The following is a 57,671-nucleotide window of genomic DNA, read 5'->3' on the forward strand; positions in this document are numbered from 1 at the left end:
CTTCCCAATCCTGAAAAACAGTATAGTTATGTCCAGTTATATGGCTATTCTTATCTAAAACCGCTATCTTGTTAAGATCCAGACAATACCCTTCAGCGTAATAGAGCCTGTATGTGATTTTATACTCTTCGGGAGGTTGTATGAAGCTGTTAATGTCCCGCTGTGTTTTAATAATGTGTATATCACCATGGAGAATTTCCCCGATCTGGTCAACGAGTTCAAATAATAGCCGTTCAATTGACTTTTTCATTTTTTAAGTTTTAGGGGAAAGACAGTCCGCCAGTACCTGACGGACTGTTATGAATGGGTTAGTTAAGGGTAAATGCTTCTGCGCCGTCTGTAGCAAAGGATGTACATAGCTCAAATGCTTTTTGGGTTTTCATCTGCGCTGTACCTCCCATTACAATGGATTGTAGCTTGGCTTCACCATCCTTGTAGTTTCTTACATTCTGGTAATATCCTGTCACCGCATTGTAGGCACCGAACAGCGTTCCTTTTGTTGTTTCCATTTGTTGGGTGTCGCTGATCATTGCATAGGCGAAGGCATCATCTACCGTATTTTTGAATACGGTGGAAATTTCATCCTCGGCTCCTTTTTTAAGCAGGTCAAGTGTTTCTTTGTTTGGGCATAGTGCTAACTGGATCAGTTTTTTTACTTCCCGATCGGTTACTTTTACCTTTGCCCATTCATTGAATATGCCTTCTAATTGTTTAGTAAGGGAGTTTGCCAATCCCATTATCTTGTGGGCATTTTCCAAGCGTTCTTTTGCCCCTGCGGTGTGTTTGATGCGTACGACGTTGCTCATATTTCTGAGCGAAGCATTCAGGGTATTCTGACATACAATACGGATAGGGGTAAATGCTGCCGTAATGCTTCCGCTACCATCATGTGAAGTCGTTAGGAAGATGTATTTTTCGGTGATATCATCACCATTTCCTACACGGATATAGTCGGGAAGTTTGGCGGTAATAAAGATGCGTTCCCCTTGTCCTAATGCTCCCGCAGTTTCGTAGAGTATACCGTCATTACCTCCTACGATAGCGTCAAAGAAAGTGAACGTATCACGGTTTTGTATGATCTGATAATCTTTTCCTACAACTCCAAGTACGGCATTATTATCCATGCGGATGTTGGCGAAGTAGTTGGGAACTTCTGTTTCGTTTTCTTGGAATTCTATTCCTTCTGCTGTCTGAAGGATTCCTGATCCTTTAGTATAGAGGGGGGATTTGGTTACTTCGTAATCAAGCCCTGCAAATTTGATGGCTTCTTCACTGGTGGGGTAGTCCTGGATAATCTGGCCTAACCCATGCCATGCCTTTTCTTTTACGCTAAAGAATGAATAACGTCCTGTCTGATTGTTGAAATTTAAATTGTGTGCCATGATATTTAATTTTATAATGATTATTGAGAAGTTTAAAGACAGTCAACCCTTTGAAGATGCTTGCCTGTTAAGGATTACAGGCTTTTAGTTTCACCACCTATCCAATCACCATCGTTTTTGATGTCTAGTACTGAAGGGTTTTCAAAGATGTAAGTGAAAACCTCCTTTAGCTCATCTAGGGATAGTTTACGGGCGTATTTTGCTTCGTTATAGGCAGGAGTTATAATGATCTCTCTGTCTGATTGAAAAGACATTGCCACAGGGATTCCGTGTACCCCTTCATCAACCCATAGGCTGAGATAGAGATCATTAGCATACTTGGTGGCAATGATTAGTGTATCATGTCCGGTATAACCCCCTGCCTCTGCTATCTGATGTATAGTTTCGTCATTAAACCGAACCCTTGCCAGCCTGTTAAATTTTACCTTATTCTGGCTTGCCATTTCCTTAGCGAAAAGCATAGGAGACATGGGGGCACTGATAGTGTCTCCCTTTCGTGATAAGAGGTTTTGTACTTTGAATTTTAATTGATCTTTCATTTTGTTTGTATTTTTGCGTTGATTATGGATGGTTAAAAAGGCAGGTCGTCCGTTCCATTGTCTCTATCTGCTGTTACTGGTTCTTTTTGTTCGGTGGGATTGGTGTGTTGTCCAACATTCCCAAGGAGTTTGATTTGTGAGGTATGGAAGTTGAGTCCGGTGTGGGCGTTGCCATCTTTTCCCGTCCAAGTGTTTGCGGATACTCTTCCGGAGAGTTCAACGAGTGTTCCTTTGCTAAGGAATTTTGTTATACCTGTGCTGAGCCAGTAAGAGCAGTCGAAGAAGGTAAACTGCTTGATGCGCTCGCCCTGCTTATTGGTATAGCTGTCGTTGACTGAAACAGAGAAGCTGACTACCTGCCTTTTGTCTGTCGTTGTGCGTACCTGTGCGTCGTGTGTTACTTTTCCAATGATGTTCATGACTTTTCTTTTTTTGAGTTAGAGAATTTGTTATTGTTCTCTTTTTCCCTGTCGTGGCTTTTTTTCGTGATACTTTCCAAAAGAAAAACCGGAAAAAAGAAAGCAGATATGGAAGACGTACAAAGGGAAAAGCCAAAAGGAAACGGAATAAAGGAAGGGTTGTGAGCGTGGGCCTTGTGTTTATGCCGTAGTCTTTTGGCGGGTTTGTGCGGTTGCTGTACGTCTTACCTTAGCTGCCTTTTGTCCGGTTTCTTTGGAAAGTATTACCAGTGTATCACCTCAATCTGATTGTAAGCATATCTGAGAAGTGAGAATAATAAGCATGTATTGGAAATAGGCAGTAGCGGACTGTAATTCCAATTTTAGTTAGCTGGATATAAGGATATGTGGGATTGATATAGGACTGTGCTTTTTAAATAAGAAGTCCTGACTAAGGATGGAATTGGTAATTTGAATGATTAAAGGATTGGTAGTAAGAAAACCGGGAGTAGTAATATTGACGCAGGGAAATACTGATGTTTATTTTCAATTTCCTATGAGATCTTGGGTTTGATGTGATTTCTTGAGGTAAATGGGGATATATGTTTTAAAATATACATATATTTGTAGGATGTTGTTTTTATTTAACAACTTGAAGTTAACCCTGTTGCTGGCAGAGCAATCTGTGATAAGCACCAATAGTTATTCCTTTTAAGGGAGGTATGAATAATTTGGATATGGTTACAAACGGCTCTCAACAAGTTTGGACTATAGCCAGGAGTACTTCATTAATATGAAGCCATAATAATATAGATTCATCCGCGAGATGTTTGGTCAGAACAAAGAGTATAAGGACTTTTTCAAAGAGGTTTTTGAAAAGTACAGTCAGTTTATTTTCTCCCACGTTATTCGTAAAGTGGGAAAAAGAAATGATGCGCTAGATATCACGCAGAATGTCTTTGTTCATCTTTGGAAATATAGAAAGAAACTGAAGAGTGTAAATGCTGAAGCGATCATTTTTAAAGCATGCAGCCAGGAGATCTATCAGTTTTATAAAGATAAGCCAAGCAAGATGGAAATCCCAATAGAAAACCTGAACATTGAGATAGAAGACCATTCAGAGGAGGAACTTGAGGAAAAAATAGAGAAAGAACGTTTATTGGAATCCATCTATGATACCCTGGAGTTAGTTCCTGTCAGGAGGAAGCAAATTTTTCTATTGAGTAAAATTGAAGGCAGGACCAGAGAAGAAATAGCGGGTGAAATGAATATGTCTAAGTCAGCCATCGGCAATCAGATTGATAAAACGATGAGGTTTCTCATTGGGAAGTTAAGAAGGTAGCAGGCTTGGTTAGAGTCGCTCAAAAAATTCAGGAAGGTATAAACGGCGCCGTGTTACCCAATATAAGAGCCTATGTAGTAGCTACATATTTTAAAAAAAATATTCCTCCTTTTAAATGCCCATTTTAGCTTTTTTTTAGCTACGCTAATACACTGCGTATCGTAATTCTATCTTACATATGCATTGTATGTAAGAACCACTCAAAAGAAATGAACAGGTAAGTTTTGAAGAAAGATTTAAGATAAAATTCTTGAAAAGTAATAGTACCTTTTTTTAATCCCCAAATTTGGCAATCATAGAAATCCTAATTATCTTAAAGCATATTACTGATAGTCATGCTGTAATGGGATTGTTATCCTTAAAGCTTACCTCTTAGAATCATAGCACGGGATATTTCTATACTGCTTTTTTGTAGGTGTCTTTAGTTTGGCAGGTTGGTACAAGATCTCAAACATTTCCTTATTCTAAAATGTAGTGAGGGACCATTTATGAAATGGACTTTTTTACCCCTATTCCTTTATTTAATCACTGTACAATCTTTAAAAGCCCAGGACAGTCTTTCCCCAAAAGTGATAGTTGTTCCCCAAAAGTATCTTTCGGAGGTGAAACGCCGATCAGATAGGCTTAACAGCAGAATTACTGGAAACAGTGCTCAGCTTCTGCGAAGGTGGCAAAAGAACGAAGAGAAGTTGAAAAGGAAACTGGAAGCCATAGATCCATCCAGGGCGGCATCCCTATTTGCTCAAGGACCTACACAACTTCAAAAGTATAAAGATGAGATTAAAGGAAAGATGTCTTTACAATCAATTCTTGGAGAAAGTTTTATCGATCCTAGTCTTGACAGCATGGGAGTTTCGTTACGTTTCTTAAAGAATTCAGGAATTGCATCACAAAAACTTTCGGGAGCCATTAGGTCTGTTGAAGGGCTGAAAGATAAACTACAGGTTACAGACCAGATCAAGGCTTATATCCAGCAGCGTAAGGAACTACTGAAAACCCAGCTGGCCACTTATACAAAGCTTTGTGGTGAATTGCAGCGGTTGAATAAAGAAGCCTATTATTATGCGCAACAAATCAGGGAATACAAAGACTTACTGAAGGATAAGAAGAAAGCGGAACAAAAAGCCCTTGAAATACTCAGGAAAATTCCGGCTTATAACGATTTTATGCACCAACACGCAGAACTGGCCGGGTTATTTAATATCCAGGGCACAGGAGGTAATTCTGCCAGCCTGGAAGGGCTGCAGACCCGGAGCCAGGTGGAGGCCCTGATAGCACAACGGGCAGGAAGCGGACCGAATGCAAACGCTGTTATCAGCCAGCAGATGGAAGCTGCACGAAGTAAGCTGGAAGAGCTAAAGAAAAAGTTTCCAGGGCTGGATAACGCTGGAGAAATGCCGGCATTTAAGCCTAACGAAATGAAAACGAAAACCTTTCTTCAGCATCTAGAATTCGGCAGCAACATACAATTTCAGCGCAGCAACCGTTTTTTTCCTACCACCAGCGAGCTGGCGGGTCAGATAGCGTATAAGTTCCATAAAAATGGAAGTGCAGGTTTGGGACTGTCGTACAAATTAGGGATGGGCACTGGATTAAATAATATTCATTTTTCGGGGCAGGGAATGGGTGTGCGTTCCTTTATCGATTGGAAACTGAAAGGTACTTTCTTTCTTAATGGAGGTTATGAGCGCAACTATATGCCAGCCTATGAAGGTTTACCTGTCGGTTATGGTCAGTCGTGGACACAAAGCGGGCTGGTTGGCATCAGCAAAAAATATAAAATAAACAGTAAGCTCAAAGGAAATGTGATGCTATTGTTTGATTTTCTCTGTAATACCCATATCCCTGCTACTGATCCGGTTAAGCTCCGGATGGGATACAATTTTTAACCTGTTTTTACACCCTAAATCATATAGTATTATGTTATGTAAATGTTATCCCTTTACGTTTATCGTACTGTTATTCTTGTCGGCGCGTTGTCTTGCGCAAGTTGATTTGCCCACGGGACGGGCCACTTTTGGCCTTCCGCTATATAGCTATACGGATGGTGGCAGGTTATCAGTAGATCTTTCTCTAAATTATACCTGCGGTGGAGGAATCCCCATCAATCAAATACCCACAAGTGTTGGTCTTGGCTGGGAATTAACTGCGGGTGGTATGATTACACGCCGGACTATCGGTACGCCAGATGACCAAATTGGAGGTACATATGATGGCTACAGGTATGGTGATGGGTTTATGGTGTATTACCCAGAGCGGCTGCAGCCTATAGATCCTACAGCCGGATTTTTACCGCTTGTAGACCCGGGATCAGAAAGTGTTTACCAACCTAATGCCCAAGTGCTGAAAGACAGGCAGCAGGATGTTTTTGATTTCCAGTTCGGCGGTCGGAGTGGCAGTTTTATTATCTCCCAGAGTGGTTTTGTGAGCCCTTTGGACAACTCAAAATTAAGTATTCAGAAGCAGGAGTACAAAGCGTTGTATGATGATAGCACGATCACTACGATCAGTTCCTTTACTATTACAGATGAAAGAGGGATCAGGTATACCTTTAGCGAAACAGACCGATGCAACTTAATTATTATCACCAAAGGAACTAAGCTACATCCCACAGGGACAACAGCTACTTATGTGATTCCCGGCTATACTGTCAGCAACTACTATACACACAACACTTGGTATTTAAAGGAGATTTATGATCCTTTTTCTGGCCATAAAATAACTTTCAACTATCAGGGGTATAAACTCAATTATATAGCAGGGTATGACGGGGTAAAAAGTTATTCAACGACCAATGATGGTAGATCAAATTATGGGGGACAAAGCTTACCGATGATTTATGCCGGAACAAGGAAAAGACTCTCATCAATTCAATTTCCCGATAATACCACATCAGTATCATTTATATACAATGATTCGGATATGGTGGACCTTCCGGGACAAAAGCCGCTTAATCAGATCCTCATTAAGCAGGATACGGTAGTTACTTCCGGATATCAGTTTGCTTATGAGTACTTCTTTAGAGATTCCACGCGGTCATTTTCCTATTCGTTTAGCCCTACAGACTTAAAATTCGCCAGGTTATCATTAAAATCGGTTCAGAAATTGGGCAGATATAAAATTCCTGATGCTCCTTACAAATTTACTTACTATAATAAAGTTCCTATCCTGACGGGAATGGCTACTGTTCCGCCGCGAGCCGTTAGCGCTAGTGATCACTTTGGGTTTAATAATAACAGGACCTATTTCTTTCAGGATTACTCTACGGGTGACAATACCTTTAATTCACTGGAGGAACTAACATCAGAGGTTAATAGGATAGTGGACCCGTATTGTACGGCAATGCTGGGAGGATTAAGAGAAGTATGGTACCCATCGGGAGGTAAGCTGCTGTATGAATATGAAAACAATGATGCACTAAGCGCTGGAACCAGCCAGTTGAGTGGCGGAATTAGAGTAAAAAGGACCACCTGGTATGACATGGTAGATACTTCAAAGAAAATTATAAAAGAGTACAAATACGTCAATGCCGATGGAACCTCGTCCGGTTGGGGATATGAAAAACCCATACTCAGTGATACTTCGTATTCCAGGTTAGTCATACCCCCCAGTACCTCGGGGTTTAAAGTGGGAGATTTTGTTTATTCCTACACGGTAAATCCTACTGCTATTAAATCGGTAGGAAATGCAATGGCCTATGGGAGCCTATCTGCAGCGGGTGAGATTATTGCCACCCAACTGTTTTGGGGACTAATCATTGGAATCATCATTGACATTTTTACTCCCCCACCTACCACCCAACAACTTTTGTCCACCAATATCCAGTATTACAGTACACATCCGTCCAAGAATAATCTGCTGCCACATATGTATAAACGGGTTGAGGTTTATGAGGGGACTCAGGTTTCCTCTTTGGGGAAAACAGTTAACGAATTTACATCTCCAGATGATTTTCCTTTGCTTGCTGCCAGTCAGGTCCAGCCCTATTCCAATAAAACCAGATGCCTTCCATGGGTGTATGGGCTTCCCAAGAAACAGCAGGAAATTGCACAGAATGGGAGTGTCAGGTCAGAAACAGTATACGCTTATTTACCGCTTGCCACTACGGTTGGAGCAGGCAATATAGTCTGGAGGCCAAAAACCACTTTATTATGTCCTGAGTCCATGTTCACCTATTATGCATCATTGATTGAGCTATATTCCGAGACTTATACTCCCATTTTTGGACGTACGGACCTGGGTTCAATGACAACAAAAATGTATGATAGTACAGGGAATTTTACCCAAACATCAACATCCTATGTGTATAATCCCCTAAACCTTCAACCATCAAAGATCAATGCTGTAAATAGTCTAGGAGATACTATTCAAACCAGAAGTTATTATACTACCGATTATGCTCCACTAAGCTTCCCTGCGTTATGGGCCCTCCAGGATGCTAATGCGGTTGGGTTACCAGTTTCCTCAGAGGTTTGGCAGGTGAATACCAGCGGTCAAAAGCTACTTACAGCAAGTAATACTGAGTATAAGTTTCAGCCTGGCGGCGATATCCAGTCTGAACAGATTCAAGTATTTCAAAATGATGTTCCGCTTAGTGCTGCCCAGGCAGGCAGCTTTTCCGGAACTACGCTGAATAGAATGCCGGGTTATGTGAAAAAACAGAAGACGATGAGTTATGACGGGCAAGGAAACCTTGTTCACGTGGGAGATCCCAACAGACCAGAGACGGGGTATCAATGGGGATACGGCGATAAGGATGGGAATTTCAGTAAGTATGTTACCGTGGCGACACAAAATGCACATGCTGCCCACAGCGAAAAGACCGGTTCAGTCGGTACGGTAACCACAAAGAGTGTTCGTGTGCAGGGTACAACTCCACAAACGCTCAGCTTTACGCTTTCGCAGCCCTCTACCGTTTACATTAGTATTACGGATTCGGTTTATGGCTCTAATGCGATGGGGGATTATACCTTAAGCTGTTCCTCTCCTTCATTCAGTTCGTCTGGTAGATTATTGAAGATCAGGTCTACTGGCCGATGGGATGACGAATTTAATAACAATATGGGATTTTATCCCCAGTATTATGTTTACACCAATTTACCAGCAGGGACGTACACCTTGTCAGCTGCCAAAGCTTCTTTTGCACCTTCTATTGATATGATCTGCTCTTATTTTTCAGACCCACAGCAGAGCATTTCTGCTGAGTTCTATTATAACGGATTTGAAGATACTAACTATGCTGATACTATTGTGGCCTATGCAGGTAAAGGATGTTATAAAGGCGATTATACTGTATCCTTTTCACCGCCGGCTGGGAGAAGCTATCGGATAGATTACCGCTACTTCTCAGCTGGGAAATGGGTATATACGAGTAAAACCTATGTTTCCGGAATGGTTTTGTCAGATGGAAACGCTATTGATGAAGTACGTGTTTATCCTACCGATGCTGATATAATGACCTATACTTATGAACCTGGAGTAGGACTTACCTCTAAATCGGACCGGAATGGTAATACCGAGTTTAGTGAGTATGATTATCTGAGCAGGCTTAGTATTGTAAGGGATAAGGATCGCAATATCATTAAAAGGATTTGCTACAACTATGCCGGCCAACCAGAACAGTGTGGAGGACAGTCCTATACCAATGATGCCTTCTCACAGGTTTTTACTAATAATACCTGTGGAAATGGATTTACGCCTGGCGCCGACATCTATATCGTTCCTGCCGGGAAATATACCTCCGATGATAAAAATATGGCCAATTACCTGGCACAGGAGGATATCCGTTTAAATGGCCAGAAAATAATCAATCAAACGACTAGCTGCAGCTGTGGCGGGGACGAACCAGGATCAGAACCGGACCATAAAGTAATCAACGGGAACTGTGTGACAGGGGTAAAAACCAATTTTAACCGGCCTACTCCGGGGCAGCCCAATTTATGCGATTACGGGTATTATTACAAATTTCCTGACGGTACAACAAGTGTGTGGATTGTTACCCAGCAAAGGCCTTGTAATTAACGATTTGGTTTGTTCTAAGAATTAATCACCTTGAAAATGATGTAATATGAAATCCCCCAATATATCGTATTTACTGCCTGTAGCTATTTTTTTATCGTTGATGTTCTCCGTTGCCGGGGCACAGGTGCCAGCAGGTGGTGGACAACCTGCGGCATCTCCAACGGCAGTTCCCGGCGCCTATCAAAGTCCGGTAACCAATTATGTCAGGACGTGGACCCCCCGGATGCCGACAACAGATCCTGTAGCAGTAACCTCGCCATCAAGAACGATAACAGACGTTGTTCAGGTTACAGGGTACACTGATGGTCTGTCACGGCCTTTGCAAACCGTAGTTAAAGGTGCCAGCGGATCGGGTAAGGATATGGTCGTTCCGGTTATTTATGATCAGTATGGCCGAACACCCTATCAGTACCTCCCTTATATGCAGCAATCCGGCAACACCAATGACGGAAAATTTAAGAATGATCCTTTTAATAGTCAGCGCAATTTTTACAAGGATACGGTATTAAGCCCCTCGAGTAAGGGAGAAAGTATTTATTATTCTTCCGTTGAGTTTGAGAACCGTCCGGCATCTCCTGCCATCAAGAGTTTTGCACCTGGTAATACCTGGGCAAAAGAAGGGGGGGGTAAATCGGGACAGCAATACCTGTTTTCAAATACAGTGGCAGATTCGGTACGGATCTGGAGCGTATCTTCTGCTGGCCTGCCATCGACGGCTGATACTTACCCTGCAGGCGCTCTTTTTGAGAACCAATACAAAGATCAGTCTGGGGCGCAGGTGGTAGAGTACACCAATAAAACAGGGCAGGTTGTTTTAAGGAAAACACAGCTAGCGGCCAGTCCCGGTACAGCCCATGCAGGTTGGTTATGTACTTATTTTGTGTACGATGAACTTGGAAACTTAAGGGTCATTATTCCTCCACAGGCAGTTTCCCTGGCCAGTTCTACCTGGGATGTTTCTGCACTCATCAGGGGGCTTTGTACCCTTAAGCGGTATGACGCTCGTGGGCGGAATATTGTGACCAAGCTTCCGGGTGCTGATTCTATAGAGGTTGTTTTTGATCCTAGGGACAGGCCGGTCATGTACCGTGATGGGAACATGAAGGTAAAACAGCAGTGGATGGTCACCTACTACGACGGCCTGGATCGAGTTATAAAGACCGGGCTTTATTCGGCTGGTGGTACCAGAAGTACTATGCAGGCGCAGGTAGATGCGGCGCCTGTAGGGTCATTTCCATTCGCTCCGGTAGGAAGCATTGCCATTCAGACGCAAATATACTATGATGATAACTATTCATTCACTGGAGTACAGGCAGCAGTAACCGGTGATTTCCTCTTGCCGCAGAGTGGAACTAATCCATACCCGGATGTCATTACGGGCTATAGCCATCGGATCAATGGAATGGTGACGGGTGTTAGCCGGTTGATATTAGGAACCAACCAATGGTTGACTACCACAATTTACTACAATGACAGAGGCCGACCCATACAGACAATATCCGACAATATTAATGGCGGAAAGACGACCACTACAGGACTATATGACTATAACGGAAAATTACTGAGTACTTATATTCGGCATACCAATCCACATAGTACTGTTACGCCGCAAACGACGATGCTTACATTATATAATTACAACGCAAGCGGCAATGTAACTGATGTAAGTGTTCAGCTCAATGACAATACTGCTACTTTGAGAACAGTAGGAAGCTATACCTACGATGAAAGTGGTAATCTTAAAACCTGCCGTCTGGGAGTAGTTGGTGGGGTGCCCAAGGAAACGCTCAACTATGATTATAATATTCAGGGCTGGCTAAAGGGGATCAATAAGGATTTTGTTTCTACGGCTTCCAGTACCAGTAATTGGTTTGGGGAAGACCTTTCCTATGACTATGGATTTTCGGCAAATCAATATAATGGAGGAATCGCTGGCGCTAAATGGAAGAGCCGTGGTGATGGAATCGCGCGTGCTTTTGGGTACAGTTATGATAATGCAGGAAGAATCCTAAAAGCAGATTTTACCCAGCAAAATCAGGGCAGTTCCATCTGGACAACGGACAAGGTGGATTTTTCTGTAAGTAACCTGGGGTATGATGCCAATGGTAATATTACCGGTTTACAGCAAAAAGGAATGAAGGGGCTTTCTATTGCAGTCATCGATAGCTTGAAGTTCAGTTATATTCCCTATACGAATCAGCTTTTCTTTGTTACGGACAAGAACAATGACGCACAAAGTAAGCTGGGTGACTTTAAGGAGATCAATAACAATGAATCGCAGGATTATGCCTACGACTCTTCGGGGAACCTTACCCTCGATATGAACCGGCTTATGAGCCCTAACCGGTATAATTATCTTAACCTACCGGACAGTATCATGGTTTTGGGGCAAGGGGTAATGGAATATACATATGATGTGCTGGGGACTAAACTCCGAAAGAAAGTAACCGATTATTCAGGAAGCGGTTCCATTACCACCTATGACTACATAGATGGATTTGTATATAAAAATGACAGTTTAGTATACTTCCCGCATCAGGAAGGTCGAATAAGGGCGACCTATGCTACAGGTAAACCAGTTGCCCTGGTATATGACTACTTTATTGCAGATCATCTGGATAATACCAGGATGGTACTGACCGAGGAAACCAACCTGGCTGCCTATGCAGCGACTATGGAAACTGCTTATTCGGCCAAGGAGAATGCTCTGTTTTCAAATATTGATAATACCCGCAGTGCCAAGCCTGTTGGATATCCAACGGATAACACTACCTTCCCGAATGATTATGTAGCCAAACTCAATGCCGGTTCCGGGACACAAAAGATAGGCCCGTCACTGGTACTCCGGGTAATGGCTGGAGATACTATTCAGCTGGGGGCAAAAGCCTTTTATAAGTCAGCTGCAGCCAGTACATCCAATACATCTGTGGCTAATATGCTGACCGCATTACTGCAGGCATTTTCGACGGGATCAGGCCCTTCTGATGGCCCACACGGAAATGGTACTGGAGCAGGATCTCCGTTGGCTGTGAGCTTTACTTCGGCTGGCTACCAGGCGATACGAGATAAAGATCCTAGCCAGAACCAGGCTTCTATGCCTAAAGCCTATTTAAATTATGTTCTTTTCGATGATTTGCTCAACATGGTGGATGAAAATAGCGGCGTAAGGCAGGTTCAGGGAAGCCCCGACCAGCTGCAAACGCTGGCAACCTCCCGAATGGTCATAAAGAAAGACGGATTTTTCTATGTCTACACCAGTAATGAAAGTGTTCAGGATGTGTTCTTTGATAATATTGTGGTGAACCATAATAACGGGCCATTGCTTGAAGAAACCCATTATTATCCTTTTGGTCTTACCATGGCGGGAATCAGTTCCCGTGCACTTAAAAATCCTTACGCGGAGAACAGGAATAACTATAACGGTATTGAGCAGACATCGGAAATAGGGCTGAATCAGTATGACGCTTTTTACCGAACCCTTGATCCGCAAATTGGGCGTTGGTGGCAGATGGACCCCGAAGCAGAGCAATATCCCGGTATTTCACCATATAGCAGTAATTTTAATAATCCTATTTACTTCGGTGATCTTCTAGGAGATGATCCTGGTCCTGGCCCACAGCTTTTAACGCTTCCGGATGGTAGTATTGGGTGGGGATATGCTCCCATTACCTATGCCGGACAATTTGTATTTCAAAGAGCAGTAGAAACCAGCTTAATGAATTTTAGCGCGAATGGATTTTTCCAAATACCGCAAATTATCCAGCAACAGAATGATGCTAATAGACGATATGAATTAAACGCCATTGCCAGCGTAAGAGCTGCTCCTGTTGAAACAATGCAGGATCAGCAATTTCAAATGAGAGGGGGATTTCCCATTAGGAAGACTGAGGATTTGAATGCAACTCCCCAATCATGGCGAAACGTAATGGGAGCTTATAATAAATCATTTAAATTTGTCTTAAATTACGTTGAGCCAGTAGTAACAACTGCCTTTAGCCTTGGTATTGAAGGACTGGGTGCAAGCGCGGTAACTAAATCACTTGCTGCTGCACCAGCCTGGGGGATAGTGGGAACCGGAGGTAGAACTGCATTGACCGATTTGCAGTTGGTTACAAGAGCTGGGGAGATTGCAGAGAGATCAGTTGGAGGGGTTGGTAGATTTGCAGGTACTGCTAAACATGAATATGCTACAGAACTATTGAAAAGATATGAACGAATCTTTGGTAGCCGAGGGTTTGAATATAAATATTTCTTTAAAAGTGCTAATGGTGCTGACCGAGGGATTCTGGATGTTATAAATCGTCAGACCCAGATGATTTATGATTGGAAGTTTGGTTATCCTAATATGACACCTGCTCAATTTATGCAGACACCGCAGATATTAAAATATCAAAGAAATTTTTTAAATTATACGATACATATTATTCAGCTATGAGTACTGACGCCCAATTGAAAAAAAATGTTTATAATAGTTGGCTAAATAATTTTAGCCAACTTACCCCTTATAATAAAGACAAATTTTATAAAATAGTGGGACCGGTTGTGATTGGTCTTGAAATTTTAAAATTACCCCGAGCTGAAACTTATAGGCCGCACTTCGCCATCTACCCGCTTTGGGAAAGGGATGAAAGTACTTGTATGAAAGGTCCGTTATTGTTTAAACAAATTAAGAGAGAAAATGGATTTCAATTTGATATACCTTATTCTGATCATAAAAGTTGGAAGGAAGAAGCATTTAGGTGCACAACTTCTCAAACCATTTCAATGAACGATGATGTCCATATCGAAGATATATATGAATTGGCAGATCAGCAACTTAAAATGGCAACTGGCCCTGCCGATGCAGCAGCTAAATATCTTCTGAAACTTTTTTCAGCTGTTTACATTTCAGATTGGACGAGAACAGAGAATATTTTAGATGAATTGCAACTTGAAGGCAGTACATGGAATCCTCTTGGGTTTGACTTTGTTTACGGGCCATTTGAAAAGTGGTATAAATCTTTGGAAGAAATGGTACGTAACCGAGATCGATTTTTGATGCAAATTTCACACAATTTGGAAAGTAACAAACTTTCGAAAATGAAACGTTCTGAATTGCTTTCTTAATTATTTTGAAAAAACAGAGTAAGGAGCCAGATAAAGGGATCTGGCTCTTATCATTTAAAAAAATATCTGAATTTTTTCAATTTAAGCGCCCAAGTTTTTAATGTTAAAATCCTTCGAACATTTTCTTAAGCCACGATGATTAGCAGTGTTGGGAAAAAGTGGTAACAACGAATAAAAATATCTCCATGAATAAAGGCGAAATACAGGATGATAATTTAGAGTTAGTTGAAAGTACCTACGGTGAAGTGATTTCTGGAATAAAAGTTGAATGGTTGAATGCTGATTATGCAAAATGGTATAGTTATATAACCAAGCTTCCGAGCAAATTCCAGGTTACATACTTAGTTGTTTTGTTAGACAATCAGGTCTTTAACGGTGGCTTTCACCAGTATTATATTAATAGCTATGGGTTATTCTCAACTGAAACGATTCGGGCACTAGAGGCTATAGGTGCCAAAAAAAGAGCAATAATTCTTGAAAATGCCTTTAAATTAGTTAATAAGGATAATGACTCTGATTCGGTTTTTCGAAGGCGCATATTTAATAAAACAATATCCTCTCTTGTTGATAATGATAATTTGCATTTAGAATTGGACGCCCTTGATACATTGTATTATGATGAGAAAGGGGAAGATATTGTTGACTTATTAGCGACCTATATAAAAACACATTGAAAATTTACAGCGGATTGAGAAATGAGATAGGGTATAATGTTGTTAAATATTCATAATTAGTGTTAAAGTATATTAAAACACTCCCGATAGGGGGTGTTTTTTTTTGACTTTCTGACTATTTATTAATAGAGACCCCTATCAAGTCTCTTCAATAATCCTATGAAAAGAAAAGAAGAATATGAACGGAAGGATCATGAGCCGTTAACTCCTGAAGAGTTTGAGGCCATATGGGAAAAAGCTGGCGCTCTGATAATAAGGGAAATGGAAAAAGATAAACGCAAGAAATTATTCAGTACGATAGCCACAGCAGTTGTTATATCAGCTGGTGTGAGTATCGCCAGCTATAATTGGTTGGCCCGTCCGGAGGTGTATATGGCGGAATTTGCCCCATTGGATATGACGCTGAAAGACGGAACACATGTAAGGCTTTTGCATGGCGCCAGGCTAACTGTTGAAAAGTCTTTTCCAGGGAATATAAGGGAAGTGCAACTGGAAGGCAGTGCCATTTTCAGGGTATCGAAACAGGAGCAGCATCCGTTTATTGTTCATGGCGTCGATTATGATACTCGTGTGCTCGGCACTGTATTTAAAGTAGTTCAGGACAAAGGATCATTTAAGGTTGATCTTTATGAGGGAAAGGTAGCGGTGAACAAAAACGAAAATAAGACAGAAACATATACACTCCATCCCCAGGAAACATTTAATAATTACGGCGCCGGGAATATTGCAGCAATTACTCCTTTAAAAGAGAAAGTGCTATCCGGTAACACAAAGACTAAGGACAAGGATTCAGAGGGAGCGGATCTGCAATTCAAAGAATGCCGGTTAGAAGATGTACTGAAAGTTATTGAACAGGTTTATCAGACCAAGGTTAGCTATCCACGGGAATATAAGGAAAAACGAATTACAATCAGCTTTAAAGACTTATCTGCAGATATGGTTCTTCAAAGCATTGCTTTATCAATGAGATTACAACTACAACAACATGATACAATATATCAACTGGAAAAGTAAACTCTGGCAGATCCTGGCGTTTACACTCGTCACAGGGAACTGAAAAGTAGAGGGTATACCTGTGATTGGATATCCCTGAAACAATAAAGACCGGCATTGGAGCTGCCGGTCCGGTAAAATTAACAACATCAATTAAGTCATTAATTCTAAACATTTGCAAAAATATGAAAAATATTATTTGCTGTATCGGTGCGTGCTTTTTCGGCATTCCTGCCCTCCATGCACAGCAGCAAAAAATTTCCGAACTCAAGATCAACTATGAGATAGGGAGAACCTCTGCCCGCGATGCGGTGTCCAGGTTTTTCAAAAAGAGCGGTATCCCGTATGTATATGCTGAAGAGGCACTGGGCAAATATACCATTGAAGGGATAAAATGTAAAGAAGAGGTACCAGTAAGCTGTCTTAAAAGGATGCTCGAAGGGTTGCCTTTCGAAATCTTCTCCCATGATGATAAAGTCATTATCATCAGGCAAAAAGGAAGCGAAACAGCAAGTCATACCATCGAAGGTGATACGATTAAAAAAGGACTGGCTATTTCTCAGGAAAAGCCTCAAAAGATTGATGAGATCATTTTAAACGGTGGATATTATAAGGTTAAAGACCGTGAGCGCACGGGAAGTATCTCGAAAGTAACGACGAAGGAAATTGAAAATCAACCGGTGACCAATGTTCTGTCGGCAATACAGGGACGGGTGTCCGGAGTTAATATAACCCAGGGCTCTGGAGTCCCCGGAGGTGGATATGACATCCAGATCAGGGGAAGGAATAGTTTAAGGACAATCACCAATAGCGACATTGACGGTAATCAGCCGTTGTACGTGGTGGATGGAGTACCCATCGGTGGTAAAATGACCTCTTTATACTCCGGTGTAGCGCTGCCTGGTGCCAATATCAATCCTTTGAATAGTATTAATTCAAATGATATTGAAAGCGTGGAGATTCTGAAGGATGCCGACGCTACAGCAATTTATGGTTCAAGAGGCGCCAATGGAGTCGTGCTGATTACCACCAAAAAAGGTAAGTCAGGCAGGCTTGGACTTCAATTGAGCACCTCTTATGCTTTAAGTCAAGTGCTGTCCAACTTGAAGCTAATGAACACAGAGCAGTATCTAGCTATGCGCAGAAAGGCATTTTTGGACGATGGGATTACTCAGTATCCTGCTACGGCGTATGATATCAATGGGACCTGGGACCAGAACCGGTTTACCAACTGGCCTAAAGCGCTGATAGGAAATATAGCTGCTGCTTCCAATACCCAGCTTTCATTAAATGGTGGTAGTAAAACTACTACGTTTCTATTAAGCCTGGGACATAATGAGCAGACCACTGCTTTTATGAAGAATTTTAAGTACATCAGCAATACCATATCCACAAGTATCTCCCACCAGTCAGAGGATAAGCGGTTACAGGTGAGTGTATCCAATTTATTTTCAATACTGAAAAATGATGTGCCCAGAACGGATATGACCCGGCAAGCGTACTTCCTATCACCTAATGCTCCCCAGCTGTATAATGGGGACGGCAATATTAATTGGGAGAATAATACTTTTGTGAATCCTACCGCCCTGTTTAACAGCACATATAGCAACGAAAGTAAACAGGTGCTTATTAATGTAAATACAGCCTACGAAGTTATTCCGGGGCTCCATATTAGGCTTAATGGAGGAATTAACTATCAGAATTTTGAGGAAATTGCCCTCCAGCCTAATACGATGTACAATCCTTCTTTTGCCTTAGGGCAGAGTAGTGCAACTTCAAGGGCATCTCAAAATAATCAGGACCGGTTTTCCTATATTCTGGAGCCGCAGCTGAATTGGGTTTATAAGAAAGGAAATCATGAACTGGATGTTCTCTTAGGAGGTACTTTGCAAAATGAAGAGAATAAGCAGGCTTCGATGATAGGAATTGGTTATGAGAGCAATGTCTTTATTCATAATATAGGGGCAGCACAGACTAAAATTATCTCCGATCAGTTGCGGAGTCAGTACCGTTATGCAGCGGTATTCGGCAGATTGAACTACCAGTATAAAAACAGATACATCCTCAATATCACCGGAAGACGGGATGGCAGCAGCCGTTTTGGTTCCAATAACAGATTTGCCAATTTCGGAGCGGTGGGTGGCGCCTGGCTATTTTCTAAGGAACCATTTCTTTCAGATATAAAATGGCTCAGCTTTGGGAAACTGCGTGGCAGTTATGGGACCGCCGGGAGTGATAATATTGGGGACTACCAGTATCTCGATACCTATATTGTTTCTTCTTCTTCCGTTTACAATGGCACTACCGGTTTAATCCCCTCGCGGTTAAATAATCCCGATTATAGCTGGGAGAAGACCCGGAAGCTGGAACTGGCTTTGGAGTTGGGGCTTTTGGGAAATAAACTGAATATTACCGGCGCCTGGTACAGGAATCGGTCCTCCAGTCAATTGGTGGGCTACCAACTGCCGGCAGTTACCGGTTTTGGGAGTGTCCTAGCTAACCTTGATGCCACGGTGCAAAATACAGGCTGGGAATTTGAAGCCAGTGCCAGACCTTTACCGGCGGGTTCCCTGCAATGGGAGACAGGATTTAATATTAGTTTTCCAAAAAATAAGCTGATTTCTTTTCCAGGGCTGGAAGGTTCTACTTACGCGAACCAGTATGTAATCGGGCAGCCGACATCCATTGTGAAATTGTATCATTTGGAAGGAATTGACCCTAAGACGGGGCAATATCAGTTTACGGACTATAACGGGGATGGTAAGATCTCTTCCCCGGATGACGCCAGGGTAATAGAAAACATTGGAGTGAAATACTTTGGAGGGTGGAGTAATACGCTGAGGTACAAGAACTGGGATCTTTCGTTTCTGATTCAGTTTGTCAAGCAGCGTAATAGGAATTACAACTACATTATGCCTGTACCGGGGAGTATGAACAACCAACCGGTTGAGGTCATGAATGTATGGTCGGCGGAAAATCCGAATGGATTGTATATGCCATACCATTCTGGAAGCAATGCATCGCATATTCTTATGCAAAACAGTGATGCTGCGATTTCTGATGCTTCTTTTGTCCGGCTTAAAAATGTACAGCTGGGATACCGCATTCCCTTACAGGGAAGTATATTCAAAGATGTGAAAATCTATTTCCAAGGCCAAAACCTTGTCACCTGGACCAGGTACTTTGGCATTGATCCGGAGTTTGTATTTATGGGATTCCTTCCCCCGTTAAGAACCTTTTCTTTTGGAATCCAGTGTAACCTTTAAAAAATCCAACCTATGAAATCAATACAATTTATAATAACAGCCTTTATTACGTTTATTTTAACCATCTGTATTTCCTGTGAAAAACTCCTTGAAGTAGATGTTCCCGACAACCAGATCCCTTCAGTGGAAGTATTTGAAAATGTACAGACTGCAGATGCAGCTTTAGCAGCACTCTATGCCGGCATGCGGGACAAATCCCCTGTTGCAGGGAATAATTCGGGATCAACACTGGGTATTTATACCGATGATCTGGACTTTTACGCCAGTGGCGGGTCCAATGGCACCTTTGATCTCTACAAGAACCAGCATATAGCGAGTAACACGGATATCTATTCTTATTGGAGCGATGCCTACGGGCAAATTTATATGGCTAACGCTATTATTGAAGGTGTAGATAAATCCAGTTCCTTATCAGTGTCTGATAAGAGCAGGATTAAAGGAGAAGCTTTACTTATGCGATCCATCATCTTCTATTATCTATGGCAGGTGTTTGGGGATATCCCTTATCCTGTTACCACCAATTATCAGGTGAACCAGTCTTTATCCAAAACGCCATCCACAGAAGTGGCCATTAAGCTGGAGCATGATGTAAAAATGGCTGTGGATTTGTTAAAAGACGAGTACAGGAATGCAGAAAGGATTTATCCCAATAAAAAGACTGCAGAACTGATGCTGGCCAAAATCTATATGGATCAGAAGCGATGGACTGAGGCGGAAGTCATATTGAAAAGTATTGCTCAAAGCCCCTTGTACCAGTTTCAGAATGATATTACAGCGGTGTTTACTAAATCGGGGCACCATATCTTATGGCAGTTGAAGCCTAAGCCGGGATTTCCTACATCGGAAAGCATGGCGTATTACTTTGATGGTGCTGCGCCAAGTACCTATGCGCTGACTCAAAATTTGGTAAATGCTTTTTCTCCCGGTGATCTGAGAAAACAGAACTGGATGGCGCCAGTCATTGTAGGGCAGACATGGTATCGGTCGGACAAATATAAAAACCGTATCAATGACTTGACTGAGTATTCGATCGTTTTCAGGCTGGAAGAAGTGTATCTGTTACTGGCAGAAGCCTTGGCACAGCAAAATAAAATCCTGGAAGCGTTACCTTATATCAATGCCACAAGACTAAGGGCGGGACTTACCCCTCTTACCAGCTCCCTTACAAAGGAGGTACTGCTAAATGAAATCCTTTTGGAAGACCGAAGAGAGTTTTTCACGGAAATGGGGCACCGTTTTTTGGATTTAAAACGAATGGATCATTTGAGTGACCTTGTTACGGTAAAGCCTAATTGGAAAGAGTATCACAGATTATGGCCAATACCGCAACAGGAACTCCTTTTAAATTCTAACCTTAACCCTCAAAATACCGGTTATTAGATATGAAAAAGCTAATCTGTATATATATTCTGTTACTAATAAGTAGTAGTTTTTCAGCGCAGGCTCCCAAGGATACCCTGCAAGGCTGGATGTCGAAGTTTTACCGGTTAGGTAATCCTGTTCTGTCAAATGATGGGAAATGGGCAGCAGTACGTAAAAAATATGATATCCGGCAGGATACAGTTCTTGTTGTTAATACCCGGAGGCCCAATATTATCACAGCAACTGTTGTTTTGGATGGTGCTGTAACTTTTTTAAAAAATGATGGACTCCTGGTGTATGGGAATCGCCAGGCAGAATTTGTAGATCTGCAATCAGGGAAAAGGTGGCACTATGATAACGTAGCTGTGGCTTATCCCCTTTCGGAATTAGGGCAATATGGTATATTGACAAAAGATTCTATCCTCAGTATTTACAAAAAAGATGGGACAACGTTACACCAAATAAATAGAGTTCATGGATTACCAGTAGTGGACGGACATAGGAACCTGTATGCGGTTAGAGCGGATAACGGTGCAACCGAGGTAGTGACCATTTCCAGCAGTGGAGTACGAGTCCTAACCACCATCAGCCATGCCCCTACTAGTGTGGAACTGCTTCCCTCTGGCAAACAGCTGGTTATTTCAGGTAATGGAGATGGAAGCGCAAAACTTGGGTTGACATTTGTTAATACTGTTAGTGGCAGAACCTCCACATTATCAACCATTCCAATAAGTAAGGACGATTATTTTAAAGTCACTGAAATTCAGGAAGGAAAAGTATATTGGATTGGGCTTTACGGGATTGAAAAGCCTGAAAAAGGAATAGTAGATATCTGGTATGGGAATGATGATAACCTGGCTGCCAAGCAAAAAGGAACCAGAATAGGCAAATATTGGTTATGGAAGGAAGGGGCAAGTGAATTTCGGGAGCTTCCAACTGATAAGTACCCTGCTATGGCCTCACTCAATAGTGAGCGGTATTTTTTAGCCTACCATCCAACCAAAGGGCATAATTTTGTGACATACAGACCCCAGTTAACTGATATCTCATTATATGATGTGAAGCAAAACACCTACCGTCCATTAGGTTCTTTGAAGGGAGTTGTATATGATACTCCAGAGGTCATCTGCTCGAATGATGGCCGGTTGGTTGTTGGGAGTTTGGATGGAAAGAAGTGGATGGTCTTTAATCTGGAAAATGGATCGCAGAACGGGATTGACAGGGATGGATTGCAAAATCCCGTTTTCTCCATTGACAATCGATACATCTTTTTTGAAAGTGAAGATGATCTATGGAAGTATGATGTGAAGAGCAAAACTTTGCTCCCAACAAAGACGGCGCCTGGTATGGCGATAAGAATTGTGGACGCCAAAGAGTATAATTTACTACCATATTCCCATATTAGTGTAAGAAGTCTAGTTCCTAATAGACCTATACTACTGGAGATTAAAGACAGTTATAAGAACCTGACGTCTTATAGCCTTTTACGAGGGAGTAGTGTCAAAGAGGTTATCCTTTCTACTGAGAATAAAATAGGTAATATCAGGTACGATCCTAAGCTGGAGACTTTTTGCACGCTAGAAGAAAGTTATAATAAACCACCAGAGTTATACCTAATAAATAGTAGAGGGAAGAAACAATTGCTACTATCTAGCGGAACTGCTGATCCAAGTGCTTCTTTGTTAAGGCAGGAGTTTATTCATTACACAACTGCTGAGGGCCTACGTCTTAAAGGAGTATTATATTATCCGGTGCAGTATAATCAAAATAAAAAGTATCCCATGGTGGTTCATATTTATCAGATTCAAAGTGATAAGGCCAATGAGTATCTAACACCTGGATACAACAATGCAGATGGATTTGATATCCGTACATTGACCCAAAGTGGGTATTTTGTGCTTTTACCTGATACGACGGTAGGGCCATTGGGAGCGGGAGTCTCAGCCCTTGATTGCGTCAATAATGCCCTCGATGAGGTCAGCGCCAATCCGAGTATTAATATGAATAAAGTGGGGCTTATCGGTCATTCTTTCGGAGGGTATGAAACAGATATTATAGCTACGCAGTCCAATCGCTTTGCGGCCTATATTTCAGGAGCAGGTATAAGCGATATTGTCCGTTCATATTTTTCGTATAATTATCTGTACCCTGGGCCATATTATTGGCAATATGAGACAGGTATATTTAATATGAATCCTTTTACAAACAATAAGGGGAATTATTTTAAGAATAATCCGATTTACAATGTTGACAAAGTGAATGCACCCATATTATTATGGACCGGGAATAAGGATCAGAATGTTCCCTGGGATCAAACCATGGAGTTCTATATTGGACTCAAAAGGAACAATAAGCCGGTAATCGCTTTGTTTTATGAGAATGGAAGGCACGCTTTGGATTTTGATTCTGCCGATAAAAAGGATTTGTATATACGGGTTCTGGAATGGTGGGACTATTTTTTGAAAGATCAGAAGAATGTTCCTTGGATAGACAAACAGATGAAAGGGGAGGCTTTATAGCCTCCCCCCCCCTTTTTTAATTGGTTTTTAAGGCTTGAACAGCTCATCTCCACACATTGTTGGAGTAATGGGAGCATTCTGTAATACAACCGATGGATTTTCTGACCAAGTACATGAAGGACCGGGGTTGGTACTACATTTCTGCTTTGCATCAACACATTGGCCGGTAGTTGCGTTTATGCGATAGGCATCTACGATAGCTCTTTTACTGCTATTCATTTTTGTAGCAAAGGCTGCACCTGCTCCCATCAAAATAAGGGCGGCAGGAAGGATCAATTTTTTCATACGTTTACATTTAAAAGTTGTGCCTACTCTGGGATTCAGGTTTTCGGCAATCCCTGCTTTAATTAAAGTATTTGGATATCGGTTCTCTCAGCCGGTAACGTTTGAGTTCATTTTGGATAAGGACATAGAGGTACTGATCATCAAGGGCCATATGAGAGAATACTGTTTCACCTTTGTGTTCGATATAGAAACTTCCAATATACTCCTGTCTGTCTGTACGGTAGATATCCACGACGGCAGCTTTATTCCACATCTTTGAAGATTCATGTCTGCCCTTTAAATTGGAATGGATAAAGAGCAAATTTCTATGAGAAGCTATTTCTCCATTTACTTTGAGTGGTGGACTACTCATTTTGTGAGTACCATCTGAAAGCCTATGCGTTTGGATTTTGGCAATTGTTGAAGTATCAATGGTGTGTAGTTTTCTAAGAATGTTAAGCTGCCTGTCCATTGCAAGGATCTGATTCCTATAGGTGTAGGTGTACAGTACCTCTGTGTTGTATGGTTGGAATAATAGTTTACCATCAACATCAAATACACCATCAATTTGTTTTTCAAGGAGTGATGGGTATAGCTGTAGTTTAGGTGTCTTGTCCAAGTTTAAACTGGCAAGCACGTATTCGCGGGTTTTGCTGCTTTGGGTCCTGATCATAAAATGAACGGAGTCAACAATGGCCAGTTGAGTAAAAAAGGCATCTTGATGGCTAATGGTATGTGCCACTGTGTCCCCTAAAGTGCCGCGATAGATTATTGGTACACTGCCGTCGTAGAAATAGTAATTTGAGTCCTTTACTTGTAATTGAATGTTCCGGTAATGGTAATCCGATGCATCCAGTTCAATTTTGACTGTTTTAGTTTCATTTAATGAGGTATCAATAGCGGTAAGAAGAAGAGGTGCCGTAATATTTCCCAGGAAAATCTTTCCATTTGAAATACCGGCAAAATAGTAGGAATTAATTGTAAGGTCCAGCGATTTATCATCCAAAATGGGGTGTAGTAAGAAACGTCTGGTAAAGTTGTTGTCTTTTTTTATAATGTATTCGGATGTGATGAATAGGATAATGACGGAAGTGGTGCTTATTAAAATGAGCACGCCGGAATACAGTATCGGTCGAAGTAATCGAATATGCCTATTATCTTCATGGAAGAATATACCAACAAGTGCTAGGGCAATACAAGCAATATTGAAAATCAAATGTTCCGTCCAGCCCAGTTTTTCAAGGATTCCACCACAGGAACAGGGAATGAAGTCACTGTAAAATAAAATGAGGTAGATATAAATCGTAAATCCTGCCATCAACCCCAGTGAGGCGTACAGCCCTAAAAGCCTTTCCTGGCGAAAGCTTAATAACAGCGCAATGATTATTTCTATTGCAATGACTGCATAGGAAATGAATCCGGCATAGGCACTCAGTAACGGAGATTGTGACAACTGCACCTGAAAGTTTTCAAAATCGAGCAGTTTACTAAGCGCTGCGTAGATGAATAACAGGATGAAGAAACAGCTAACAATATAGGATACGTGGAGGGCTATTTTTTTCAAGGGTTTTTGTTTTAGGTTGTACTATAAAGTTCGCAAGCAAATTTTTAATAAAGATGCCTTATAGTGACTTTGATATGGAAAAATAGGATTAGAACATCGCAAAAATTGGCTCTAAGTTGTGGACTTGTTCTTTAGTTATATAAGGTAGAGTAGCCTAGGAATATGGTTCAAAGGGAATTTGTACTGTGTATTGAAAAGCCGGTGCATATTACTGTAGCCTGAAAAGTCATGTTTGAACGCTATTTCTTTAAAACTTAGGTCGGTAAATAATAGGTCATCAAGTACATCCAGCATTTTGATTTTAATAAAGAGATTGTGGAAAGTAGCTCCAAAATAGGTCTTGCACTCCTTTTGAAGTTGTTTATAATTCTTTCTATATTTCATCGCTAGTTTTGGGACGGAAAGACTTCCGTCCTCTTGGTATTCAATCAGCATTTGTACGATGTATTCAGACTTATACGTGCTGAGGTTGATGATAGATTGCGGAATACCACATTGGTACAATAGGCTAATGGCTTCTGATGATTTTTCTTTTATAAATGCTACCCCGGCAAGCAATACAAGATCAGATGAAGTACTATAATGGTGGTAGATGGGTTTAATTTGGTGTATTAAGGTGTTCTGACTAACTAATAAATGTGGGCTGATAGCTTCTTCGATAGCTTTGACAATATCTTCGCTAATATTCATACTATCGTTTAATTCACCATTAGCATTGTGATGAAGGATAAGTTGCTTTTTATAGTACTTCAGATATTCATCCTGTGAAATTAGGTTGAGCGCCCGGAATAAATCTAGGTAGGCATTTATAAGGGGTTCCAAAAGACTTAATACCTTATCATACCGGTTGAAATTAAGGATTGCATCATTAAAGGGAAGCTGGGAAAACTTCATTACGGCGTCCTCTACTTTTTTGTCAAGCATAGCTGCTAACAGGATGTTCATACAGGTCTGGGTTTAGAGGGAATGTTTCAATATGGGTTACTACCAAATATTGTGTATATTATTTAAAGTTAGGTGCGAAACTTAATATTCGTGAAAGACTGGTCAATATTCGTAAAAGTATGTAGTTGCTTTTGAATCGCAAGTTTTTAGGTCAAAAGCACATTAAAGCTCTTTTTGTGTCAAAATTTTGATTATTTTAGCAATTGAAAATTCACTCAATTTTCTCTAAAAAGCAAATACTCTTTCAACGGGAAGAGTATTTGCTTTTTAGAGAGACAGAGGCAAATTATTCAATAAACGAAAATAGAATCTTTTCTAAAAGATTTACGATGAAGGAACAAGAAGAAACATATAATTTACCTAATGGCTGGAAGCTTGCCAAATTGAATGATATCACCTATATTAACATGGGCCAATCACCACCTTCTCATACATATAATTCTAACGGGAAAGGATTGCCTTTTTTTCAAGGGAAAGCAGAATTTGGGAAACTATACCCTGTAGCATTAAAATATTGTTCCCAACCAATAAAAATTGCTCAGAAAAATGATATTTTGATTTCTGTTAGAGCTCCCATAGGTGCAACAAATATTACTACAGAAAATTGTTGCATTGGAAGGGGGCTAGCAAGTATAAATACATTGGGGAAAATTCCTCCCTTATATATATTGTGGTATTTGCGGTTAATTGAGACTAAAATAATAGACCAGGGAACAGGTTCGATTTTTAAGGCTATTTCAAAAGATACACTAGAGAATATAAATGTACCAGTATCTTCAGTAAAAGAGGCAGAAAGAATAGTTTTTAAGATTGAAGAACTTTTTAGTAAACTTTATGAAGCAGAGGAAGTATTGGAGAAAGCCAAAAAAGCATTAAAAACTTTTAAGCAATCGTTATTAAACCAAGCATTTTCTGGAAATCTCACAACAAAATGGCGTAGAGAAAACATTATAACTGTTTCGGCAAAACAGATAATTGAGGATATAGAAAAGGAACGTCAAACTAACTATGAGTTAGAAATACTAGAGTGGGAAAGTGCTCTAAAGAAGTGGAAAGGGAAAAAAGAGGTACAGAGACCTTCAAAACCAAGTAGGCCAACTGTTCCTGATAAACCAACGGATGAACACACTTATATAAAATGGAACTTACCCGAAGAATGGCAGTGGACGCAACTTGGCTTCATATCATTTGTCACAAAGCTTGCTGGATTTGAGTATACAGAATATGTTACGTACACAGAGAAGGGAGATTTGCCTGTTATCAAAGCTGAAAATGCCGGCCAAGATGGATTTAAAGAGACATTGTATTCAAAAGTGGTATCTGAGTCAGTAGAACATTTAAAAAGATCGCGACTTAATGGTAATGAATTAATAATTGTATTCGTTGGAGCGGGAGTTGGTAATGTAGCAACAATTCCTAAAGGACACAAGTTCTTTCTCGGCCCAAACATAGCATTGGCAAGGCCATATGGTGAAATATATAGCAAATATCTTGAATATTTTTATCAATCACCAAAGGGCAAAAAATTATTGTTGGCATCAGCGAAAGCAGTTGCCCAAGCATCTTTGTCGATGGGAAATATTCGACAAACCCCAATAGCGATTCCTTCCAAAGAGGAACAGCTTGAAGTAATTCAAATAATCGAAAATCAGTTTACACTAGCTAATAATTTAGGGGAAACTGTTGGCACCATTTTAAATGAAATTGTTGCAGTAAAACACTCAATCTTAAAAAAAGCGTTTGAGGGTAGACTTGTTAATTATAGTTCGAGGGAATCTGTAGAAGATTTATTGAAAACCATACAAATGGAAAAAGTGCTGTTTCTTGAAAAGCAAAAAGAACTGACCCAGAGTAAACCCAAGCAAAATATTCAAATGGAAACAAAAAAAACTATTATTGAAATTCTAAAGGAATCTGATATACAAGTATCTGCTCAAGAACTTTGGGAACGATCAACTACCGCGGGGGATATTGAAGCATTCTATAGTGAAATTAAAGATATCTATGACCAGATTGATGAATTTAAATTGGAAAGCGAATCACTTTTAAGCTTAAAAGATGAAAATAAATAGTGTACATATAAGGGGCCGATTTAAAAATCTAGAGAATTTTTATTTCGATTTTGACAAAAACTCTATGGAAACAGTATTGCTGGGTCAAAATGCTACCGGTAAGTCTAACTTTATGGAAGCACTAGTTATCATCTTTAGAGACTTAGATTTAGAAAGAATACCTATTTTACATAAACAAAATCAAACATTTGAATACGTTATCAATTATGACTGTAGAGGAAATAATATAGAGGTAGATTATTCCCTCAAGGGCGGATATGTTTTCACAATCAATGGTGAAAAATTGAGATCAAAAGCACAGTTTTTCAAGAACAAAAGTGTGTATTTACCAAGTCATGTTTTTGTTTACTATTCAGGCTTAAGTGAACGTTTGAGATCATTATATGCAGATCATAAGCTTTTGCAGTTTAAAAAAATGATGGAACCCACCTCTAAATATGGAGATTTTAAAGAAATGCCTCGTATCTTTTTAGTGGAACCCATACATGCTAGTTTTGCCTTAATTGCTTTCTATCTGTTTGATGAAAGAGAGAAAGAGACCATTGACTTTTTAAGGAAGGAACTTAATATAGTAGATTTTGGTTCAGCTCTTTTTATGTTGAAGCAACCAAATTGGTCTAAATCTCGAAAAGGCGAGGATCGCTTTTGGAATACTGCAGGTTTAGTCCGAAGGTTCATTGAAGACTTATGGAATTTCTCTATTGCACCAATGTTCTACACAGAAACAATAAGAGGTGCTTTAAATAAGAGGGAGACATTAAATAGGCTTTTTCTATTCCTGAAAGATAAAGATGCTATTAGGGCGTTTGTTGAAATGAAATATGAAAATAAGATTACACTTTTTAATGCTTTATGTAGTCTTCACTATTCTGAATTAGTAGAAGACCAGGATGTAAGAATTAAAGTTCTAAAAGAACAGGTTGAAGGTGAATTGGCAATGGGTGAATTGAGTGAAGGCGAAAAGCAGTTAATTACTGTTCTTGGCCTACTTAAGTTTACAAAAGATGATGAAGCTTTGATTCTTCTTGACGAACCTGACACACATTTGAATCCGCTATGGAAATGGAAATATCTTGAATTCCTGGAAAATGTAGTTTCCAGGTCTGCTAAAACTCAAATTGTTTTTTGCACTCATGACCCATTGGTTATAGGGGGGATGGAAAAGGAGCAAGTAAGGATATTTAAGAGAAATGTTAGTTATGATACCGAAATAATTGAGCCTGATATAAGTCCTAAAGGTCTAGGAGTAGCTGGTATATTAACCAGTCCTTTGTTTGGACTACCTACAATATTAGATAAAAAAACGCAAGAAAAACTGAACCGTAAAAGGTACTTGCAAGGTCGTTTAATGAGAGAAAAATTGAATGAAGTTGAATACGACGAGTATCAAAGATTAAAAGCTGAATTGGAAAATTTTGGTTTCTATGAAGAAGTTGAAGATAAATGGTTCAAAACTTATTTAGCTGAGATGTCAAAACTGGAAGCTTTTGGCAAAGCTGAACTAACGGAGTCAGAAAAACAACTGCTAGCTGAAGAAAGCCCAAAGGCTGCTGAACGTGTTCTGAAATTAATTCAAAAAGATGGAATAAAATGAGAGTAATAAATCTGTCTGCTTTGAGGGATAAATTTGATAGTCTTGAAGGAAATCACCAGGGTAGCTTTGATGCATGGGTTCAAAAGGCGGAGCAATGTTTAAATGATATCAGCACAATGAATAAAAAGCAGCGAAGCGATTATTGGTCTAAGAATAATATTTGGAGAGAATTATACCCAGCACTATCAGAATTATCAGGCCATAAGTGCTGGTATTCTGAAGCACCAGAAAATGCCAGCGAATGGGAAATTGAACATTTTCGACCTAAAGCTGAATCAAAATCTGAGGACGGGGCAATAATTCTCGAAGATGGTTATTGGTGGCTTTCATACAGTTGGACGAACTTTCGATTAGCCGGTTCCTTAGTAAATAAACTAAGGAGGGATAGATTTGATTCTGGTAATGAAGTTTATGGTAAAGGTAACTTTTTCCCGTTGGACGGTGATGGCCTTGCACAAATAGGAGATGAAGAATGTGATTGCGAAAGACCACTTCTAATTGACCCTGTAAAACCAAGAGATGTGACTTTAATCTCATTTGATCAAAATGGAGACCCATATCCGACATACAATAAAGAAGATAATCCTTTGTATAATAAAAAAGCAAAACTTTCGATAAAATTTTACGGCTTAGATCATACACCACTACGAAGAGGAAGAAGTAAGATTTGGTCAAATTGTGAAATGGCAGTAAGAAAAGCGCACAATTATATAAAGAACAATATTGATGATCCAGTTAGAAGAGACGAAAAAGTAGATGAATGTTTTCTTCTTCTTCATAACTATTCAAAATATACAGAACCATATTCTATGATTGTAAGAAATTTTGTTAGGGAAAAGATTAAAGATGACGAATATAGTTGGCTTAAAGATGTAGAACGAGTATTAGTATAATAAATTAAATAATAATGGCATCAACAAACATATTGGTAGCAAAAATCTGGTCATTTTGTGATACTCTCCGTGATGATGGATTAGGGTATGGAGATTATTTAGAACAGCTTACATATTTACTGTTTCTTAAAATGGCTGATGAAAACAAAAGCCAATATCAGATTCCCAAGGGATGTGATTGGCAAGAATTAATATTAACTAAGCATATTATTGAAACGTATGAATTAATACTAAAAGAGCTGTCGAATTCAGGTGGAATGCTAAGTAAAATATTCTCCGGCGCTTTAAATAAAATACATGATTCAGTTAAACTTAAAAAATTAATCAACCTAATTGATGAAGAAGATTGGACATCCCAGGAAATAGATGTAAAAGGTGAAATTTACGAATCATTATTACAAAAGAATGCTGAGAACAGTGGTGCAGGTCAATATTTCACACCGCGACCAATAATCAGTGCAATGGTTGATTGCTTGCAACCTAAGCCGAAGGAAACAGTTGCAGATCCTTCTTGTGGTACTGGTGGTTTCTTTTTGGGTGTCCTTAATCATTTAAGAAAAACCAAACTAACTAAATCCCAACATGAGTTTTTGAAATTTCATACATTTAAAGGTTGGGAAATTGAAAAATCTACGGCTCGCCTTTGTTTGATGAATCTTTTTCTACATGGAGTTGGTGATTTAAAAGAAACCCCAGAAATTGAAGTTACTGATAGTTTGAAAAGAGCTAGTGGAGAGGTTTCTAAGTCGGAGAAAGTTAATATAGTTCTTGCCAATCCTCCTTTTGGAATAAGTAGTAGTGATATACCAACTACAGATAAAAAACAAGCAGAAAAAGATGGATATTTCCTAAGAAGTGATTTTTGGGTAACCACAAGTAATAAACAGCTTTCATTTCTACAGCATATAGTAACTATGTTAAATGATAATGGAAGAGCAGCTGTTGTTTTACCTGATAATGTACTGTTCGAGGGTGGTGCAGGTGAAACAATTCGAAAAAAAATGCTCGAAGATATCAATCTGCATACAATTCTTAGGCTACCCACTGGTATATTTTATGCTCAGGGAGTAAAATCTAACGTACTTTTTTTTGAGAAAGATATGCAATCTGATAGTCCAGCAACTAAAGAGGTTTGGATTTATGATTACCGGACTAATATCAGGCATACTCCAAAAAAAAACCCATTAAAATATGAGTATTTAGAGGATTTTATAGAATGCTATAAAGTTAATAAGATTGCAGAAAGAAGTGAAACATGGAGCTTAGAAAATGAAACAGGGCGCTGGCGCAGATATTCCTATGAAGAAATAGTTGAAAGAGATAAAACAAACTTAGACATTTTTTGGCTTAAGGATGATAATCTGATTGATTTCGATAATCTTCCTGAGCCAGATGTATTGATTGATGATATTATTGAAAACATCGAAAATGCTTTAGCTAATTTTAGAATGATTAAAGATTCTTTAAACTAAAGAACTAATGTAAGTGACAAAGATAGAAATAGTTTGCTGTTAAAGAAGATGGTCAAAGTCTTTAGCTGTTGGTATTGTATTTAATTTAATATACAGTTGTTAATCCTAGAAGTCGGGGTGTTTGATCTCGACTTCTTATTAAAACATATACGGTTTATGTGACTTTTTCTGGAAACGCATGACACCAAGTTTAATAACTTGGGTCGGGTTGAATTTTTAGGTTGAGATGCCGATTCAATTTCAAAATCACTATACGTAAAGTACTAAAAATGATTTTGTCTTCTATTTTTACATAAATTAGCAGATAGATTTGAAAATTTGAAAGAGATGATCTTTCACCTTATAGGTAATATAATCGGAATATAGAATCAATAAATAGTATTTGTTTTACTATGAATTAGAAGAAATGAATTGTTAAGTGTAAAAATTATATTTATAAACTTTTGATTGGCCATCAAACAAATATAGAAGGGAGAATAAAAATGAGTTTAAATTTAGTAGTTTAATATTGATCAATATAGACAATGGGTTTACTGGAAGCAAGATTCACAATTAGTGGAAAAGATAGAGAAATTCCTTTTACAATTATCGAAGATGATAATTCAAAGGTTTATTTATACTCAATTGTGGATGAAAATGAATATAAATTTCCTCTGACAAATACTGAAGGGTTGTTACGTCTGGTTGGAGATAATCCTTTTGAGGAATCTGATGATATTGTCGATGAGCGGTTAACAGGTCTATCTTCAGATTGGGTGGAAAGTAAGGCCCAAGGATTTGATAGTAGTATAGATTTTGAGCAATTAAAGCAGCCTGGATATGGACCAGATGATATTTTTGTGGAAAACAAACCGTTTTCACTTAGACAAATTTTAGACCTCATAGAGTCCGATGATATTGAATTAACACCTGATTTTCAAAGGAACTTTATATGGGATAAGACTAGACAAAGTAAGCTTATTGAATCTGTGTTATTAGGACTTCCATTGCCTTCCATTTACTTAAGCCAATATGAAGATGGCCGTCTAACGGTAGTCGATGGACTTCAGCGCCTTTCAACGATAAGAGCTTTTTTGAACAATGAACTGAAATTAACAAACTTAGAATATCTCTCCGAATGCAATAACAAGCATTTTTCAGAATTGGAAACTGTTTTGTCTCCTTTGAGATTGAGGAAATTTACACAGACACAAATAATGTGTTTTGTTATTGATTACCGCTCACCAAGTAAATTAAAATTTGACCTTTTTAGAAGACTTAATACTGGAGGAAAGCCTCTTAATAATCAAGAGATTAGAAACTGTCTTTCTAAACCGCAGATACAAATGGTATTGAAGGACATGGTAAACCTTGAAAGTTTCGGAAAAGCTACTGATTATAGTGTGAAAGATGGTAGAATGGATGCAAGAGAAGCAGCATTAAGGTTTCTGTATTTTGATGAGCAATATTCAGTTGAGAATCCAGTAGGCTTCTATAATGGAGATATGGAAGGCACACTTGATGACTTTATCGATGACTTGAACAAATACGATCTTGATGAGCTAAGAAAAAGTATAACTGTTTATAATCGAGCTTTGAAGAACGCTTTCCATTTATTTGGCAGCTATTGTTTTCGAAAAGTTACCAGAGAAACTGTAAGGCAGCGAAGATCGCCAGTCAACAAACTTCTGATGCTTAGTTTTTCCGTGCTTCTTAGCAAGTACGATTATTCGACTGTGACAATGAAATTTAAATATGAAGGGTTGTTAGAGTATTTGGCTGATTATATTTCAGATAATGAACATGTATTTCGTGCAATAACTTGGGGTACGAACGGGAAATGGAATTTAGAAGTAAGCTTTGAGTATTTTGGATTATTTTTAACAAAACACCTAGGGGATGCAGACTATTAACTACAGAATTGCGGGATTTAAATGTTTTGAAGATAAATATTTTGAATTAAAAGATATTACGGTTCTCACAGGAAGCAATGGCACTGGAAAAAGTAGTTTTATACAGGCACTATTACTTTTAAGAAGTGCTATTGAGAAAAATTGTAATGATTCTAAAAGTACAGATTATACCAGTAGTAATTGGAAAAATGCAACAGTTCCGTTGAATGGACCATATTTATTAAGTTTAGGAACCATCAATGACATTTTTAACGAAAATACAAAATTGATAAATCATATTCGGATTGAGTTAGGTCAGGATATTTTTAATATTGACCTTCCTCGTGAAGAAGAGCATAACGAAAGGGTTGTGGTAAATTTAGAATCAGCAGAAGAAAGAGAAGAAATACCTTTCTGGCGCAAGCAAAAGTTCTATTACCTCCACACCGAAAGGTTGGGGCCAAGGTTAGGGATAGATTCATTATATACTGATTTTCCACACTGCCATTATAGAGGTGAAAACACAGCTGAGGTAATTTCAAAACATGGATTATCTTTTAAGATTACTGATGAACGAGAAAATAAAAGTACAAAAAGCTCGTATTTGCAACAACAAGTAGATAGTTGGTTAGCTTTTATATGTCCCGGAACAGCAGGAGTTACCTCAATAGAACAGGATTTTAATCGATATCAGATAAAAATGCGAAGTAGTGCGGCCAAAAGCAGTATCCTAGCTCCCAATATAGGATTTGGAATTAGTTATGCACTTCCTATTATAGTCAATGGGTTAATAGCAGAAAAAGATAGTATTTTCATTATTGAAAATCCGGAGGCACATCTCCACCCAAAAGGCCAATCAAACATGGGTTTTTTTCTGGGTTTAGTAGCATCTTCCGGTGTAAGAATTATTGTTGAAACCCATAGTGAACATATCGTGAATGGGATCAGAAAAGCTTCTTTGAATGAGAATCCACTACTTCCTGAAAATGTTGGAATTTATTTTTTTGAAGAATTATCTAAAAATGAAAACTTAGCAAGAGAGATTAAAATTAGTAAAGTAGGAGATCTTGAAAGTTTTCCCAGAGACTTCTTTGATCAGGTTGGACAGGATATGGCAGAGTTGTTCAAACTAAAACGAGAAGGAAGAAATGGAGGGTAAGCTACTACAATATGTAGAATCCTTTTGCTGGAAGAATAAAGCAGAAGATCGAAGCCTTGCTTTGCAAAATTATAATAAAGCTTTAGATAAAGCTCGTGAAGTAGGGGATAATGTATATTGTCCAGAAACTATGTATAATACTGAAAATCTGGATAATGTATTTCAGTTTATGTACTTTAATGGTTATATGTCATTTGAGATCTTGAAAGGTCATTTTTCTTGGCTAATGGAACCTGATTTTCAGATATTGTTGCAATTATCATACATGATGGGAAGTCCAACTCCTAATTCATCAAATGACTGGACAAGTTTTTCTGCGGAATTTCCTGATTATGCTTGTTCACTGATTGGGATGGAAGATAGTACATGTACACATCCCTTAGTTTATGACGAAGACAGCCATGCACAATTCCACGGCGATTATGTTTCTAGTTTTGACTTTGAAAAGCAAAAGCTTTCATTTAAAATTTTCAAAAAATACTATAAGCCAAAATTGAAGAAGGAAGCCGCGCAGATTAATAGGGCAATCGACCGTAATCAGGTTAACGAAGGCATTCTTAGGCTTGACCCACCTAAGAAAGATCCTAAAGGAATGGCAATACACGGTCAACAGGTCCATGTACATTTAAAAATAGGTAGTAAAGAGTATGCTCTTAACATTGATGGAACATGGAAACATGCTCCAACTGCGAACTCTAAGGATCGAATTTCAGCAGAAATTTGTGAGACCCTCTCTGATTGGGGGTTTATTCTACCTGATGATTATTATACTTAATTCAAACTTTTATTTAAGTACTCATCTTTCAAAAAGCTAATTATTTGTTAAAAAAACTTTTAATATTTGAATATTCTAGTAGTATTTCATATTGATAATTTTATTACTTTTACAATTAGAAATAATTGCTCTTTGATCAAAGTCATTAATCATTTGCAGGTTGATAAAGATATAGAGCGGGTGCCTGAAAACCGGTCATAAAGGAAATGTTATGGCAAATTCATGGCAAATTTGAGCTTTTCGAAACAAATGTACGCCAGTACTGGGTTTATAAGCAAGGTTCAAATCCCTGACTCTCCGCAAACAAGAAATGATAGTTCTTAAAAGGACTTTTTAAATAAGTGATAAAAGTTGTGGCAAATTCGTGGCAGTTTTTTAATCACAAACAAAAAAGTCAATAAACATCGCATATCGGGTGGGTAGGTTCGAGTACCTCACTCTCCGCAAAAAAGCCTTGAATCATTTGATTCAAGGCTTTTTATTTTCATATATCTCTTTTTTATTTTTTTGTTCCAAGATGAATTTTAATATTACACTGTGCTAATTTCAACAAAGAATCATTTGTAACAGCCAAAATAGGAGAACTGCACATTATGAAGTACCAGAAAGTGATTTCTTCTCCATAGAAATATAATATTTTTGTAGGGCAGGTCTTATTTATCATCTTTATTTAAATATATTTGAGTATAAAACTTATAAGGCTAAGCTTATATGACACAACCCCTATTATTTTTCTCAACCGGATACTTTATCTATATTGGCCGTGCTATTGACACTGTTGTTCACGAGCATCATGCAATACAGATTGCTATAAGTCTTGATAATGAAATAGAGGTGATATCATCCGGCTCTGTTATGAAATATAAGGCTGTTGTCATTAATTCTGATGAATCGCATGAATGCAGAACCTATGATAATACATTCTTATTGATTAATATTGATCCTGAATGTAAAATTGGGACGGGTCTTAAAAAAACTTATTTGTCAGGACAAAAAATCACACGATTACCTGAATCAACCGTGGAAGAATTATTGGAGGATATCAAACCGCTGCTGGAAAGTAATATGTCGGTTGATCCACTTTTCAATACAATACTTCAATTTCTTCAGAAGCTATCAAATACTGATGAAACCAAAGAAATGGATGAAAGGATCGTCAAGGTTCTGGAGATTCTGAAGCAGCCCGGAATTGAGCCTCTGAAGATTGAGAATTTATCATCTGCAGTCTATCTTTCTCCAGGCAGGCTGATTCATTTATTTACAGAACAGGTGGGTATTCCTATGAGGAAGTATATTCTGTGGGCGAGACTTTTAAGGGCATTACAATATATTTTTGATGGCCATAATCTCACAGATTCGGCTCTGGAATCTGGTTTTTCAGATGCTCCACATTTCAACCGTACCTTCAGGAGGATGTTTGGGCAGTCACCTACATTGTTGTTGCAGAATAGCCAAATCATACAAGCGTATATAAAATAGCTGCAGCATCTTTGCCTATATAATCTAAATCTAATATTATGTTTGCCATTAACCATGCTGCAACAGCTTTGTTGATTAAAAAAAACAACCCCAAACTGCCACTGTTCCCGCTGTTGGTTTCCGTACAGCTTGTAGAAGTATGCTGGGTATTTTTCAACTATCTGGGTTGGGAACACTTTTCAATTTCCGGGGGTAGGGTACATCTTGACTTTCTGCCGTATTCACATTCTATTTTTTCAGGAATTGCTGCTGCGGTACTTTCATTTTGTGTGATCAACTGGGGGTATAAAAACAGAAAACTAGCGCTGGCATTTGCTATTGGAGTTCTGTCTCATGTTGTCATTGATGTGATTTTTCATGAGAAGGATATTCAGCTTTCGCCCTTTTCTGCCAAACCGGTTTTAGGACTCGGAATTCTAGATTATCCTATTCTGAATTTCATTATTGAACTTGCCTATGGGATATTCTGCTGGTGGTATTTTAAAGGAAATAAAGCATTGCTTTGGGTAATTATTATATTCAATGTCCTTGATCTACCAATGATGCTGGCACACGGGGATACATTAGCTCCTTTTGTCAGATATCCTTTCATTTTACCTTCAGTTATCCTATTTCAGATCCTTATTACATGGTATTTTGTTTACCGGTATGCCAATTCAAAAAATGATAAGAACAGCCGCCCTGCCATTGGTGAAATTTAATCATCCAGTAATTTATGAGAATGTTTCCCGTTAGAAAAAATTAAATAATAAAAGCATCACAAATTTAGTGAAGCTTTTATTATTCTTCCTGCCAGATTAATCATGATACCATTTCTTTTTTAATAATAAACTTGCTTTTACAAGAAGTATTAGCACCGGAACTTCTACCAAAGGGCCAATCACTCCTACAAATGCCTGTGGAGAATGGATTCCGAAGACAGAGATTGCAACAGCAATGGCCAGTTCAAAATTGTTTCCGGTGGCTGTAAAGGCTATAGATGCATTTTTATCATAAGGTATTTTTAATGACTTATTGATCATAAAACTCACGAAAAACATCAGAATAAAATAGATCATCAGGGGGAGCGCTACTTTAATTACATCTGCAGGCAGTTCCAGTATTTTTGAGCCTTTTAGGCTAAACATCAGTATGATTGTAAACAATAAAGCATACAGCGTAACGGGTGATATTTTTGGAATGAATTTTCTGTTGTACCATTCCTCTCCTTTAGATTTTATCAGAAAATAACGACTGAGAAAACCCGCTAAAAAAGGAATTCCAAGGTATATAAGGACACTTTCAGTAATATCTTTCACAGACACATTTACATTGAAATTGGCCAGACCTAATTGAGTGGGCAGTACATTAATAAATAACCACACCATAAAGCTGTATGTAAACACCTGAAAGATACTGTTTAAGGCAACCAACAACGCCGCATATTCTCTGTTTCCTTTGGCCAGATCATTCCAGACGATGACCATAGCAATACATCTTGCCAGCCCGATAAGAATCAGACCTGCCATATAATCAGGTTCATTCCTTAAAAAGAGGATCGCGAGACCGAACATCAGAGTAGGACCAATAATCCAATTGAGCAATAAAGAAACCCCAATTACTTTTTTATCTTTAAATACCAATGGCAGAAGAGAATAGTCAACTTTTGCCAATGGGGGATACATCATAAGAATGAGTCCTATTGCCAGAGGAATATTGGTAGTTCCTACAGACTGGGAATTGATGAGGTTAGGAATAGAAGGAAACAAATGTCCCAAAGAAATCCCAAAACCCATCGCAATGAATATCCATAACGTGAGATAACGATCCAGAAACTTTAATCTTGGCTGCATGATTATTTTTTGATTTTAGAAAAAACATAGAACATTTCTTCTGCAATTTGTAAGCTTCGCTTTGTATATACACCTGTTTGTTCAGGGGTGTTGTCTGAAACTTTTGGGTCTTCAAATGTGATAGGAATTCTTTTTTCTGCTCCGGGGATGAACGGACATCCGCCATCTGCCTGCGAACAGGTCATAATTGCTGCAAATCCGGAAACGGGATTGAAAGGACTGTCATATTTTTTTGAAAAACCTATAACGGGGAGGGTATTGTCATCATATTTTATGGCATATATGGGATTATCTGAAATTGCAATACTGAATACTGTAAAACCCTGCTCAGCTAAAGTTTCTGCTATCTTGGGGAATAATGCCGTTGTTTCCGTACCTCCGGAGTAGCTATGAACTCCCGGGATCGTAAAAAAAGCAGCCGCTGCCTGTGCCCAAACCTGCGTCAAATGACTACGGCGCGAATTGTGCGTGCAGATAAAATTCAGATTGACTTCTTTTCCCTCATTTACTTTTTGCTGAATGTAGCTAATCAATGGTTCCAGAATCTCTTTTCTGCTGGTCTCTATATTTTCCCATTGTAAAGATTGAACCGTGTTTAATAATTCTTGATACATCTATCTATTTTATAAGGTTTAATTAGCAGCAGCCTGAAGCCGGATTACAAGCTGATGTTGGGTTTGCAGACAATTCAGAAAGATTTTTCTTTTGTTTTTCAGAAGGAATTCCGCATGCTTCCTGAGCAAGACAGGCTGTTGTTTTGTTTTTCAGGACAAAATTTTTACCGTTAAATTCCAGATCATATTTACCGATAGTTTCTCCCTGATATTCTACTTCAATTTCTGAATTTTCTATTCCCAGTTTTTCTTCAGAAAGTTGAATGATATGCAGCAGTTTTCCCGGTTTCAGACGGTGTTCATAATCATCAGCATCCCATAGCTGAAAGTTGACCGCCTTTTCATTTCGGATTACACCGCCACAATCTATGAAGTTTTTTGTAATCTGACCTACTTCTGTTACATGGAAATGCTCAGGTACAAAAGTGCCGTTTTCCAATTGAAATTCTACATTTTCCAGTGTCGGAAGGATTTTTTTGATTTCGGATAGTTTCATTAGATTAAAATTTATTAGTGTTATATTGCAATATTACGATTATGTTGTTCAAAAAAAATGCCTTAACAGCATTGTTTTATCGTAACATCCTGATTAAAAAACAGGTTGAATTCGTTTTGAAATTGTTTCCAGGTACTTTCATTAATACAGTAGCATACTGATTTTCCTTCAATTGAACCTTTGATGATTCCGATATTCTTCAGCTCTTTTAAATGTTGCGAGATAGTAGCCTGAGCCAAACCAAGCTCTTCAACCAAATCATTACAGATGCATGCCTTTTGATTAATAATATATTGTAAAATAGCTATTCTGGCAGGATGTCCCAAAACTTTAAGAAGGGAAGCTAATCTGTTTTGTTCGTCAGTATAGATTTCTGTTTTAGTAACTCCCATTATTTTTTTTTATTTTAATATTGCAATATTACGATATTAAAATATGATAAACATGAAAAACTTAATTAATTTTAGCGATTTGTTTTTAAGTATCTGATTTGCAGTTATTTAAAATTATTGATAAGTTGTAATGTCGAAAATAAAAAAGATGAAACAGGGATATGCTTCATCTTTTGATTTGTTTTATGGTAAACTAATCTTTTTGCCTTGTTCCGGGAAAATATAATTTACTTTTAAAGGATTGTTTTTCAAGAGTTCCTTTTTGATAAGTTCAGGGTTATCACCAGTTGGTTTTCTATGGGTAATTACAATACTGAGGCTTTCAAGGCTGCTTTGTCCTGTCTTTTCTTTCAGTTTGCTTAATTCTTCAATCAACAGATTAGGAGTAAGGTGGCCAAACAGCAGATGTTCAGGCTGGCTGTTTGGGAAAGAAACTTCTATTAATATGGTGTTCAGCTGTCTTTTTTTAACAAGAGGAGCGATAGTATTCCAAAGGAGATCAAGACGGTCGGACTTTTCGATGCGGTCAGCACCTGTATCGCCCAGATAAAGAAGATAATGATCATCTCTTCTTACCAGTGCAGCACTGCTTTTATAAGGATTTACATGGCTCAGTTCATATCCTGTTATAAAAAACGGAGTTTTGTGAGCCGGGATTTCAGTTCCTTCCTGAAGTTCATTATAATGGTATTTTCCAAGGATAGGTTTTTGACCCTGATCGGCAAAATTAATCCAGGTATCCGTGATGAAATAGTGATTTTGTAAAATCTGAATCACCGGAGCTATAGCGAAAATATCCTTTTTAGAATCTGCCGGAGAATTGATGATAAGCCCTGATAAATGATCCAAATGACCATGGGATACAAAATATCCTTTTATCTGATCATTGAGAACTGTTTCTGCAGATCCGTCAAGACTTTTCAGTTGAATAGCTTTTCGTATTCCTGCATTTACGGTACCGGCATCAAGGCAGAGAAATGCATTGTTTTTCGGAGCGCCTACCAGATAGGCTGATAAATTGTCTTCCTGCTCTCCACCATAAATCCCTAAGGGAATGACATCAAAATTTTGTGCATGGCAAATAATATTCAGAAGAAGAGCTAATAAAGAAACTGCTGTTTTTTTCATAATACTTACACTGGAAACCATCCTTTACTTGATGGACAGAGCAAATTTACGTTATTTTTGGCGACTGCCTTTCAGTTGTATTAACAAATAGAGCATAATTCGGGTAAGTATTTTAAAATCTGACTAGATAATACTTTGTCTTATAAATGAATAAAGCCCGCCGAACAATCAGCAGACTTTTCTATTTGGAAAATTATTTTATTGCGGTTGCTGCTGCGTTACACAATGTACCATTCCGCCATTGGCAAATAAATTACGGCAGTCTATTCCAACAACCTGTTTACCGGGATACAGCTGTTGGATAATATTGTTGGCAACGGCATCATTCGGATCATTATAATTAGGGACCAATACGCGGTTGTTTGCGATGTAATAATTGATGTAAGAAGCACGGCCTACATTTTTTCCGTAAGTGGTTATCACATCATTTCTTGTTAACGGAACTTTTACAAACTGGTAAGGAGAACCATTTTTTGCAGTAGCATCATATAATTTATCAATGTCGCCGTCAGGAACCTGCCAGTAGTTAAGATCATCAGGATTCATTGTGATAATAGTAGATGAATTTGCAAATCGGGCAAAACCGTCAATATGCATATCGGTGATATCAAGACCCGCTTTTCCATTCAGCCAGATAAATTTAGTTACGCCTAGGTTTTTGGTAAAAATAGCTTCTGCCTGTTGTTGCGTCATCCCAGGATTTCTGTTGTTATTAAGGATGGAACTTTTACAGGCCATCAATACTCCGTTTCCGTCAATTTCTACACTTCCGCCTTCATTGATCATCACAGAATTGAGGTTGATTTTAGGTATATTGGTGTCTGTCGCTATTTTTGAAGGAATTGCATTACACCTGCTGTAATCGGCTTTGTTACCCCAGCCGTTAAATCCCCAGTCCTGAATGTATAGCTGGCCATTTTGATCCTTTACATAAATGGGGCCATTATCTCTTACCCAAAAATCATCTGTCTGATAAAGCTTGAAATTGATATTGGTAAGGGGAACTCCTGCATTGTTTAATAACCCTGTGATACGAGCTTTTTCTATACTGTCGTAAGCAATGATATGAACTTTTTCACTTTGTACAAGTTCTTTGGTCATTGCTACCCAGGTTGCATCCAATCGGTTACGGTAAGTCGTTCCATACTGATAATGGTGAGGCCATTGAAGCCATGTTCCTTCGTGTGGAGCTGATTCTTCAGGCATTTTGTAAGCAGCAGCACCGGGATTTGTTGTATCTGGAGGTTCTGGTAATTGTGTCTGAGAACAGGAAAGTAAAATAGCTGGTAATAACAGTGACATGATTTTCTTTTTTTGCATAATTGGTTGATTTTTAACAGGGCAAAATTAGATCGATAAAAATGTGAAAACTTGTCCCAAATTGACAACTTACTTCAAAGGCAGTAAAATATAAGTTAACTGATTTTCCTGTTTATCTTCATTGTCAGCATGTCTTTCGTACTTTTCTATGATAGGAGCGTGTGAAAATTCAAGACCGGAATTAAAAATCCAGCGAGAATAGATTTTAGTATATGTTTCGTCTATTGTTTCATAGCTGCCTGTATGGGTAAAGCGGGCATATTTCCCTCCGAATATTGTTTTTGAAGGCAGCTTTTTGTTGATAGACTGTACAGAAGAACATGCATCATACCGGCAGTTGATTTCTGTTTTAATCAAGGGTTCGTCTGCTATTACGCCAAAATATTCTGTTCCGGAATCGGGAAACTTATTTTCCATAAATTTTTCCCACAGTACTTCAATTTCTTCGTTGTTATAATAGGTTTTAATACTCTGATAGTATACCTGCAATGATTTAAGATAGACAATCTCCGGCTCCAGCAGTTCATCAGATGTTATCGGAATGATCTCGTCTTCACATAAAAGTTTTTCCTTACTTAATCTTGCTGCTTTTGGAGAAATCCCGAAATGCTGTTTAAAAGCTTTGGAAAAAGAAGCGATATTGGAAAAACCTACTTCAATAGCAATAGAGGTGAGATTTTCCTGGGTATAAAGAATCCGTTTATAAGCATTTTCTACCTTTAATCTTTGCTGAAAAGCACCTATTGTTTCTCCGCAGCTGTACTTAAAAATACGCTGGATATTCCGGTAAGAATAATGTGAGATATCTTCCAGTTCCTTTACAGAAACAGGCCGGTCATAATTCTTTTCCATGAAATTGATAACTCTGTAAATAGAATTCAGGTTGTCTTCCATAAGCTTTGAAATTTTCAGAAATAAACAGCTGGAAATAATTTACAAATAAAAGAAATAAAAAAATGTCTTAGCAATATTGTATTTTAGCTTTCGGTAAAAATAAATTTCAGCATAAAAATTTTTGCCATTTTAAAAACCAAAAACCGACCAAAAAACTTGAAATAAACCATGGAAAAAGAATTATCACAATTAACAGATCATGAATTATTAGAAAAGAAAAAAGAAATCAAATCCAATAATATTCTCAATGCTGTGCTTCTGGGAGTAATGGTAGGTATTTCGATTTATAGCACTATAACTGGCGGCTTTGGATTTTTGACCGTTTTGCCATTATTTTTTGTAGGTTCTATTGCCAGCCGCTGGAATAAAAACAAGAAACAATTAGAAGAAGAATTGAACTCCAGAAATCTGAAATAAAATGCAGGAATTTAACCGACAAACAGAAGCTGGTGCAGTAGCTTATTTCCGCGATTGTATAAAAAACGGAGATGTTGCAGGAGCATTAAGCTGTTTTCATCCTGAAGCAGTCTATATAGACAGAGAAGGGAAGGAGCTGAGAGGTCTTGAACAGATAGAATTGGCCATGAATGAAATCTGCAGGTTAAAGCTGGATATTCAGGGAGAAGTTTCCCATGTGACCGTTGTGAATGATCTTGCGATGTGGGTTGATCAGTGGGAAATGACAGGAATTGCTCCGAATGGACATTCTATACACATGACCGGTCATACTTCGTGCATTATGAAAAGAAATGAAAACGGGGAGTGGCTGTGGCTGGTTGACAATCCTTTTGGAGCTGCTATACTTAAAAATGATAATATGGTATAAAGTCTGATTTCTGACCCTTGGCAAGGTTTCAAACCTTGACAAGGGTTGGGACAAAGTCTTTCAGAAACAAATAAAAAACCTTCAGAACTGTTCTGAAGGTTTTTATATTTAATCTATTGGATACTGATTTTTAATTGCGTAAAAACTGACCAATTCCAGGTGAATCAAAAGTAAAGGCATTTTGATTTTCAGACTTATCAATTTTATTGCTGATAGTCAATGCCCACAATACTAATTCTTTACAGAAATTCTGATCTTCCGGACTCAGTTCAGACGTATTTTCTTCCACCACGGCTGCCAGAGGAGCAATCTTATCGAGTTTAGCATAAAACTCTTCATCGGTATCATTATAATTAAGCTCCAGATGATTTTTATTAAACCATCTGATCAGGTCGGTATAAGGTGTTTTGATCCCTTCTTTTTCCAGTTTGGAGATACGCGGGAAGAGACTTTCAAATTGGGTCATCACCGCTTTGTCAATTAATATTTTGGCAACATAATCAGCGCCTTCCTGTTCTCCTTCGTAAACCAGTTCGATTTTTCCTGTGATGGATGGAATGATCGACATAAAATCAAGCAGACGGACAGTGGTTCGCTCAGCTCCGGATTCAATCAAACGTAATTTAGCGGCTGCAATTAAGTTTTCCATAGCGCTGATGGTCAGACGGGCACTCACACCACTTTTTGCATCTACATATTCACTGATGCGTGCTGCAAAAGCGACTTCCTCTAAAAGATCTTTCGCCAGGTCAGGAATCTGTATCTGTGCTTTATCTTCAGCAGAAATCAATGCTTCCTGCTCTGTAATCTGGCGAGCAAGAGCAATTGTTTTTGGATAGTGGGTGAAAATCTGAGACCCTATTCTGTCTTTCAATGGCGTTACAATACTTCCTCTGTTGGTATAATCTTCCGGATTGGCTGTGAAAACAAACTGAATATCAAGAGGCATTCTCAGCTGGAAACCACGGATCTGAATATCACCTTCCTGCAAAATATTAAACAGGGAAACCTGGATGCGTGCCTGTAAATCCGGAAGTTCATTTAAAACAAAAATAGAACGGTTGGCACGTGGGATCATTCCGTAATGCAAAACACGTTCGTCGGAATATGGTAATTTTAAAGTAGCCGCTTTGATGGGGTCTATATCTCCAATTAAATCAGCCACATTCACATCCGGAGTTGCTAATTTTTCATAGAAACGATGGGAGCGGTGTACCCATGAAATCGGAGTTTCATCACCCAGTTCTGCAATGAGATCTTTGGCAAATTTTGAAATGGGCAGGAATGGGCTGTCATTGATCTCAGAGCCTTTTACAATAGGCATATACTCATCAAGCAGATTGACCATGCTTCTTGCGATTTTTGTTTTTGCCTGTCCGCGTAATCCCAATAAATTGATGTGGTGGCCGGCAAGAATGGCTTTTTTCAATTGGGGAACCACCGTGTCTTCATATCCCCAAAGTCCTTCAAATACGGGTTCTTTAGCTTTAATTCTTGCAATCAGGTTCGCCTGGATTTCCTCATTAATCGTTTTATGGGTATAACCGGAATCTTTTAATTCTTTGAATGTAATATCGTTTTTCATTTTCTTGTACTGCTAATTATCTGGTAAGATTTTTCTTGTAATGCTTTGATGAAGTCTGAAATCCGACCTCTATATTCTTCTTATTCTGTTTTTTTCGTAATCCTCGAAGATCATTTGTCCTAAACCTGATAGCCCTGTCAGAAATGCTTTTCCTTTGTTTTGAGCGGTAAACTCTTCTACAAACTGACGCAGATAGGGGTCCTGGGCAATCATAAAAGTAGTGATGGGGATTTTCAATTTTCTGGCCTGTGCTGCTCTGTTGAGACATTGGGTAACAATCTTTTCATCCAGACCAAAACTGTTCATATAAAACTCACCGCTGGGCAGCTGAATGCAGCTCGGTTTTCCGTCGGTGATCATAAAAATCTGTTTGTTGGTATTTCTTTTTCTGCGGAGAATATCCATTGCCAGCTCCAGACCGGCTACAGTATTGGTATGGTAAGGCCCTACTTTTAAATAGGGAAGGTCTTTGATCTTGATGGGCCATGCTTCATTTCCAAAAACGATGATATCAATGGAATCTTTGGGGTATTTCCGTTTAATCAGTTCTACAAGTGCCATGGCAACCTTTTTCGCTGGTGTAATACGGTCCTCACCATATAAGATCATAGAGTGGCTGATGTCAATCATGAGGACGGTACTCATTTGTGCCTTATGTTTGGTTTCTTCTACAATGAGATCGTCTTCCGTAAGACGCAGGTCTGAAATTCCGTTATTGATCTGGGCATTTTTTAAGCTTTCAGTCATGTTCACAGCTGTTAGATCGTCTCCATATTGGAAGGAACGGTTTTCACCATCGCGTTCGTCACCAATTCCTGTTTTGCTGGTGCGGTGATTTCCTGCTCCGTTTTTCTTCAGCTTTCCAAATATTTGATCTAAAGCATATTCACGAAGGGCAGCTTCCAGTTTTGGAGTTAATATATTTTTACCTTTTCCACTTCCGGTATTGCCTTCTTCAGGATCTTCCTCTTTGATATAACCTCTTTTTTTCAAATCTTCTTCAAAATCCTGAAGGGTGTATTCCTCGTCGAAAATGTCATATTCCTTATCTAGCATATCAAGCCATTCAAAGGCTTCCTCAAGATCTCCGGAGGTATGGGTGAGCAAATCTTTGAAAACATCAAAGACCCGGTCAAAATGTGATATTTCCTCCGGCACATGTTTACTGAATATAAAGCCTTTCTGAGGATTAAAATTTTTATCTGTCATAAGATGATGAAGCTGTTTTGCTGTTATTGGGTTTTGAATATTTCAGTTGATCATACAATGAAACTGCCTGAAGTATTCTGTATACCTTTACTTTGTTTCAAACTGAAAAGTTAGGAAAATATCACTTGAAGATTCCTCCAGAGAAATAGAAAAAACTAATGGTGGTGATATGGAATAAGAATATAATAACGTATTGTTGTAATAAAATCTAAAGTATTCTTTACCATAGATTGATATTAAAAAATGTACAAATAAAGATTTGTACATTTTAAATTATTGGAGAAAATTGATTTTTATGAATGGATGGCTATCATGGTGGCTGTCATTTTTGCAATGAGCTTTTCCTCTTTTTGATCATAGACGTAACCCTCACAAATGGTAAGTGTTCTTCCTGTCTGCAGAACTTTTCCAATGGCCACAAGTTTATCTGTATTGGCAGGTTTCATAAAATTAACTTTGAATTCTACTGTCAGTACATTGGAATTTTCGGGCATCGTTGTTAGAGCGGCATATCCGCAGGCACTGTCTACAATGGTTGTCAGAACGCCTGCATGAAAAAAACCGTTGTGCTGGGTCAGATGTTCAGAAAACTTGCAGGTAATTTTAGCCTGTCCTTGTTGTACTTCTTCTAATTGGGCACCAATTGTTTTCATGATCCCCTGTTTGTCAAAACTCTGTTTTATTCTATCGTACATAATGATTGGTTTTTATTCATGATATTTTAGTCCATCCAAAGCTTTATCTACCTTTTTATTTTCGCCATACATGATAATACCAACCAGATCCAGATTATCTGAAGTATGTTTTGCTATTTCAAGAACATTTTCTTCACCAGATCTTGTATCAAAGAGCTGTCGGGTATAAATTCCAATGGCCAGCTCACGGTCTCTTGAGCGGTGGAATGCCCTTTGAAGCTTTTCTGTACTGTCTGCTTTATAGACAAGGGTAGGATGCTTTATAAAAGGCAGAAATTCCTCATGGTCAGCTGTCACGAATTTATCACCGTGGGTTTCCGGAAATTCGATTGCAATACTTCCGGCCAAAAAAGAAACAACATTAAGTTTTTGCCATGGTAACAGGTCGTCTTTGATAACGATGGCTACTTTTTTATCATACATATTTTAATTGTTTACATTTAATTCCATTTGAATATTACAGCGCTGATAGGGAGTTGACCGTCCGGTTACTTTCTGGAAACCCAGTTTGTAATACAGATTAATGGCGGGTTTCAGTAGGGTATTACTTTCAAGATATATTTTTGATGCTCCGGAATCTTTTGCTTTGCTGATGATTGCCTGTCCCAGCAGCCAGCCTATATTTTTTCCCTGTGCCTTTGGGGAAACGGCCATTTTTGCCAGTTCAAAATCATAATCAGGATCATCCATTTTGATAAGAGCGCAGACCCCAAGCGGTTCATCATTATAGAGTGCGACAAGAATCTTTCCTCCTTTATTTAAAATGTATTCTTCAGGATTATCCAATGCCTTATAATCGGCATCTTCCATTACAAAATAAGTAGAGATCCACTCTTCATTAAGTGCTTTGAATGCAGATTGGTATTTCGGATCATAATCAACGATCTTTACATTTTTACTTTCGCGAGCCTTTTTCTGTTCTTTTACTCTGGAAAGCAAGGATTTCTGTTCAAAAAGGTGCTCCCATTCTGCAAGGGCTTCCCAGAGATTATGTGTAGCTTCTTCAATAATCCGGTCAATAGCAAGATCTATATCTGCACATTGTATTGTTACCATTTTCTCTGCGAGTTGTTTACCTTCCGCAGTTAAGCCTACGATATTTCTTCTCTTATCACTTGATTTAAGGTTATCCTCAACCAATCCTGCCTTCAGCATTTCCTTGATAATTTTTGTTACTGAAGGTTGAGAGTGTCCAATTTGTTCGGCAATCTCAGTAATGGTTTGATTGCTTTCTTCATGCAATACAAAAAATACAGGAAACCATTTGGGCGAAAAGTTTTCTACATTATACAACTCATAAATTTTAGTGGCATCTTCGGTCACTTTTGCTGTCAGCAAACGGAGCCTGCTGCCTAACGCCATTTTACCTGTTCTGTTGAATAAGTCCATATTTCAATATTTTTTTATTAATAACTCTCAGTTTTGGCAGGGAAATTCATTGTTTTTACATCATCTATATAATGCTGTGCAGCTTCTGTCATTACGGTATACAGGTCTGCATAACGCCTTAAAAATTTGGGTGAAAAATCTTTGTTCATTCCCATTACATCCTGTATAACCAATACCTGTCCGTCTGTGCCTACACCCGCACCGATTCCTATTGTTGGGATAGATATTTGTTGAGAAATTTGAGTAGCAAGATCAGCAGGTATTTTTTCAAGCAGTATTCCAAATGCTCCTAATTCTTCCATTAAATGGCAATCTTCTATCAGTTTTTTTGCTTCGTCTTCATCTTTTCCTCTTACAGCATACGTTCCATATTTATTGATAGATTGAGGCATTAACCCTGAATGAGCCATTACAGGAATACCGGCATCAATTATTTTTTTTACATCCTCCCTGATTTCTGCTCCACCTTCAATCTTAATAGCATTTGCATCAGTTTCCTGCATCATGCGGATAGCTGCATCAAGAGATTTCAAGGGATTTCCAGATACGGTTCCAAATGGCATATCAGCGATCACCAACGCTCTTTTGCTACCATTCACTACTGATTTTGTATAATAGATCATTTGGTCTAAGGTGATGCTTAATGTCGTTGGATTTCCGATCATTGTATTGGATGCACTATCTCCCACAATGATTACATCAATTCCTGCTTCATCAATGATCTTCGCAGTAGTATAATCATAAGCCGTCAAAACACTTATTTTTTCGCCTTTCTCCTTCATTTTTTTTAATTGAAGCGTGGTAATCTTTTTCTTATCTTCTTTTTTATGAACTGACATTTTTATGTTTTTTGTTTTACACTAAGTTCCTGTACTTTATATAAGCATTATAAAATAACTAATTATATAACCAGTTATATAAATGTAATGAATTAATAATTACCAAGATGAATGTATTGAATTAAAATTATTAATTGTATTTAAAATAATGTCATAAAAGATCCCACAGAAGATTGTCTGAGCAATAATTTACTGTAAATACAGGAATAATAAAGCTCCGAAATAATCCGGAGCTTTATTGATACACATCATCTTACTTATTATTATATATTCAAGATTACCATCCTAAATAATATTCACGATCCAGCCAGTACGGCCAGTCTAATTTAAAATGGGTCTGAAGCATTTTTTCCGCTTCACAGAAGGCGCCTTCCACCCAGCCTTGCTGATCAGAATAGGCTTCCCCGATAATGTGGATTTGCTCATCCACCAGTGGTTTTCTCATATAAGGCATGACATCTTTCACTGAGAAACCTGCTTTCCAGGCATGATATCCTGCGCCATAAGGATCGTCTGTCCAGTCTCTGAAATAGGTTACATAAGGTTGTGGAATATCTATACCATGTAATTCTTTCAATTGGTTTATCAATTCGTTGACCATGAACTCAGTGGCCTGAACATCATCAAATTTGTGTAATTCTTCCATGGATGTAGACTTGTTCGCTCTTACTTTGAAAAGAACTTTGTCATCAGAAAGCGCTTTCCAGAAAGTTTCCGTTTCCATATCACCGTAACTTCCCAGCAGCATTGAATTATTATTCTCAGCATCAGTACCGAAATAGTAGCATTGTCTCATAGGTAAGTCCGTAATAGAATGCCCGGAATAAATATCAAGATCTCTCCACCAAGGACGGTCAAAGCCCGTCAGGATTTTAAATGCAGGCTCCATAATAATAGAACGGATATTTTCATTCAGTTTCTGATGTCTGTTAGCATCGAAAAAGAAATTATTCTGATCCAGAAGTTCAAGAGATTTTCTTGGCATACCCAATACTATGGAATTGGCATACACTTTCCAGGTTGTATTGCTTTGTATATTCAGGAAAGTAAGTTCATATTTATGAGTATGGATCAAATGGTGGTCTTTGGTGAAGGTAATCAGTTTATTTTCAGACCAGATACGTGCTCCTTCATGTTCCATATAAGTGTTGGCTATTGCATAAGCAATGCTGTCATATCCCTCTTCAATGGTTTTGTAGGTAGTATCGGCAGAAAAATCTCCTACCATATACGGAAATGCCTCAGCAGAATTCCAGTTGATGGTATTGGAATAATATCCTCCGGCATTGGCCAAAAACTCATAACCTTCCTGAGAAACCTGGTCCTTGATTAAATTCCAGAAACCGATATCATTTACCAGACGTTTGTCATAAGGGGAACCCGGGAAATTGTAAACCATTCTTGGTTTGACGGCATCCCAGTCTCTGCTGGTCAGTTTGAAAGAGTAATCATAACCATTAGGATCTGCAATGATCAGTTCTTTATAGTTTTCTGCGACCCATGCATCTGACATTAAAACATTGTAAATGATTTTATTAAATAGCTGGTCAGAGCTGAAGCCTTCATCCCCTTCATTCAGATAATAACGGGTAATCAGTTTGTTATCGTGTTTCTGTTCTTCTGTCCATGCATTTTGTTTGAAACGTTCTTTTCTGATGTACATCAGAAGTTTTTCCGGTTCACCCATAGGGAACTCAACAGGGGTCATCTTATCTTTTAATACAGGTGTTCTTTTGTTTGGATCCTCTTTCAATGGATAACCCTCTATCAATGTGGTTACAATTTCCTGAGAAGTCAGGTAACGCATTCCTCCAAGCTCACCCCAGAAATTCATTCCCGGCATGACTACGGATTCCAGTCTTCCGCCCAATCTGTTACTCATATCGAAGACCTGTACTTCGTGAGCCTTATACTTATTATCGGTTACCAAACGGAAAGCTGTATAGAGTCCGGAAGTTCCGGCACCAATAATGGCTACTTCTACTTTCAGATCGGGCTGCATTCCCGGATACAGCGGTGTATTTTTATTTACGTTTTTTTGATTCATGGTTTTATAATTTTTTAAAGTGCTAAGAAATATTTATATCCTAATCGGAATGGAGTAATGTCAAAATTGGTATGTCCGTCTAATGCAAGATCAGACATGATTTTACCTAAGAAAGGGGTGAATTTTGCGGCCCATCCTGTGGCATAAATCACAATGTTTTTATGATTGGGGACATAAGAAGGAGCAAAATCAATCAGTAATTCTTTATTGGGAATTGTGCTCAAAGCGATAAGACATGTTGAAGTATATTCCGGTTCAATATTCAGACCCGTCATATGGTTTTGTATCCATTGGGAAGTATAGGCGAGTTCCTTCGGGTTCGGAATCAATGTTCTGTCATTGGGTTCCTCCAAAGGCTCGATGACAAAATCCGGTGCTACGCGGATATATTCCGGATGGTCCCATTCAACAGAAGGAAAACCGTAAAACTGATTGCCGTTATCTCCCGTTGCATTCTGGAACACAAACCAGGTTGGGTATTGTATTGCAGGATCAGTCTTTTTGAAATAAGCAGAAGACATATTCCAGTAGGTAGCTTCTATTTTAAAATCAAGTAGGTTGATAACACTGTTTATATATGGTCCGGGAATAATGGCCAGTTTTTTGGCGATATAAATTCCGTTGGGAGTGGTAAGCTCAAAAAGTTCACCATTTTGTTTGATCTCAAGCACAGGAGAATCTTCTCTGAGCTCTACGGTTTCTTCTTTCTGGCAAAGACTTAGAAGCGTTTCAATAGTTGCTTTAAAATTAATGCTGGCCCCATCAGGCTGAAACAGTCCTACATAATTGTCCGGCAGGTTTTTGAAATGATATTGTTCTTCAATCTCCTTTGAAGTTAAGTTGGTATAGGAAACCCCTAGGCCCTCCAAAGCTTTTTCTGCTTCAGTAATATTTCCTTCGGTGGAATGTACTTCAGGATCACCAAACCAGAGTGTGCCTACTTTATCAAGCAATTGAGTATCTGTCTTTTTTTGAAGCTCATCCCAATAAGGTTCGGAATCCAAAGCCATTTGTACCATATATTCATCCGGATAGGGAATCCGGAACTGACGGGATACCCCCGCAGAGCTGCCCAGCTGATTCACAAAGGTGTATTGTTCCAATACCAACGTCTTGGCCTGGCGCTGGCCGAGATGGTAGGCCGTTGCAAGGCCTATTGCTCCTCCGCCAATGACAATTACGTCGTAGTTTTCTGTAATCATAGGTTATTGTTTTTATTTTTTATAATCGTATTGAAGAGATACAGAAAAGTAAAGACATCAAAATGAAGGAATGTACCACCACTACTGATCTTCAATAATCTCTGTGTCCCATCTGCTGCGATAGATTAAGTATAGAGACGAATCTGCCGGTACATGTGCATATTCTGGTTTTCCATTGAATATTGTCACTATTAATAAGCATTTCAAAGTAACAAAGAAGAGAATATATGTTCTTAGAGTGTAAATGACCAATTGTGGTATCTAGTAGAAATACTTAATGGTATACAAACGTGTTCAGCAATGGAGCCCTGATCTTTCAAAATGACTGAAATAATGATTGGGTATCTATTGTTTTTTCACACGTTATTGATTATTTGTTATTCGCTAGATACAATAAAATAGGCAGATACAGAATATTTTACTGAGCTCTAATTTTTTGCAATTGATATAAAAAAATGGTTTTACGTAAATAAAACTGAATATTTATATGGCGTTTTGATATAGAAAAAAATTAAATTCTGTGGGTTTTGTCAAATATTCATTATTATAAGAAGACAAAAATTAATTTAACTTTGCAAGTTAGATGATATACGGCTATTACGAAATTGTTGAAAATAATGGTATATTGTTGAAGGCTAATATCTCATGGACTTATATAGTCAGGAAATTAATTTAACTGATAAAGAAATATGAAATATAAATTCTTAAATTTTAAATTGAGAAAACTCGTTCATTACTCATTGATCCTCTGTATTTTATTGATACAGGTCATCATCGCCATATTTTTTTATAACGAATTTGTCAACGGGAAGAAGCTGAAATTTATTAAAGATCAGCTTGAGGAAAGCCGTGCATTGGGTGGACTGACAGATAATTCGAGGAAAGATTTTCTGGATGCCCAGGAACATCTTCAGAAATATATGGCTACTCAGAATAATAAAGAACTGCAGTTATATTTTCAGTCGTTGAGAAAACTTAAAATCAATTTCGATAAGATTGGTGAATATGAAAATACAAGTCCGAGGTTGAAAAAAAATCTGGCAGTTCACAGGCAGGACACCCTGAAAACGGCGAAACTGAAAACATTGATAGACTCAGTATACCAGACTTCTCTTAATCCACCGTCAAAAATTGAGGATAAGCAGTATGAACCTACCAAATATAAAAATGATTTTGAAGATTTCAAGATTCAAACCCGCACCTATGCAGACACTGTTAAAAAGAAAGGTTTTTTTGGCCGTTTAAAAGATGCTGTAACAGGGAAAGTGGATGTTCAGAAAGAAAGTACGGTGATCACAATGACCAACAACAAAACGCTGGATCTTTCTCAGGTTAAATCTAAAATGGACAACACAATAAAGTCTATGGATAAGCATTATGCTGCTGAAGTAAAGAAAGTACAGATGCTTGCTGCCCAAAAACAGAAGAGCAACCTACAGTTTTACAGCAATTTCAGTAAACTGCTGGTGTATAGTAACGGCTTAATAGAAGTGTACGAAAATGCTATCAAAGATTTTAAAACTGAACTGGAAAAAGAATATAACGAGCAGAGTTCTAATAATAACAGGATTAGAACGTATCTGGTATTGGGATTGATGATTCTTATGTTTATTGTATCCATTCTGATCATGTATTTTACAAGAATGGCATTTATTTATGAACAAAAACTGGATGCCGCTAATAAAGAGATTAAAAAGAACCTTAATTTTAAAAACAGAATTCTGGGAATGTTGAGCCACGATCTCAGATCTCCGTTAAAAATCATCAATATTTTTATAGATAAGATTCACAGAACTACAGAGGATGAAACAATAAAGGATTATCTTAAATCTATCAAGTTTACCAACAGTACTCTGCTTCTGCAATCTAACCAGATTCTGGAATACACAAAAAATGAGAATGCTGAAAAAGAACTTATAAAATCAGTTTTCAATCTTAAAGATGAGATCAGTTCTATTGTGAAGGTAATTACTCCTTATCTGGAAACCAGAAATAACAGGTTTGTGGTAACAGACAGAATTCCTGAAGAGCTGGTGGTATATTCTGATAATATAAGAATCAACCAGATTTTTATGAATATTCTGGGGAATGCCAATAAGTTTACAGAAAACGGACAGATTGATCTCGTGATGGCTACAGAATCTATAGGAGAAAACCAAATTTCCTTAATTACCACGGTAGGAGATACCGGAGTGGGGATATCAGAATCTGATTTGGGTAAAATTTTTGATCCTTACTATCAGGGAATGGTATCTGATGAGGTAGATAATCTGGGAGCAGGACTTGGTCTTAACCTGGTAAAGGAAATCGTAGAGCTTTTCGATGGTGATATATCGGTGGAAAGTAAACTGCACAAAGGAACGAAAGTGACATTCAGGATCAACTTAAATAGTAATAATAATGGAAACATCAATTCAAAATAAAGAGATTATTTTCCTGCTGGCAGACGATCACAGCATTGTGCGCCAGGGAATGGAAATTGTTATCAGTGATATTGTTCCCAACGCTAAAGTGTTTCAGACATCATCCTTACATCAGGTATTGGAGCTGATAGAATCAAAAGGGGTTGAGATGGCCATCATTGACGCACATTTCCCGGACGGAAACAGTCTGCATATTCTGCCTCAGATGAAAAGTGTAAATCCTGATCTTAAAGTTTTAATTTTTACTGGACTTGAAGAGGAACTGCATGGCCTTAAATTTATCAAAGCGGGCGCTAACGGCTACCTGAGCAAAATGAGTGAAGAGGAAGAGGTAAGGGAAGCTATCACAACTTTTATAGAGAAGGGAGAGTATTTTTCTGGTCTTTTAAGGAATCTATTGGTGCAGCTTGTTTACAATCCGGATCTGATAAGCCCTCTCAACAGTCTGACCAAACGGGAACTGCAGATTGCAGAACTTTATGCCGAAGGATATGGAAACCTGGAAATTTCAAACAGCTTGAATATCAAACAGAATACAGTAAGCACAATCAAAAAAAATATCTTTGAAAAACTGAAGATAGAGAACATGGTTGAGCTGGTGGATCTCATTAAAACACATCATAAACTATAGCAGTCTTTAGGATATTTTTCACTTCTTATTGTCAGAGAATTTAATTTTATCGATAAATATCTATAAGAGGGTCGAGATGTATCGATGGGGTTTATAGAGGATTTTATTTTGTAATGTTGTTCCTTTGTACTGTGAGATTTAAGTAATGAAAAGAGTAAATCAAAAATGCTTATTCAAATTTTAAATTTCATACAAAAAACAACAAATGATTATAACTATATAATTAATAAATGATAGTTATAAAGACACAAATGATGAAATTAATAAAACACTGATGAAATTAATTGAGTGATGAATAACCTTAATTGGGCTTCTTAAAAGGCCAAATGAAAAAAACACAAATACATATAAAGAGGTTCAGTTGACGGTTACAATTACAAAACAAAAAGGAGGCACACAGCCTTCTTTTTTGTTTTTTATCATTTGATAAGCAGATGCTGTCATGTATATCTTAGTTTT

At 38.4% G+C, this 57,671-nt stretch carries 45 protein-coding genes (1 of these 45 only partly in view); 23 read left to right on the top strand and 22 right to left on the bottom strand.

Annotation, left to right across the window (positions count from 1 at the left end):
* The 4 genes from ACTJIP_RS08885 to ACTJIP_RS08900 all read right to left on the bottom strand — a co-directional run.
* On the bottom strand, positions 1–250 hold the 5' portion of the coding sequence (locus tag ACTJIP_RS08885) for a hypothetical protein (RefSeq protein WP_440704430.1). It extends 86 nt beyond the left edge of the window; 250 of the gene's 336 nt are visible here — the first part of the coding sequence; its start codon is at positions 248–250; the stop codon falls past the left edge of the window.
* A 58-nt stretch (positions 251–308) separates the two neighbouring features.
* The gene (locus ACTJIP_RS08890; protein ID WP_440704431.1) at positions 309–1,382 is read right to left on the bottom strand and encodes a DUF932 domain-containing protein; all 1,074 of its coding nucleotides are present in this window, start codon (positions 1,380–1,382) and stop codon (positions 309–311) included.
* 74 nt (positions 1,383–1,456) lie between these two features.
* Complete coding sequence (locus ACTJIP_RS08895) at positions 1,457–1,921, bottom strand: hypothetical protein (RefSeq protein WP_440704432.1); 465 nt, start codon at positions 1,919–1,921, stop codon at positions 1,457–1,459.
* 32 nt (positions 1,922–1,953) lie between these two features.
* On the bottom strand, positions 1,954–2,340 hold the full coding sequence (locus tag ACTJIP_RS08900) for a single-stranded DNA-binding protein (RefSeq protein ID WP_440704433.1): 387 nt from the start codon (positions 2,338–2,340) through the stop codon (positions 1,954–1,956).
* A gap of 805 nt (positions 2,341–3,145) precedes the next feature.
* Between ACTJIP_RS08900 and ACTJIP_RS08905 the strand changes: the two genes are divergently transcribed.
* From ACTJIP_RS08905 to ACTJIP_RS08950, 10 genes are all read left to right on the top strand, one after another.
* Complete coding sequence (locus tag ACTJIP_RS08905; RefSeq protein ID WP_440704434.1) at positions 3,146–3,661, top strand: sigma-70 family RNA polymerase sigma factor; 516 nt, start codon at positions 3,146–3,148, stop codon at positions 3,659–3,661.
* Positions 3,662–4,149: 488 nt separating this feature from the next.
* Complete coding sequence (locus tag ACTJIP_RS08910; RefSeq protein ID WP_440704435.1) at positions 4,150–5,550, top strand: hypothetical protein; 1,401 nt, start codon at positions 4,150–4,152, stop codon at positions 5,548–5,550.
* 106 nt (positions 5,551–5,656) lie between these two features.
* Positions 5,657–9,682, top strand: coding sequence for a DUF5977 domain-containing protein (locus ACTJIP_RS08915; protein WP_440704436.1), 4,026 nt, complete (start codon positions 5,657–5,659; stop codon positions 9,680–9,682).
* Positions 9,683–9,728: 46 nt separating this feature from the next.
* Positions 9,729–14,117, top strand: a complete 4,389-nt coding sequence (locus ACTJIP_RS08920; protein WP_440704437.1) for a DUF6443 domain-containing protein — start codon at positions 9,729–9,731, stop codon at positions 14,115–14,117.
* Positions 14,114–14,788 (top strand): hypothetical protein, encoded by a 675-nt coding sequence (locus tag ACTJIP_RS08925; RefSeq protein WP_440704438.1) that lies wholly within the window; start codon positions 14,114–14,116, stop codon positions 14,786–14,788. The genes ACTJIP_RS08920 and ACTJIP_RS08925 overlap by 4 nt, the downstream gene beginning before the upstream one ends.
* Before the next feature lie 185 nt (positions 14,789–14,973).
* A complete protein-coding gene (locus ACTJIP_RS08930) occupies positions 14,974–15,462 on the top strand; it encodes a DMP19 family protein (protein WP_440704439.1) in 489 nt (162 codons plus the stop codon).
* A gap of 159 nt (positions 15,463–15,621) precedes the next feature.
* Positions 15,622–16,476 (top strand): FecR family protein, encoded by an 855-nt coding sequence (locus ACTJIP_RS08935; RefSeq protein WP_440704440.1) that lies wholly within the window; start codon positions 15,622–15,624, stop codon positions 16,474–16,476.
* 164 nt (positions 16,477–16,640) lie between these two features.
* Positions 16,641–19,721 (top strand): SusC/RagA family TonB-linked outer membrane protein, encoded by a 3,081-nt coding sequence (locus ACTJIP_RS08940; protein ID WP_440704441.1) that lies wholly within the window; start codon positions 16,641–16,643, stop codon positions 19,719–19,721.
* A gap of 12 nt (positions 19,722–19,733) precedes the next feature.
* Positions 19,734–21,101: a RagB/SusD family nutrient uptake outer membrane protein gene (locus tag ACTJIP_RS08945; protein WP_440704442.1), complete on the top strand. Its 1,368-nt coding sequence runs from the start codon at positions 19,734–19,736 to the stop codon at positions 21,099–21,101.
* A gap of 2 nt (positions 21,102–21,103) precedes the next feature.
* A complete protein-coding gene (locus tag ACTJIP_RS08950; protein ID WP_440704443.1) occupies positions 21,104–23,602 on the top strand; it encodes a prolyl oligopeptidase family serine peptidase in 2,499 nt (832 codons plus the stop codon).
* Between the two features lie 27 nt (positions 23,603–23,629).
* Here ACTJIP_RS08950 and ACTJIP_RS08955 read toward each other — a convergent pair whose 3' ends face one another.
* The 3 genes from ACTJIP_RS08955 to ACTJIP_RS08965 form a co-directional block, all read right to left on the bottom strand.
* Entirely contained in the window at positions 23,630–23,887 is a 258-nt protein-coding gene (locus ACTJIP_RS08955; RefSeq protein ID WP_440704444.1) for a DUF6520 family protein, read from the bottom strand.
* Between the two features lie 58 nt (positions 23,888–23,945).
* Positions 23,946–25,430, bottom strand: coding sequence for a MauE/DoxX family redox-associated membrane protein (locus ACTJIP_RS08960; protein ID WP_440704445.1), 1,485 nt, complete (start codon positions 25,428–25,430; stop codon positions 23,946–23,948).
* Positions 25,431–25,565: 135 nt separating this feature from the next.
* Positions 25,566–26,375 carry a helix-turn-helix domain-containing protein gene (locus ACTJIP_RS08965; protein WP_440704446.1) on the bottom strand — a complete coding sequence of 270 codons (810 nt, stop codon included), beginning with the start codon at positions 26,373–26,375 and terminating at the stop codon, positions 25,566–25,568.
* 329 nt (positions 26,376–26,704) lie between these two features.
* Here ACTJIP_RS08965 and ACTJIP_RS08970 point away from each other — a divergent pair, with 329 nt between their 5' ends.
* The 9 genes from ACTJIP_RS08970 to ACTJIP_RS09010 all read left to right on the top strand — a co-directional run bounded on the left by ACTJIP_RS08970 (position 26,705) and on the right by ACTJIP_RS09010 (position 38,391).
* Complete coding sequence (locus ACTJIP_RS08970) at positions 26,705–28,447, top strand: restriction endonuclease subunit S (protein ID WP_440704447.1); 1,743 nt, start codon at positions 26,705–26,707, stop codon at positions 28,445–28,447.
* A complete protein-coding gene (locus ACTJIP_RS08975) occupies positions 28,434–30,041 on the top strand; it encodes an AAA family ATPase (RefSeq protein ID WP_440704448.1) in 1,608 nt (535 codons plus the stop codon). Before ACTJIP_RS08970 ends, ACTJIP_RS08975 begins: the two co-directional genes overlap by 14 nt.
* Complete coding sequence (locus ACTJIP_RS08980; protein WP_440704449.1) at positions 30,038–30,934, top strand: hypothetical protein; 897 nt, start codon at positions 30,038–30,040, stop codon at positions 30,932–30,934. The genes ACTJIP_RS08975 and ACTJIP_RS08980 overlap by 4 nt, the downstream gene beginning before the upstream one ends.
* Before the next feature lie 14 nt (positions 30,935–30,948).
* On the top strand, positions 30,949–32,406 hold the full coding sequence (locus ACTJIP_RS08985) for a type I restriction-modification system subunit M (protein WP_440704450.1): 1,458 nt from the start codon (positions 30,949–30,951) through the stop codon (positions 32,404–32,406).
* A gap of 524 nt (positions 32,407–32,930) precedes the next feature.
* Positions 32,931–34,298, top strand: coding sequence for a DUF262 domain-containing protein (locus tag ACTJIP_RS08990; protein WP_440704451.1), 1,368 nt, complete (start codon positions 32,931–32,933; stop codon positions 34,296–34,298).
* A complete protein-coding gene (locus ACTJIP_RS08995; RefSeq protein ID WP_440704452.1) occupies positions 34,285–35,436 on the top strand; it encodes an AAA family ATPase in 1,152 nt (383 codons plus the stop codon). Before ACTJIP_RS08990 ends, ACTJIP_RS08995 begins: the two co-directional genes overlap by 14 nt.
* Positions 35,426–36,211: a hypothetical protein gene (locus ACTJIP_RS09000; RefSeq protein ID WP_440704453.1), complete on the top strand. Its 786-nt coding sequence runs from the start codon at positions 35,426–35,428 to the stop codon at positions 36,209–36,211. Before ACTJIP_RS08995 ends, ACTJIP_RS09000 begins: the two co-directional genes overlap by 11 nt.
* Positions 36,212–36,922: 711 nt before the next feature.
* Positions 36,923–37,690: a helix-turn-helix transcriptional regulator gene (locus ACTJIP_RS09005; protein WP_440704454.1), complete on the top strand. Its 768-nt coding sequence runs from the start codon at positions 36,923–36,925 to the stop codon at positions 37,688–37,690.
* Positions 37,691–37,728: 38 nt separating this feature from the next.
* Positions 37,729–38,391 (top strand): hypothetical protein, encoded by a 663-nt coding sequence (locus ACTJIP_RS09010; RefSeq protein WP_077414812.1) that lies wholly within the window; start codon positions 37,729–37,731, stop codon positions 38,389–38,391.
* Between the two features lie 96 nt (positions 38,392–38,487).
* Here the strand turns inward: ACTJIP_RS09010 and arsB are convergent, their stop codons facing one another.
* The 7 genes from arsB to ACTJIP_RS09045 form a co-directional block, all read right to left on the bottom strand.
* Positions 38,488–39,522: an ACR3 family arsenite efflux transporter gene (gene arsB / locus ACTJIP_RS09015; protein ID WP_077414810.1), complete on the bottom strand. Its 1,035-nt coding sequence runs from the start codon at positions 39,520–39,522 to the stop codon at positions 38,488–38,490.
* Positions 39,523–39,524: 2 nt separating this feature from the next.
* Complete coding sequence (locus ACTJIP_RS09020) at positions 39,525–40,136, bottom strand: protein-tyrosine-phosphatase (RefSeq protein WP_077414808.1); 612 nt, start codon at positions 40,134–40,136, stop codon at positions 39,525–39,527.
* A gap of 22 nt (positions 40,137–40,158) precedes the next feature.
* Positions 40,159–40,632 (bottom strand): DUF6428 family protein, encoded by a 474-nt coding sequence (locus ACTJIP_RS09025; protein WP_077414806.1) that lies wholly within the window; start codon positions 40,630–40,632, stop codon positions 40,159–40,161.
* A gap of 62 nt (positions 40,633–40,694) precedes the next feature.
* Positions 40,695–41,024, bottom strand: coding sequence for an ArsR/SmtB family transcription factor (locus ACTJIP_RS09030; RefSeq protein WP_047384082.1), 330 nt, complete (start codon positions 41,022–41,024; stop codon positions 40,695–40,697).
* Between the two features lie 183 nt (positions 41,025–41,207).
* A complete protein-coding gene (locus tag ACTJIP_RS09035) occupies positions 41,208–42,152 on the bottom strand; it encodes an MBL fold metallo-hydrolase (protein WP_440704455.1) in 945 nt (314 codons plus the stop codon).
* A gap of 198 nt (positions 42,153–42,350) precedes the next feature.
* A complete protein-coding gene (locus ACTJIP_RS09040; protein ID WP_077414804.1) occupies positions 42,351–43,472 on the bottom strand; it encodes an agmatine deiminase family protein in 1,122 nt (373 codons plus the stop codon).
* A gap of 69 nt (positions 43,473–43,541) precedes the next feature.
* Entirely contained in the window at positions 43,542–44,366 is an 825-nt protein-coding gene (locus ACTJIP_RS09045) for an AraC family transcriptional regulator (protein ID WP_440704456.1), read from the bottom strand.
* A gap of 168 nt (positions 44,367–44,534) precedes the next feature.
* On the opposite strand from ACTJIP_RS09045, the gene ACTJIP_RS09050 reads away from it, so the two are divergent.
* The gene (locus ACTJIP_RS09050) at positions 44,535–44,783 is read left to right on the top strand and encodes a hypothetical protein (RefSeq protein WP_077414800.1); all 249 of its coding nucleotides are present in this window, start codon (positions 44,535–44,537) and stop codon (positions 44,781–44,783) included.
* A 1-nt stretch (position 44,784) separates the two neighbouring features.
* Positions 44,785–45,192 (top strand): YybH family protein, encoded by a 408-nt coding sequence (locus ACTJIP_RS09055; protein WP_077414798.1) that lies wholly within the window; start codon positions 44,785–44,787, stop codon positions 45,190–45,192.
* A 130-nt stretch (positions 45,193–45,322) separates the two neighbouring features.
* Here the strand turns inward: ACTJIP_RS09055 and ACTJIP_RS09060 are convergent, their stop codons facing one another.
* The 8 genes from ACTJIP_RS09060 to ACTJIP_RS09095 all read right to left on the bottom strand — a co-directional run bounded on the left by ACTJIP_RS09060 (position 45,323) and on the right by ACTJIP_RS09095 (position 54,158).
* A complete protein-coding gene (locus ACTJIP_RS09060; RefSeq protein WP_440704457.1) occupies positions 45,323–46,777 on the bottom strand; it encodes a sigma 54-interacting transcriptional regulator in 1,455 nt (484 codons plus the stop codon).
* A 69-nt stretch (positions 46,778–46,846) separates the two neighbouring features.
* Entirely contained in the window at positions 46,847–47,986 is a 1,140-nt protein-coding gene (locus ACTJIP_RS09065; protein ID WP_426480151.1) for a vWA domain-containing protein, read from the bottom strand.
* A gap of 293 nt (positions 47,987–48,279) precedes the next feature.
* Positions 48,280–48,681, bottom strand: a complete 402-nt coding sequence (locus ACTJIP_RS09070; protein ID WP_077414792.1) for a PaaI family thioesterase — start codon at positions 48,679–48,681, stop codon at positions 48,280–48,282.
* A gap of 12 nt (positions 48,682–48,693) precedes the next feature.
* Positions 48,694–49,104, bottom strand: a complete 411-nt coding sequence (locus ACTJIP_RS09075) for a DUF2000 domain-containing protein (RefSeq protein WP_077414790.1) — start codon at positions 49,102–49,104, stop codon at positions 48,694–48,696.
* Positions 49,105–49,107: 3 nt separating this feature from the next.
* On the bottom strand, positions 49,108–50,070 hold the full coding sequence (locus tag ACTJIP_RS09080; RefSeq protein WP_077414788.1) for a bifunctional helix-turn-helix transcriptional regulator/GNAT family N-acetyltransferase: 963 nt from the start codon (positions 50,068–50,070) through the stop codon (positions 49,108–49,110).
* A gap of 17 nt (positions 50,071–50,087) precedes the next feature.
* Positions 50,088–50,909: a 3-methyl-2-oxobutanoate hydroxymethyltransferase gene (panB, locus tag ACTJIP_RS09085; protein WP_440704458.1), complete on the bottom strand. Its 822-nt coding sequence runs from the start codon at positions 50,907–50,909 to the stop codon at positions 50,088–50,090.
* Positions 50,910–51,186: 277 nt separating this feature from the next.
* Positions 51,187–52,956 carry a flavin monoamine oxidase family protein gene (locus ACTJIP_RS09090; protein WP_440704459.1) on the bottom strand — a complete coding sequence of 590 codons (1,770 nt, stop codon included), beginning with the start codon at positions 52,954–52,956 and terminating at the stop codon, positions 51,187–51,189.
* A 14-nt stretch (positions 52,957–52,970) separates the two neighbouring features.
* Positions 52,971–54,158 (bottom strand): FAD-dependent oxidoreductase, encoded by a 1,188-nt coding sequence (locus ACTJIP_RS09095; RefSeq protein ID WP_440704460.1) that lies wholly within the window; start codon positions 54,156–54,158, stop codon positions 52,971–52,973.
* Between the two features lie 716 nt (positions 54,159–54,874).
* On the opposite strand from ACTJIP_RS09095, the gene ACTJIP_RS09100 reads away from it, so the two are divergent.
* Both ACTJIP_RS09100 and ACTJIP_RS09105 read left to right on the top strand, forming a co-directional pair.
* A complete protein-coding gene (locus ACTJIP_RS09100; RefSeq protein WP_257468872.1) occupies positions 54,875–56,581 on the top strand; it encodes a sensor histidine kinase in 1,707 nt (568 codons plus the stop codon).
* The gene (locus tag ACTJIP_RS09105) at positions 56,559–57,212 is read left to right on the top strand and encodes a response regulator (RefSeq protein ID WP_175627210.1); all 654 of its coding nucleotides are present in this window, start codon (positions 56,559–56,561) and stop codon (positions 57,210–57,212) included. The genes ACTJIP_RS09100 and ACTJIP_RS09105 overlap by 23 nt, the downstream gene beginning before the upstream one ends.
* The last annotated feature ends 459 nt before the right edge of the window (positions 57,213–57,671 follow it).

This window comes from Chryseobacterium sp. 22543 (assembly GCF_052044565.1).
Classification (GTDB): domain Bacteria; phylum Bacteroidota; class Bacteroidia; order Flavobacteriales; family Weeksellaceae; genus Chryseobacterium.

Excerpts from the sequence above, each read along its gene's own strand:
- ACTJIP_RS08890 (WP_440704431.1), bottom strand. The coding sequence starts at position 1,382 with ATGGCACACAATTTAAATTTCAACAATCAGACAGGACGTTATTCATTC.
- ACTJIP_RS08895 (WP_440704432.1), bottom strand. The coding sequence starts at position 1,921 with ATGAAAGATCAATTAAAATTCAAAGTACAAAACCTCTTATCACGAAAG.
- ACTJIP_RS08900 (WP_440704433.1), bottom strand. The coding sequence starts at position 2,340 with ATGAACATCATTGGAAAAGTAACACACGACGCACAGGTACGCACAACG.
- ACTJIP_RS08905 (WP_440704434.1), top strand. The coding sequence starts at position 3,146 with ATGTTTGGTCAGAACAAAGAGTATAAGGACTTTTTCAAAGAGGTTTTT.
- ACTJIP_RS08910 (WP_440704435.1), top strand. The coding sequence starts at position 4,150 with ATGAAATGGACTTTTTTACCCCTATTCCTTTATTTAATCACTGTACAA.
- ACTJIP_RS08920 (WP_440704437.1), top strand. The coding sequence starts at position 9,729 with ATGAAATCCCCCAATATATCGTATTTACTGCCTGTAGCTATTTTTTTA.
- ACTJIP_RS08925 (WP_440704438.1), top strand. The coding sequence starts at position 14,114 with ATGAGTACTGACGCCCAATTGAAAAAAAATGTTTATAATAGTTGGCTA.
- ACTJIP_RS08930 (WP_440704439.1), top strand. The coding sequence starts at position 14,974 with ATGAATAAAGGCGAAATACAGGATGATAATTTAGAGTTAGTTGAAAGT.
- ACTJIP_RS08935 (WP_440704440.1), top strand. The coding sequence starts at position 15,622 with ATGAAAAGAAAAGAAGAATATGAACGGAAGGATCATGAGCCGTTAACT.
- ACTJIP_RS08940 (WP_440704441.1), top strand. The coding sequence starts at position 16,641 with ATGAAAAATATTATTTGCTGTATCGGTGCGTGCTTTTTCGGCATTCCT.
- ACTJIP_RS08945 (WP_440704442.1), top strand. The coding sequence starts at position 19,734 with ATGAAATCAATACAATTTATAATAACAGCCTTTATTACGTTTATTTTA.
- ACTJIP_RS08950 (WP_440704443.1), top strand. The coding sequence starts at position 21,104 with ATGAAAAAGCTAATCTGTATATATATTCTGTTACTAATAAGTAGTAGT.
- ACTJIP_RS08955 (WP_440704444.1), bottom strand. The coding sequence starts at position 23,887 with ATGAAAAAATTGATCCTTCCTGCCGCCCTTATTTTGATGGGAGCAGGT.
- ACTJIP_RS08965 (WP_440704446.1), bottom strand. The coding sequence starts at position 26,375 with ATGAACATCCTGTTAGCAGCTATGCTTGACAAAAAAGTAGAGGACGCC.
- ACTJIP_RS08970 (WP_440704447.1), top strand. The coding sequence starts at position 26,705 with ATGAAGGAACAAGAAGAAACATATAATTTACCTAATGGCTGGAAGCTT.
- ACTJIP_RS08975 (WP_440704448.1), top strand. The coding sequence starts at position 28,434 with ATGAAAATAAATAGTGTACATATAAGGGGCCGATTTAAAAATCTAGAG.
- ACTJIP_RS08980 (WP_440704449.1), top strand. The coding sequence starts at position 30,038 with ATGAGAGTAATAAATCTGTCTGCTTTGAGGGATAAATTTGATAGTCTT.
- ACTJIP_RS08985 (WP_440704450.1), top strand. The coding sequence starts at position 30,949 with ATGGCATCAACAAACATATTGGTAGCAAAAATCTGGTCATTTTGTGAT.
- ACTJIP_RS08990 (WP_440704451.1), top strand. The coding sequence starts at position 32,931 with ATGGGTTTACTGGAAGCAAGATTCACAATTAGTGGAAAAGATAGAGAA.
- ACTJIP_RS08995 (WP_440704452.1), top strand. The coding sequence starts at position 34,285 with ATGCAGACTATTAACTACAGAATTGCGGGATTTAAATGTTTTGAAGAT.
- ACTJIP_RS09000 (WP_440704453.1), top strand. The coding sequence starts at position 35,426 with ATGGAGGGTAAGCTACTACAATATGTAGAATCCTTTTGCTGGAAGAAT.
- ACTJIP_RS09005 (WP_440704454.1), top strand. The coding sequence starts at position 36,923 with ATGACACAACCCCTATTATTTTTCTCAACCGGATACTTTATCTATATT.
- ACTJIP_RS09010 (WP_077414812.1), top strand. The coding sequence starts at position 37,729 with ATGTTTGCCATTAACCATGCTGCAACAGCTTTGTTGATTAAAAAAAAC.
- arsB (WP_077414810.1), bottom strand. The coding sequence starts at position 39,522 with ATGCAGCCAAGATTAAAGTTTCTGGATCGTTATCTCACGTTATGGATA.
- ACTJIP_RS09020 (WP_077414808.1), bottom strand. The coding sequence starts at position 40,136 with ATGTATCAAGAATTATTAAACACGGTTCAATCTTTACAATGGGAAAAT.
- ACTJIP_RS09025 (WP_077414806.1), bottom strand. The coding sequence starts at position 40,632 with ATGAAACTATCCGAAATCAAAAAAATCCTTCCGACACTGGAAAATGTA.
- ACTJIP_RS09030 (WP_047384082.1), bottom strand. The coding sequence starts at position 41,024 with ATGGGAGTTACTAAAACAGAAATCTATACTGACGAACAAAACAGATTA.
- ACTJIP_RS09035 (WP_440704455.1), bottom strand. The coding sequence starts at position 42,152 with ATGAAAAAAACAGCAGTTTCTTTATTAGCTCTTCTTCTGAATATTATT.
- ACTJIP_RS09040 (WP_077414804.1), bottom strand. The coding sequence starts at position 43,472 with ATGCAAAAAAAGAAAATCATGTCACTGTTATTACCAGCTATTTTACTT.
- ACTJIP_RS09045 (WP_440704456.1), bottom strand. The coding sequence starts at position 44,366 with ATGGAAGACAACCTGAATTCTATTTACAGAGTTATCAATTTCATGGAA.
- ACTJIP_RS09050 (WP_077414800.1), top strand. The coding sequence starts at position 44,535 with ATGGAAAAAGAATTATCACAATTAACAGATCATGAATTATTAGAAAAG.
- ACTJIP_RS09055 (WP_077414798.1), top strand. The coding sequence starts at position 44,785 with ATGCAGGAATTTAACCGACAAACAGAAGCTGGTGCAGTAGCTTATTTC.
- ACTJIP_RS09060 (WP_440704457.1), bottom strand. The coding sequence starts at position 46,777 with ATGAAAAACGATATTACATTCAAAGAATTAAAAGATTCCGGTTATACC.
- ACTJIP_RS09065 (WP_426480151.1), bottom strand. The coding sequence starts at position 47,986 with ATGACAGATAAAAATTTTAATCCTCAGAAAGGCTTTATATTCAGTAAA.
- ACTJIP_RS09070 (WP_077414792.1), bottom strand. The coding sequence starts at position 48,681 with ATGTACGATAGAATAAAACAGAGTTTTGACAAACAGGGGATCATGAAA.
- ACTJIP_RS09075 (WP_077414790.1), bottom strand. The coding sequence starts at position 49,104 with ATGTATGATAAAAAAGTAGCCATCGTTATCAAAGACGACCTGTTACCA.
- ACTJIP_RS09080 (WP_077414788.1), bottom strand. The coding sequence starts at position 50,070 with ATGGACTTATTCAACAGAACAGGTAAAATGGCGTTAGGCAGCAGGCTC.
- panB (WP_440704458.1), bottom strand. The coding sequence starts at position 50,909 with ATGTCAGTTCATAAAAAAGAAGATAAGAAAAAGATTACCACGCTTCAA.
- ACTJIP_RS09090 (WP_440704459.1), bottom strand. The coding sequence starts at position 52,956 with ATGAATCAAAAAAACGTAAATAAAAATACACCGCTGTATCCGGGAATG.
- ACTJIP_RS09095 (WP_440704460.1), bottom strand. The coding sequence starts at position 54,158 with ATGATTACAGAAAACTACGACGTAATTGTCATTGGCGGAGGAGCAATA.
- ACTJIP_RS09105 (WP_175627210.1), top strand. The coding sequence starts at position 56,559 with ATGGAAACATCAATTCAAAATAAAGAGATTATTTTCCTGCTGGCAGAC.